The organism is Bifidobacterium pseudolongum subsp. pseudolongum DSM 20099 (assembly GCF_000771225.1).
In the GTDB taxonomy this organism is placed as follows: domain Bacteria; phylum Actinomycetota; class Actinomycetes; order Actinomycetales; family Bifidobacteriaceae; genus Bifidobacterium; species Bifidobacterium pseudolongum.
Map to the genome: position 1 here is coordinate 1 of NZ_JDTZ01000012.1, position 47,949 is coordinate 47,949.

A 47,949-nucleotide genomic window follows, 5' to 3' on the forward strand; every position below is an offset into this window, starting at 1 on the left:
ACACCGACCAGCCAGACACACATTTTGGCCTATAACCCTGAGATTCCTAGGCGTGGTGGCCGTCTGAATCGCTTAGAACCGACGGCCGCCGACCATCTGCGGCGCCGGTTGTAGTTCCATTGCGACAGCTGGAGAAAAGAAAAAGACCGCTGCGGTGGAATGAATGCAGCGGTCTTCGTGGAGCTGATGGTAATCGAAACCACGACCTCTTCGATGCGAACGAAGCGCTCTACCAACTGAGCTACAGCCCCGTGGATGTTGCTGTGCTCCGCATAGCAACTTGACACAGTCTACTCACATCTGTGAACAAACGCAAATTGACCGTCCGGGCAACCCCGTTCCGCGTGTCGCGGTGCGGCATGGGGCGATAAAAGCGCCATGGCCGTAGGGTGATATATATGCATCCCGTGCGCATATTTCGACATATTTCGACAACGGCGCCCACGCAATGGAACGCATTATCGAAACCCGCTAATATGGCGCGCATAGTTCACTTGCACTCAGGTGCGCCAAGCGCAATGCGGCGCGGGGCGCATACCCATCATCGAACGGGGTTGGCATGGCCGGTATCAAAGACGTGGCGGCGCGCGCAGGCGTTTCGATAAGCACTGTGTCGTATGTGGTCAGCGGCAAACGCAAGATCGGCGCCGCAACGCAGGCGCGCGTGCGCGCCGCCGCGCTCGAGCTCGGGTACCGTCCGGTGGTCGACGCGACCGAACCTGCCTCTGCGCGTGGCACGCATGTGCTTGCGGTGAGCTCGCCGCTGCGCCCGTACACCGACGTGTCGAATTATGCTGCGTTCTTCTTCGCGCTCGCCGCCGCCGCCAAACGCCACGGCTACGACATCCTGCTGCTGACGCACGAGGCCGGCGATCAGGAACTGCGCCGTGTGGCCGATCGTGGCATGGCGGACGGCGTCTTCCTGCTCGACGTGCTGCTCAGTGATTCGCGCGCGGACATGGCCGGCGCACGCTCGACCGCCAATACATGCTCGGCCCGTCGCTGCTTGTGGCGCCGGTGTTCACCTACAGCGGCGACGTGACGTATTATCTGCCGACCGGCGGCTGGACGAACTGGTTCACCGGCGAGCGCGTGTACAGCGAGCATGGCGTATGGTGCACCGAACGCCATGGGTTTGATTCGGTGCCGCTGTGGGTGCGCGACGGATCGGTGATCGTGACGCGCCCCGACGTCGGCAGTGTGGTCTTCACCGCACGCCGTGAGGGTGAGGAGATAAAGGTTATGCGTAGCTGAGCGCGCACTTTTTTCGGGTGCTGCAGAAAAGTGTAAGAATGCCGGAAGCGGGTTCGTTGGAATTCCAACGAACCCGCTTCCGGCATTCTTACACTTTTTGGGTGGTGAGGAAAAAAGTGGGAGACTACTTCCATCCCTTGGGCGTGTGTTCGATCGACCACATGCCCAGACGGTGCGAGAAGCTGCGCTCCCATTTGGCTTCGAGCTCCTCTTCGCTGAGCACATGGTCGCCGCGGCGCAGGCGGTTCATCGCGTTCGTATGCGTGTCGTCGAGCAGCCACTTGCGGATGATGAAGTTCCAGATGGCCACCACCACCGTGGCGATGAGCTTGCCCACGTTGGTGCGCAACAGGTATTCGGCGTGCTGCGAAATGAACGCGTCCTTGTTCATGCCGTAGGTGGACAGCCAGATGATCAGGCCATTGATGAACAGGCCGACGACCGCGGAAAAGAGGAAGATCGCCATCTCCATCCACCGCGCCATGTCCGGGCGGTGGCGGAAGACGTATTTCATGCTCGCGAAGTAGTTGAAGACAAGTGCGATGGTGAACGATATGGTGCCAGCGATCACATTGTGCATGTGGAACACGCCGACGAGGAGGTTGAGAATGCCCCAGTCGATGAGGAACGCGGCGGCGCCCACCACGCCGAATTTCAGGATCTGCTCAATCAGTTTTTTCACGCCAACCACTGTACGCAATGGTGTGCGCAAAACCGCACAGGGCATGAACAAACAGGCTTGGTCAGCGTTCGCTATCCTCAGTGAGAGGGGTGGTCTCTTCTTTGGCGATCACGGCGGCCGGCTGCGGCTTCTTCTTGCCGAACTTCGCCTTGAGCAGGCCCGCCACGGTGGGGATCAGCGAGATGAGCAGGATGGCCACGATCACGAGTTCGAAGTTCTCCTGCACGACGGGGATGCCGCCGAAGAAATAGCCGAGCAGCGTGAACAGCGACGACCATACGAGGCCACCCAATACGGAGAATGGTGTGAAGCGGCGCCACTGCATGCCCGAAATGCCCGAGATGAACGGCATGAACGTGCGGATGAAGGGGAAGAAGCGGCCCAGAAACACGGCGAGCGGACCCCAACGGTCGATCATCGTCTCGGTTTTGGCGATGCGTTCGGGGGTCATGGCCTTGACTTTGCCTGATTCGATGATGCGGCGGCCGAAGAAATGGCCGATGAAGTAGTTGCACTGGTCGCCGATGATCGGGGCGAGCCACACGACCGGCAGCAGTGCGGCGATCGGCAGCGCGGACTGGCCGGTGGCCGCATCCGGCGCGGCGAAGAAGCCGGCGGCGAACAGCAGCGAGTCGCCGGGCAGGAACGGGAAGAACACCACACCCGTTTCGATGAAGATGATCAGGAAGATGAAGCCAAGCGTCGGCGCGACACCCATCGCGATCCAGCTGGCGATCGCGGCGCGCGGGTCTTTGAGCAGTCCGGCGATGAAGTGAAAGAATCCCATGGGGCAAACGTTCCTTATGCGGTGTGACAGTACAGCTGCTACCGCATTCATTCATAGCAAGACTGAGCGACGGGCCTCACATGCCGCTGTCGGCGTTGACGTACGTGGTGCGCTCGACCTCGCCGTAGCCGCCGTACTTGCGAAAGCCCCACAGCAGGATCAATGACTTCGCGTAGAAGACCCAGCTCAGGCCGAAGATGAGCATGAGCACGCGGACGAACGGCACGAACAACGCCAGACCGAGCGCCACGATGTCGACGCCGATCAGGGCGAGCGTGCAGCCAAACGCGCGCCACAGGAACAGCGCGGCGAGCTTCCACTGGCGGGGCAGCGGGTTGGCGAAGCGCGCCTGCAGCGCGAAGATGTATTCGGCGATCACGAGTGTGACGACGGTGGCCGCCACCATGACGATCAGCGGCGCGTATGCCAGGTCGGTGTCCCATGAGGCCCAGAAGCCCAGTCCAAAGAGGACGGCCGCGATCAGCGCGAGCAGCAGCAAACCCGAGATGAAGCCCTGCTTGAACTCCCGCTTGAAACGGCGCAGGTATTCGCGCACCAGATTGATATCGTCGTTCTTGTCATAGGCAAAGTGAGGCAATAGCGCGGGTAATAGTAGATGCGGTGGCCGTCGGCGTCCACCGCCGACGCGCTGTACGCCGCGAACTCGTTCGCTTCCGTCGTGTCGTAGCCCTCGGTGAGCACCATGTCCAGCAGGTCCTCTTTCGAGGCGATGTAGTGGTAGAGCGCGGCCTCGCTGATGCCGATCTCGTCGGAGATATCCTGCAGCGACATCCCCCAATACCCTTTGACGGCGAGGATCTTCGACGCGGCGCGCAGGATCTGCAGATGGCGTTCCTCCTGCGTCATGCGTTTGCGCTTTTCGAAGCGTTTGGCCGACGTGGTGTCTCGCACGGTCACCTCATGGGAGGCGAGGATCGGCTTGGGCTTGCCCGAAGCGGCGACATCGTGCTGGTCGAGAATCTGCTGCCATGCTGCGATGGTCATATGAACTGGCGTCCTTGCTGGTAATCGGAGGAGTGGAATCGGCACTGCCATCGTACCTCACGCACGATGGCAGTGTGTGTCAGTCGGCGAACGTGCGCGTGAGCCAGTCGAGGGCCAACCCGATCCACGACTGCACGCCCGGTTCAATGCCGTTGACGCCCTGCCATGCGGTCTGCGCGGTGGCGAGCGCAAGGCCATGGCCGCCTTCCGGGAACAGGTGCGCCTCGACCGGCACATGCGCGGCGCGGCACGCCTCGATGAGCATGAGCGTGTTCTGCACCGGCACACAGTCGTCGGGCATGGTGTGCCAAACGAATACCGGTGGCGTGCGTGCGTCGATGTGCTCTTCGATGCTCACCTCGCGCATCGCCTGCTCGTCGCCGTAGCGTTCGCCGAGCAGCGCGCGGAAACTGCCGTCGTGGCGGTATTCGCCGGAGGTGATGACCGGGTAGGCGAGCATCAGTGCGGCCGGTGCGAGCAGCGCGGGGTCGTAGCCGTGCGCACGCAGCACGCTGTCGGAGGCGGATGTGGCGAAGTCGGCGGCCAGATGGCCGCCAGCGGAGAAGCCGAGCACGGCGATGCGCGCCGGGTCGACATGCCAAGCCTCGGCGTTGTCGCGGATGAGGCGCATCGCCTCGGCCACTTCGAGCAGTGCGGTGGGGTAGACCGAAGGCGCGCACGAGTAGCGCAGCACGAAGGCGTTGCAGTCGGCCGCCAGGAACTGCAGCGCGATCGGTTCGGCCTCGCGGTCGGACGTCATCGTATAGCCGCCGCCGGGCACGATCAGCACGGTGGGGCGTGTGCGGTCGGGCACGACCTCGGGGGAATTGTCGGGCACATAGCCGATGAACCGCGCGGTGGTGCCGTCGATGCCGGTGATCGTCTGTTCGATGTACTGCATGTTGCCTTCTTTGTGATTGGTGTAGGCGAGGCTCGCCCATATAGTTCAACGATATGACTATGATACGCCGGCCGGTGGTGGGCCGTCAGATCCACGATTCGAGCCACATGTGGCTCAGCCAGAACTCGTAGGGTACGGGCATCGCCGTCCAGATCGGGTAGAAGAACGCGGAGACGAGCAGGCACAGCCCCAGCGTGGAGCCGAAGGCGGCGTGCCATGTGGCGCGCGAGATGGTTGTGCGTAGCCAGCCGAACACGTAGCAGATCGCGAGGATCATCCATGGCAGCAGCACGATCGAATAGAACGTGAATGTGGTGCGGTTCAGGTACTGCGCCCACGGCAGCCAGCCGCCGAGGAACCCGGCGAGCACCGCCCAGATGCGCCAGTCACCGCGGCGCCAGATCGCGACAGCGATCGCGCCGAGCGCGCACAGCGACCCGAGCCACCAGATGAGCGGGTTGCCAAGCGAGGTAATCGCCGCCACGCATTGCGAGTCCGGCGCGAGCGAACACAGGCCGGGGTGGTCGGGCAGCTTCTCCCAGTAGAAGCTCGTGGGGCGGATCTGCAGCGGCCAGGTGAGCGGGTTGGCCTTGTAGTCGTGCGGCGCGTCGAGCGTGGTGTGGAACTGCCACATCTGCGCGTGGTACTGCACGAAGGAGCGCCACGATTCAGGCAGCCACTGGATGCCTTCGCCCGGATGCAGCCGCGCCCAGTCATGCATGTAGGAGTCGGGGTGCAGGAACCAGCCGGTCCATGTGGACACATAGGCAAGCGCGTAGGTCGGCAGCATCGTGCACGCAGCGAGCGCGCCGTCGCGCAGCACGCCGGTGAGGAACCAGTGCCGGTAGCCGGCCTGGTGGCGCATCCACGCGTCCCACAGCACGCTGATCACGCAGAAGACAGCCATGAAGTATGTGCCCGACCATTTGACGCCGGTCGCCAGTCCGAGCAGCACGGCCGCGCCGATGCGGTACCACGAAACCGCGATCTGCGGCGGCCGCGCGGTCGGGTCGGCTGCGTGCGCGCGCTCGAGTCGCGCCTTGGCCCAGTCGCGGTGCATCAGCAGCAGGCTGAACGCGCCGAGTGCGAGCGCCATGATGAAGATGTCGAGCAGGCCGGTGCGGCTCATCGTGATCCCCACGCCGTCAATCGCCATCAGCACGCCGCCGAACAGCGCGATCGGCAGATTGTGGAACAGGCGCAGGATCACGCGGATCAGCACGATGATCGCGATGGTGCCGGCGATCGCCGTGGCCGCGCGCCATGCGAAGGGGTTCGCCGCGCCGCCGAAGAGCTTGAGGCCCCACGCGATGAACCATTTGCCCATCGGCGGGTGCACCACGTATTCGGCCGAATCGAGCCACAGGTCGGTCTCGCCGCTCGCGAAGGGGATGTTCGGATTGGCCTCTCGCCCCAGGTACAGCACTGTCTCGGGCCAGTTGCGCGGCTCGCCTGTCTGGAGCATCGTCCACGCGTCCTTGACGTAGTATGTCTCGTCGAACACGACCGCGCGCGGTTCGCCGAGGCGCACGAAGCGCAGCAGCGCGCCGGACAGCGCGACGATCAGTGTGCACACCCATTCCACGGCGCGCGTAGGGTGGGTGAACAGGCCGGCATGCACGCGCCCGGCATGCGCGGCGGCGTGCCGGGCGCCGGTGCGGGTGGCGGATTCGCGGGATTGCGGCGGTTGCGACATGGGTTCCTCCTTGGACTGCTGCGTTCCATTATGGTCGTGCTCTTATATTTGAAGGTGGCATTCGCATAGGGCCGCGCGGCGGCAGGCACGATTGGAGGCAGGGCACGATGGCTCAGGCAGGGGAAGACGCACAGGCGCGGGCGGAGGAACAGGCGGTGCGGGCGCAGATCGCCGACGCCAATGTTCCACGTGGAACAGTCGTGCTTGCGGCCACGCCGATTGGCAACACGGCCGACGCCTCGGCGCGGCTCGTGGCGCTGCTCGAGCGCGCCGACATCGTGGCCGCCGAAGACACACGCCGCCTCTATGCGCTCGCCAACAGGCTCGGCGTGCACGTCGGCGGGCATGTGGTGGCGAACCACGACCACAACGAGCGCGGCAAGGCCGATGGGCTGCTCGATGAGGTCCAGGCCGGCGCCACGGTGCTCGTCGTCTCCGACGCCGGCATGCCGACGATCAACGACCCCGGTTTGGCGATCGTGCGCCGGGCGATCGAACGCGGCCTGCCCGTCACGTGCGCGCCCGGGCCGTCCGCCGTGCTCGACGCGCTCGCGCTTTCCGGCCTGCCGACCGACCGCTTCTGCTACGAAGGGTTCCTGCCGCGCAAGCACGCCGACCGCATGCAGCATCTGCGCATGCTGCAGTCGGAACGTCGCACGATGGTCTTCTACGAGACCGTGCACCGGATCGACGAGGCGATGGCCGACCTCGAAACGGCCTTCGGCTCGGACCGCCCGATGGCGCTGTGCCGTGAACTGACGAAAGACTACGAGCAGATCAGGCGCGGCACGATCGGCGAAATCCGTGCGTCGGTCCAGACCGATCCGCCACGCGGCGAGATGGTGCTCGTCGTGGGAGGTGCGACAGGCGCCGGGTCTCAGCAGGAGCGCGCGCTCGACGTGCAGGAACTCGCGCAGCTGGCGCAGCGGATGGCCAGCAGCGAGCACATGCGCATCAAAGACGCGATCGCGCACGTCGTGGCGCAGCATCCGGCACCCGACGGCTCGCTCGCGAACAAAAAACAGGTGTACGCGGCAGCGCTCGCGCTCAAATAGCGCGGTCAGGCGCGCCGTTCGAGCGCATCGAGCAGCAGTTCGAGCGTCTCGCGCACGCCGGGGCCGCCCTGCTGCGAGATGAACTCGAGCAGATTCGCATCCGCGGCGCGGTTGACGACGACCCATTTGCGCAATTGCGGTGCGTGGCGTGCGATATGCCACAGCACGTCGAGTGGTGTGTCCGGGTCGCTCGCCACCACGGCGTTCAACGCGATCGGTGGCGCCGGCGGGTCGAGCGGGCGCAGCTGCCAGTCGCCGTCGCGTGGATCGGCGTGTGCAGTGGTGGCGAGCCGGCGGCGCATGTTGGCGCGGCCCCTGCGTGCGGAAGGCATGGCGGGTCCTTTCTCTGGCGGTTCAGACGGCGCACGCGAAGTCGGTGAGCACGGCGCGCGCCTGCTTGGCGGTGTGCAGGTAACTGCAGCCGTCGAGGATGTTCAGGCATGGCTGCAAGCCAAAGTCGTATTGTTTCATCAGGTCGGCAATGACCGGCTGCCAGCTGTGCGCGCGGATTTCTTCGATCGGGCTCAATGCCAGATCGCACGCGGTGCGTTCCGGTGTGGTGAGGCTGAGCGTGCCGATCGTGGTGATCTGATCGGCCGGCACGCGCCGTGCGCGCGTGCGGATCGGCCGGCCAAACACGCGCGTGCGGTGGTGGCTCGACGAGAGGATGTCCACAGTGGTGGGGAAGTCGCCGCCGTGCCACACCCACGCCGCGGTCGCCCCGCACACAGTCATCGCAGTGATCCGCGTGGGCAACGCCGCAGCGGTGATCGCCGCGCGCCCGTACAGCGATTCGCCGTCCTCGCGGCGGTACGCGTGCACGTCGTCGAGCGGGATCAGGATGCCCAGTCTGATGAGCATGTGCATGCCGAGGGGACCGGTCACATGCTCTGCGGTGATGATCGGCGGCAGTCCCGATGGTGGGGGTGGTGCATCCGGCTCGTCCGCCGTGGCCTGTGGGGCGCGGCACTCGGCGGGCGGCTCGTCCCATAGCGGCAGCATGGGCTGGTACATGTCGGTTGTCATGGGCGCACAGCGTAAGCCGCATGCGCGGTACGGCGCAAACCGGAGCGCGGGCCATTGTGGATATGTGGACAACCCGCGACATGCGCGCACGCGCATGTGGACACAGCGGTGGATTCGGCGGCGGTCGCGAGGGCCCGCAGTGTCCTAGCTCGGCCGGATAATCGGCGCATGACTCATATTATGGTGAATGTTGCTTGGCCGTACGCCAACGGTCCCCGTCATATCGGCCACGTCGCCGGATTCGGCGTGCCCTCCGACGTCTATGCGCGCTACCAGCGCATGAAGGGCAATGATGTGCTCATGGTCTCCGGCACCGACGAGCACGGCACCCCGATCCTTGTGGAAGCGGACAAGGAAGGCGTGACCCCGCAGGAACTCGCCGACCGCTACAACCGCGTCATCGCAAGCGACCTGTGCGAGCTCGGCCTGAGCTATGACCTCTTCACGCGCACCACCACCAAGAACCACGAGCTCGTGGTGCAGGAACTGTTCCGCCAGTGCCTCAAGAACGGATACATCTACAAGGGCGTGCAGAAAGTCGCGATCTCGCCGTCCACCGGGCGCACACTGCCCGACCGCTACATCGAAGGAGAATGCCCGATCTGCCATGCGCCGGGCGCGCGCGGCGACCAGTGCGACAACTGCGGCAACGAACTCGACCCGGACGAGCTGATCAACCCCGTCTCCAAGATCAACGGCGAAACGCCGATCTTCCAGGAGAGCGAACATTACTTCCTCGACCTGCCGGCGCTCGCCGACGCGAACCTGGCATGGCTCAAGACACGCCAGGGATGGCGCACGAACGTGCTGAACTTCTCGATCGGCCTGTTCCGTGAGGTCAAGCCGCGCGCGATCACGCGCGACATCGACTGGGGCATCCCGATTCCCGTGCCCGGTTGGATCGACAACCCGAACAAGCGCCTGTACGTGTGGTTCGACGCCGTGATCGGCTACCTGTCCGCCTCGATCGAGTGGGCGCGCCGTTCGGGCGACCCCGAGGCGTGGCGCAAGTGGTGGAACGACCCCGAGGCGCCGGGCTACTACTTCATGGGCAAAGACAACATCACGTTCCATTCGCAGATCTGGCCCTCCGAGATGCTCGCCTACAACGGCCAGGGCTCGCGCGGCGGGGAGTCTGGCCAGCTCGGCCCGCTCAACCTGCCCGAGCAGGTCGTGGCCTCCGAGTTCATGACGATGGAAGGCAAGAAGTTCAGTTCATCGCGCGGCATCGTCATCTATGTCAAAGACATCCTTGAGCGCTATCCGGTGGACGCCGTGCGCTACTACATCTCGATGGCTGGTCCGGAGACATCCGACTCCGACTTCACGTGGTCCGAGTTCGTGCGGCACAACAACGAGGAGCTCGCCGCCTCATGGGGCAACCTCGTCAACCGCGTGGCGAACCTGATCGCCAAGAACTTCGGCGAAGTGCCGCCGATGGTGGAAGCGAAGCTGACCGACGAGGACCGCGCGCTGCTCGCCGAATCTGCCGGCGCCTTCGCCACGGTGGGCGACCTGATCGAACACCACCGCCAGAAGAACGCGCTCAATGAGGCGATGCGCGTTGTGGGTGATATCAACAAGTACATCTCGGCGACCGAGCCATGGAAGATCAAGGACGACCCGGAACGCCTCGGCACCGTGCTGCATGTGGCGGCCCAGGCCGTGATGGACGCGAACCACCTGCTCGCGCCGTTCCTGCCGCATTCGGCGCAGAAGGTGTTCGAGGCGCTCGGCGGCACCGGCGTGTTCTCGCCGCTGCCGCGCATCGAAGAGGTGGAGGATCTTGACAATCCGGCGTTCCGTTACCCGGTGATCACCGGTGATTACGTGCTCGGCGAAACCGTGCGCCCGTGGGGGAGTGAGCCGATTGAGGTGGGTGCTCCCGTGGCCAAGCCGACGCCGATCTTCGCCAAGATTCCGGCCGAGGCGGTCGACGAGGAGCTCGCACGCTTCGAGGAGGCGCTCAACGCCCGTCAGGAAGCTGAAGCCAAGCGTCTGGAGGCGGAGAAGGCGAAGCTCACGAAGTAGCCCAATGGGCATCGACACGCCCGGTTTTGGGCAAACAGCTAGCTTGGATGTGAGCGTGCTCACATCCAAGCTAGCTGTGAGCAAAAAGTCTGGCGTGCCAACGGGCCATAGCGTATATTGATATCTATCAGCGACGCCTGTGATGTGGTCGTTGATGAGGTTCCTTCCCTAGAACCACATAACTGAACCCTTCTTCTCTCTCTTCTCTCTAAGCCGGCGGCCTTCTCTCCGCCGGCTTTCTCTTTTCCTGTGCCACCATGCGCACCCCAGTGTTTGTGGTCGCTACCGGCTTGCTCGCGTCCGAAAACACGCTCCAGCCGGCGCGAGGGGGCTCTAGCCGAGGGTGTCGGCGATCATCGCGTACTGCGACTCGACGAGCCGCCAATAGGCGCCGCGCTTGGCCATCAATTCGCTGTGCGTGCCCTGCTCCACGATCTGCCCGTGGTCCACATAGCAGATCATATCGGCGTCTTCGATCGTGCTCAGCCGGTGCGCGATGATGAAGCTCGTGCGCCCCACGAGCAGATGCGCGAGCCCCGCCTGCAGCGCCTCCTCGGTCTGCGTGTCGATGTTGCTCGTCGCCTCGTCGAGGATCAGGATGCGCGGGTCGGCGAGCAGCACGCGCGCGAATGCGATGAGCTGGCGCTGGCCCATCGACAGCGTCGATCCGCGCTCCTCGACAACCGTGTCGTAGCCGTTGGGCAGCTGCATGATGAATCCGTGCGCGTGCACGGCCTTCGCCGCGCGTTCGATCTGCTCGTCGGTCGCGTCGAGCTTGCCGTAGCGGATGTTGTCGCGGATCGTGCCGGAGAAGATGAACGTGTCTTGCAACATCACGCCCATCTGCCGGCGCAGTGACTCGAGCGTCACACTGCGCACATCGTGCCCGTCGATCGTGACCGACCCTTCCGTCACATCGTAGAAGCGCGAGAGCAGGTTGATGATCGTCGTCTTGCCGGCGCCGGTCGGCCCCACGAGCGCGACGGTCTGCCCTGGGCGCACATGCAGGTCCACGAGATTGAGGATGTTGCGGCCGTCGGGTTCATATCGGAACACGACGTCGTTGAAATCGACCTGCCCGCGCACCGGCGGCAGTTCCACCGCATCCGGCGCGTCGGTGATCTCGGGCCGCACGTCGAGCGTTTCGAAGATGCGCTCCAGATACGCCGAACAGGTGATGAGCTGGTTGTAGAAATTGCCGATGTTGATGACCGGGTTCCAGAAATTGTTCGCGTAGCCGATGAACGCGATGAGTGTGCCGGTCGTGGCCGCCACTCCACCGATGTTCATGATGCCGACGTAATACAGCAGCGCCATCGTGCTCACCGAGATGATCTCCATGCTCGGCCACAGCAGGAACTGCAGGTGCACCGCGCGCATCCACGCGCTGCGCACCTGCCCCTGCTGTTCCTGGAACGTGGCGAACTGCTCACGTTCGCGCGCGAAGGTCTGCGTTGTCTTCACACCGGCGATCGACTCGTGGATGTAGGCGTTGAGGTTGCTCTGCTTGTTGCTCAGACGCTGGTACGCCTTGCGCTGGAAATGCTGCAGCACGCGCACCACCACGATCAGCAGCGGGAACAGCACGAGGCTCCACAGGGCGAGCCGCCAATCGATCGCGAACATGATGATGAGCGTGATCTCGTACGTGCGGTAGCGCAGCGCCACTTCATACAGCATGATCAGTACGAGCATGATCAGCGCGATCCAGCCGAGCAGCGCGTAGTTCTTGTGTGGCAGCACGTCGTCGATCACGATCTTCGTCAGGTATGGCACGCTCACGGCGATGCAGCTCATCGAGATCACGACCGCCACAATCGCGGCGATGCGCTTGCGGTATGGCTTGAGATACACGGCCACACGGCGGATGTCGTGCAGGTTGATCTGTTCTTCGAGTTCCTCGTCTTCGCGGTAGGTATTGCGTTGTGCCATGGTGCACCTCCCTCAGTTCGTCTTGTCCGTTGCGCCGCCGGCCGTCTCGCTGGCCTGTGTGTAGCCCTGCGACTGACTCGATTGCAGGCCGAGCTGTTTGCGGTAGATCTGCCAGTAGCGGCCGTGCGCGGCGACCAGTTCCTCGTGCGTGCCGCGCTCCACGATGCGCCCGTGCTCGAGCATGAGGATCAGGTCGCAGTCCTTGACCGACGAGATGCGGTGCGCGATCGTCACAATGGTCTTCGTGTCTTCCAGATCGGCCAGATGCTGCTGGATCTTCGCCTCGGTCTCCATGTCCACCGCGCTCGTCGTGTCGTCCATGATCAGGATCGACGGGTCGTCTGCAATCGCGCGCACCAGGCTCAAGCGCTGCTTCTGGCTGCCCGAAAGCCCGACGCCGCGTTCGCCGACCACGGTGTCGTAGCCTTCGGGCATGCGCTCGATGAAATCGTCGGCGCCGGCGATGAACGCGATGCGGCGGATGTACTCGGGGTCGGGCGTCTGCCGGCCGCCGAGGGCGAAACCGATGTTGCCGCCGATCGTGTCGGAGAACAGGAACGTGTCCTGCGCCACGACGCTCACCTCTTCGCGCAGCGTCTTGAGCGGCCATGCGCGCGCGTCGACGCCGTGGCGCTGCACCGGCGCGTGCTCGGCGAGCAAGGGCACCTTATGCCATGGTGGCCCGACGACCTGCCGGATTTCAACGGCCCGTGGCTCGCCTACGGCCTGCGGCACAACCACGCGACCGCCGAAGCGGTCTACCCGGATGTGGCCGCGCTCATGGACGGCAACGAGCATGTGGAGTATCTGGCCGTCTGGCGCCGCGGCGGCGTCGACTCGATGTACTTGCAGCGTGGGCATGGCGCACATGTGCGGCAGGTGTTCCCCGACCCCGGTCAGCCGGACCATGCGCCCGGTGTGCGCCCGTGGACGGTCGAGCATGTCGACCCCGACACCGTGCGCCTCACCGTGTCGGACAGCGACCGGCCGTCCGCGCGCATCTTCGCGGTGAGCTACGACGTGCGGTGATGCGCGCGTAGACTTGCATCCATGAGCAAAAAACACCGCGACCGCAATTGGGCGCCCGCGCCTCAGGCCCTGCCGGCCGACGCGCACGTCGTCGACAACCATACGCATGTGGCCTCCGTCGTGCCGTTCTCGCGCGCGATGAGCCACGAGGCGCAAGCCAAAGGGCAGCCCGAAGTGCCTGTCTACAGCGTCGATGAACTGCTGCATCAGGCGCAGGAAGTGGGCGTGGAGGGTGTGATCGACTGCGGCTGCGAACTGCCGAACCTCATGACCGCGGTGGACATGGCGCGCGAACACCCGGGCGTGGTGCATGCGGCGATCGCGATCCACCCCAACGAATCCGTGTTGCACGGCCACCGCGGCGTGCCCGGGCCCGACGGACTGCCGTTGCGCTACAAGCCGTGGCACGATGTGGACTTCGACGACGCGATCGCCGAAGTGGACCGCATCGCGCGCGCCTATCCGCGCCAGGTCGTGGCGATCGGCGAGACGGGCATGGACCTGTTCCGCACCGGCGAAGGCGCCAAGGAGCTGCAGCGTGAGGCGTTCCGCGCGCATATCGCGATCGCGAAGGAACTCGACCTGCCGCTGCAGATCCATGACCGCGACGCGCACCGCGAAGTGATCGAGACACTGCTCGCCGACGGCGCGCCGCGGCGCACGGTGTTCCACAGCTATTCCGGCGACGCCGAGATGGGGCGGATCGCGCGCGAACACGGCTGGTATCTCTCGCTTTCCGGCACGTCGAGCTACAAGGGCAATGACGGCATCCGCGAATCGGTGCGCATCGTGGGGCTCGACCATGTGATGGTGGAGACCGACGCGCCGTACCTGACCCCGATGCCGTACCGCGGACGCACGAATGCGCCATATATGATTCCATACACTTTGGATTCCCTCGCCCAATATCTTGATCTGCCGATCGATGAGGTGGCGCGTGCGACGCGTGCGACGACGCGCGAGGTGTATGGGGTCTGAACGCGGTGTGTTGATTGGGTTTTGTGGACATATTGTGATGTTCTGAACGCGAATTGATACATCAAGGAGTATCCTCGGCCATTGTTCGCGGCGAATATGCTGTACGCAAAGTGTGGCCATGTCGGGCCATGGGAGGCATTAGCGTTCCCTAATGCTGTATTTAAGGGCGGGGATTGGCCCCGCTGTTGAAAGGACATCGTGATGGCTCAACGGCCTGATGACGAACAAGATCCGTTACTCTCGCAGACTGGGCAATACACCCGCGCCCCCAAGGTCTCGCATGAGGTACTCACCAAGCAGGAGCGCGAAGAGCTGCTCAAGGAACGCGCCGTCAAACAGCAGGCGGCACAGCGGCTCAACCAGCCATGCGCGGGCGGGCCGATGGGCCGGTGGTGGCGCAAGCTGCAATCGGGGCCGGACAAGGTCACGCTCGCCATGTCGATCGTGGCGCTCGGCGTGGTGTATGGGGACATCGGCACCTCGCCGCTCTACACCATGCAGACCTTCCTCGCCGGCCAAGGCGGCGTGACCCGTGCGGACGAGACCGCCGTGATTGGCATGCTGTCGCTCGTGTTCTGGACGATGACGCTGATCACGACAATCGAGTACGTGGTTATCTGCATGCGCGTGGACAACAAGGGCGAAGGCGGCATCTTCGCGCTGTATACGCTGCTGCGCCGATACGGCGGCTGGCTCATCGTGCCCGCCATGATCGGTGGCGCCGCGTTCCTCGCCGATTCCGTACTCACGCCGGCCATGTCGATCAGTTCGGCGGTCGAAGGCCTGCAGACCCTGCCGGCGTTGCAGGGCGTGTTCGCCTCCAACCCGAACCTCATGCTCATCATCACCCTCGTGATCATACTGGGCGTGTTCGCCGTGCAATCGCGTGGCACCGAGCGCATCGGCAAGGTGTTCGGCACCGCCGTGCTCATCTGGTTCCTGTTCATCGCGGTCACCGGCGCCATGAGCATGGCGCACAACCTCGAGGTGCTGCGCGCACTCAACCCCGTCTATGGCATGCAGTTCCTGCTCAGCGGCGACAACCATGCCGGCCTTGCGCTGATGGGCACCGTGTTCCTGTCGATCACCGGCGCCGAAGCGCTGTATTCCGACATGGGCCATGTGGGCCGCGGCAACATCTACGCTACATGGCCGTTCATCAACCTTGCGCTCGTGCTCTCGTACTTCGGGCAGGGCGCGTGGATCATCCGCACGCTCGAGGACCCGGCGTATGTGCAGGAAGGCGGATCTCCGAACCCCTTCTTCGCCATGCTGTCCCCGGAATTGCGCTATGTGGCGGTCGTGCTCTCGGTCATAGCCGGTGTGATCGCCTCGCAGGCGCTGATCTCCGGCGCGTTCACAATCGTCTCCGAGGCCACGCGCCTCAACTGGATGCCGCATCTGCAGGTGCGCTACCCGGCGCGCACACGCGGCCAGCTGTACATCCCCACCGTCAATGTCGTGGTGTGCGTGGCCACGGTGGCGGTGCTGCTGATCTTCCGCAATTCGGAGCGCATCGCGGCCGCCTACGGTCTGGCGCTCACCGTGACGATGGTCATGACGTCAATCCTCGTCACCGTGTACCTGTGGCACAAGCGCATGCGTGCGGCCGCCGTGGTGTTCGCCGTGGTGTTCCCCACGATCATGCTCCTGTTCTTCGTGGCCTCGATGGCGAAGTTCATGCACGGCGGCTGGTTCACCGCGCTGCTCACGCTCGCGATCCTGACCGTGATGGTCACTTGGAACGAAGGCACGAAGCTCGAACGCGCCCAGCGGCGCCACATGCAGCCCAACGACTGCCTGCCGGTGCTGCAGCGGCTGCACGACGACGCCACGATTCCGTATTATTCCGACAACATCGTGTACCTGACCTCGGATCAGGACATGAAACGCATGGAGACCGACGTGTTCTTCTCGATCTTCGCCAACCACCCCAAGCGCGCGCACGCCTGGTGGGTCGTGTCGGTCGAGACGACCGACGACCCGTTCACGCGTGAATACACGGTGGAGGATTACGGCACAGACTACCTGTTCCGTGTGCGCATCCGCCTCGGGTTCAAGGTCTCGCAGTCGATCCCCGCATACCTGCACCAGATCATGCATGACCTGCTGCGTACCGGCGACCTGCCCCAACAGACGACCCGCTACCCGAAGGTCGACGCCGACCCGAAGATCGGCCCAATCAAGTACGTCCTCATCCACAAGGCCCTCATGCCGGAATCCAAGGTCTCGGCGAAGGGGGCGTGGGCGCTGCGCATCAAATACGCGATCCGGCATGTGGCCGGCTCGCCGGTCAAGTGGTTCGGCCTGGCGCCCTACAATCCGGTCACCGAAGTGCAGCCGCTCTTCCTGTCCACGGTGCGCCCGCCGCGCCTCAAGCGCGTGGGCTGAGCGGTCCCGGCCGACCGTCCGCGTTTATCCGCTAGCCACGGGCGGCCGCCTAGTGCGCCCCGCACAGCTGTTGGTGTCTAGCCCGTAGACGCCAACGGATATTGGCGGGGCTCCAAATGGATGGATTTGGCTGGTCGCTAGTCACGGGCGGTCACTTATTGCGTCCCGCACAGCCGTTGGCGTCTAGCCCCTAGGCGCCAACGGCTGTTTTCATTGGTATTCCAACGGTCTTGTGGCGGGTACAAGCAAAACCGATAGCGAAATCCTGAGAATCGGTGGCGGGAGGCGTGTGGAGCCGTTACAGTAAACGACTATGTGCAGATTACTGGGATACGCCACCGCGAATGTCAATGTGAGCCTCGACGAGGTGCTTGGCATGCGCGAGTGCGCCGCGTTCCGTGATCTGAGCGAAATCCACAACGATGGCTGGGGCGCCGTGCTCATCAACGAACCCGGCCACGCGGCGCACGTCAACGACGGCGGCGCGCCCTCGCCGGAAACGGGTTCGGCGCTCTACCGCAACACGATCGCCGCGCGGTACGACCCGATCTTCAACGAGCTCGCACATGCGCCAGCCCGTGGCTCCATCTGGCATCTGCGCCTCGCGAGCTCGAACCTGCCGCTCATCCTCGAAAACCAGCAGCCGTTCTTCGCCAGCGGCCTCGGCTTCGTGCACAACGGCGACATCTCGGATGCGCAGGGCCGCAACATCACCACGAACCGCGCCTACCCGATCGACCAGAACCTGGTGCAGTCCACGGGCGGACGGTCTGATTCGGCCATGTATTTCGCGATCGTGCTGCAATACCTGGGCTTCGGCTTCGCGCTCGAGGAGGCGCTCGCACAGGCGGTGCGCGAACTGCGCGCCACCTACCCCGATTCGAGCTACAACTGCATGATCCAAAGCCAGGACCAGTTCATCGCCCTGCGCGCGGAAAGCGGACGCCCCACCGCGCAGGCGATCGTCGATATTTACGCCCGCTACGGGCGCGAAGACGAGGCGGGCGACTACAGCGTGCTGCACTACCGTGAGCTCGGATCCAAGCAGGGCGAGCCGAAGGGCGTCGTCGCGGCGAGCACCGGCTTCGAGCAGCCCGCCGAAGACGGTTGGCGCGAACTGGAGAACAACCACATGATCGTCGCGTCGAACCGCACCGGCGCATTCCGCGTGCGCGGCATCTGATTCGTCGCGTTCGCACAGGGGGTAGAGAGCCCATCGCAGCGCGACTACGATGGGCAACATGACAGGAATCATCCCCACCGTGGACCAAATCGAGGCGCTCCACCGTAAACTCGCGCCCTCCGATGCCGCATACGATCTCATTCACACCCACTGCGTGATCGTCGCGCAGATCACCCGCCAGCTCATCCACCGCCGCAACGCGCTGTTCATGCGCCGCTGCACACTGCCGGCGGACGCGCCCGAACGCACCGGCGAAGCGGCGCAAGGCGCGTTCACCGTGCCCGCGACCGACGGCGTGACGGGCGGCGTCATCCCGCCGCGCTACCTCGACGCAGGGCAGGCCGTGCTCGGCGCGCTGCTGCACGACATCGGCACGTACCGTGTGCTCAAGAATGACGGCTCGAACGGCGAGCCGCTCACCTTCGACGGCCCGCACTATGTGCAGCACGGGCTCATCGGCTACGACCTGCTGCTCAACGAAGGCTACGACGAATCGATCGCGCAATACGCGCGCAACCACACCGGCGTGGGGTTGACGCGCGACGCCGTCATACGCCAGGGCCTGCCGCTGCCACCGGACGATTACGTGCCAGTGAACCTCGAGCAGGAAGTGGTCATGGTGGCCGACAAATACCACAGCAAGTCGGTGCCGCCCAAGTTCCTGACCGCCGACGCCTACGCGCGCAAGGCCGCGCGGTTCGGCGAAGACAACAAGGAGCAGTGGCTCGACCTGGTGCGCACCTACGGCGAGCCGGACGTGCCGGCGCTCGCCGAGGAATACCACATGCGTCTCGTGGACTGAGGCGCCGCGCGCTCAGTGCGTCAGGTCGATCGTCTCGTCCATCGCGGCCGCCACATGCGGGTCGGTCGTGACGACGATGACGGTGCGCCGCTTCGACTCGCCGTGCACCTGCGCGCGCAGCAGGTCGAGGATGTCTGCGGCGTCGGCCTCGTCCAGTGTGGCCGTCGGCTCGTCGGCGAGCACGATGTCGGGGTCGGTGGCGATCGCGCGCGCGACCATGACCCGCGCACGGTCGCTGGCGCCGAGCGTGCGCACGAGCGCCCGTGAACGCTTGTCCTGCGTCGCGTCATCATCGCCGCTTGGCGCGAAGCCGACGCGCGTCAGCAGCTCCTGCGCGCGCACGGCGATCGGCTGGAGATAGTTGCGGTTCGACGCATCCATCACGTATGCGAGATTCGCCGCAGCGCTCAGGTCGCCACGCAGCGCGAACTGCTGCAGCAGCACGCCGATGCGGTGCCCGCGCAGTTCGAGCGGCGTCAGGTCGTGCAGCGGCGTCGATTTGGTCATCACACTGCCTTCGGTGGGGTGCGCGAAGCCGGCCATCAACGCCACAAGCGTGTCGTGCTGGCGGGTGTCATGCGCGTCGACGAGCACGCCGTACGATGTGCCGGCCTCGCACCGTATCGACAGGTCGTTCCAGATGTGCTCGCCGGTCTTCGCATCGGTCACCGTCACGCCGCGCATCGAGAACATCGGGTAGGCACGGAACACTGAATCGTCCACGTCGTCCGCGCTGTCCTCTTCGTCTGGCTCGTCGAGCGCCGCCGCGGCGGTGTTCGCGGCAGCTTCCGCCTCCTGTTCATCCGGGTCTGCATGGTCCGCGTCGGTTGTGGCGGTGGCGGGTTCGGGGACGGATACGTCTGTGGTGTCTATGGTGTCTGCAGTGTCTGCGTCGGTGTCGTCGTCGTATTCGATCGTATAGCTCATGCCCGGCTCGGCCGACTCATCGGTCATCAACTCGTCGAGCTCTTCCACGGCGTCGGTGCGCTCTTGCGGTTCGCTGCGGTGCTCCTGATTGCTCATCACTGCTCCTTGGTGGTCGGGTCGGCGGAATTGAGGTATGGCGAATGCGCCAGCTGCGCGGTGCGGAACAGCGCCACGCGCACGCCCGCGATAATGGCGAGCAGCAGGCACGCCAACAGCGCAATCCATGTGACGTTCCACAGCACGCCGCCGTGCATCGCGATCGTATGGCCCTGCGCGAGCTGCGTGGCGAGCGGATTCGCGGTCCAGCCGCCGATCAGCAGGCCGAGCGCCACACCCACCACGGTCTGCAGCAGGATCTCCAGCATGAACTGCCATGCCATGCGCGACTTCGTGACGCCGACGGCCAGCCCATAGCCGATCTCTTCGCGGCGCGGGCACACCTCAAGCAAGGTCAGCAGCAGCGCGAGCGCCCCGCCAACGCCCCACAGGCAGATGAGCATGATCTTCGTGGTGTCCGCCAGCTTGTCGAGCGGTTCGAGCGAGCGCTCGTAGGCGGCGATCGTCGGGGAGCTCACGGCGAACCCTTCCGGCAGGTCGGGCTTCAGCGCGCTCTTGAACTGTTCGTACGCCTGTGGATTGGCCAGCGTGAACACGATGTTGATGTCCGGTACGGCCCAGCCGGAGCCTTCGGTGGTGTCGAGTCCCGAAGCGGCGAAGTCGTAGTAGCTCGTGTAGATCACATTGTTGCGGTTGTCTTTGGCGAATTGCGCGTCATCGCCCTGCACGCCCTGCGGCGTGCTCGTATAGGTGTAGATGCCGCCGACGGTGAACGTGTAGGTGGTCTTGGCGTCGGCCGGGTTGCCGACGGTGATTGTGCTCCCCACCTTGAGGTTGTTCTTCTTCGCGAGTTCCTGCGAGATCAGCACGTCGCGCGCCGTCACATCCTGATAGTTGAGCTTGGCGCCCTCCACGACCTTGAACGAGCCGTATTCGTTGGCGGCCACGGCCGGTTCGTTGTAGAACGAGGTGAGGGTGAAGTCGCCGCCGGTCTCGTTCTGGCCTGCGCCGGACGTCTCGCCGGTCGTGATGGCCTTGAAGGAACCGGTCGCGCGCACCGGCACCGACGCCACCACGGAGTAGTCGAATTGCACATGCTTGGCCTGTGCGGCAGCGCCGAGCACGTTGTATTCGTCCCATGTGATGTAACGCTTTGTCCAGCCGGCGTCGTCGCCATTGCGGTCCTTGAGCGCCGCGTCCGTCATGCGCACCACGGCCTGCGGTTTGAGCGCCTCGTACCCGGCGCCGTGCGCGGCGTGGTATTCGTGCATCACCGCGGCGCCGAAAACCGACCACATGGTCACGAGCAGGCCCACAATCACCATCAGTGCCGTGCGCCACGGGTGGCGGCGCAGTTCGGCCCATGCGTTCTTGGCAACAAACATCCGGTGTCTCTCCTGTGTCCGTTCAATGTGTCAATTGTTCCATCTGTTGTCTGGTTCTACTCAGACCGGCTGAAAAAAGCCTGAACGCGCGCCCGTTATCCACAGTCGGCATGGCCGTTGTGGATGGGCGGAGTGTCGTCCACTTATCCACATTCTTCACTCTGCCTGTGGTGTGGGCGTGCGGGGCATGGGAATGTGGCATCCATGCGCGCTGGCCGCCACGTGAGGCGCCGGCGCGCGCAGACACGCAACAAGATGCAGCCATGCAACAGACAAGGAGCACACCATGCGCACACCATTCACCATGGATTCGGCGGGATTCCTCGCACTGCTCGACGCGCTCGAGCGCAGGTTCAACGAAGTCACGGCCGCCGCGTCGCTCTCGTTCGCCGGCATCGACGGCGACCTGTACCCCGTGGTCCAGCCCGCCCGCGCGGGGGAGGAAGATTGCGCAGACCGCGGCGAATCCGCGGCCTCGGCGGAAAGTGCGGACCGCACGGACAGCGCGGCCTCGGCAGAAAGCGCACAGTCCGAATCGGTCGAATACCACACCGCGCCGGCCGGATATACCCCATGCACCGGCGCGCGCTGCGACCGTACGCTGCGCAGCCCGGCCTCCACACCGCTCTCGTGCGATTTCCACGGGCGCACCGGTGCGTTCCACGACGAGACGTTCGACCCGCAGCTCGTCGAACTCGCGTCCAGCGCGTTCGGCTCCACATGCTGGGCGTCGCTCATGTGCGTCGCGTCGTTGGGCCTCGACGCCGCGCTCGTGGAATGCGCGCGGCAGTTCCTGATGCACACGTCGATCATCGTGCGTCAGAAAGGGCTCGCCGTCTGGCTCTACGACCTGATCAACGACGCCACGATGGCCATGCTGCTCGGCCAGACGAGCGCGCGCATGCCCGTGACGATCCGTCCGATGAGCCAAGTGCAGATCTCGCGCTGGCTGCACGGCAGTGGGGTGAAGCGTTTTGGCTCGCAGCAGCAGCGCGCCGCGGACCGCGCGGAATACGGCAACCAGGCGCACCGGCTCGCCGCCTACTGCATGCTGCGCTGGGGCGCTCCAGCCGCGTCGAGCGCACAGATCGCCACCATGCTGCTCACCAACCCCGGGATAGGCATGTGCATGCTGCGCGAAGACCCGAACGTGCGCGCACAGGGCGCCTGCACCGACACGCGCTACCGCCGCGTCGTCGAATACCTGCGCTCGCTGCGCGCACAGGCCGACCTCGACTACGCGCACGCGCTGAAAATCGGCGATGTGCCATGGCTCTCACCGGACGGGCACACGGCCGTCACGATCGCCGCGGACCGGCGGTACCTCCACGACACTGGCCGGCTCGTGCACGCCTACCGTGCACTGTGGGACCGCGAGACTGCAGACCCCGCGCAACTGCTGATGGCGGTCGAAGAGACACGTACACTGCCCGAGGAACCGCTGTGGGAGAATCCGGTGTATCTGCGCGACCTCGCCGACTCGCTGATGGGCGCGGCGCTCGCCGAAGACCTGACGGTGGGGTTCCAGCAGCGCGACCGCGACCGCTTCGACCGCGGGGTGCGCATGCTCGAGCACATGGGGGAACAGGTGCGCGCGATGAACGTGCTCATGCTGCCGATTGTGGCGATCGACGAATGCGAGCCCGACTGGAACGCGGTCGCCGCGCGCGGATACAAGGCACGCACTATGCAATGGCGTGCGTTCTGCGACCGGTGCGACGACCTGGCCACTGTTGTGCTGGTCCAGCTGCAAGGCCAAGGTGACGGGTTCCATGTGCGCGCCGCGGCGACCCTGCTCAAACAGTCGCTGCCCGAGTACTGCGAGCTGGCGCTGCCGCTGTTCGAACAGGAGATCGAGCGGCTCGCGGCACGCGAACACAATGCCGCGGATGCAAGTGCATGCGGGCAGGAGCGGGAAGGCGGTGCGGTGCATGTTGATATGGCTGCCTGACGAATGCTATGTGCCGGTGGGGGACTGGTGCGCGTGCACAACTCCGCCGGTTGCACTCTGCGACGAGTGAATGCGACGGCCGGTGTTCGCCTAAGGGTGATTACCGGCCGGCCACTGAAATTCTACGACGGCGATTATGCTGAACGTGAGTACCAGTATCCGTTGAGTCGTCGAGATGTTTGGGGTTGGTGTATGCCATCGATACAATTTGCGAACGTTCTGTTGGAGACGAATCCGCGTTCCGTCAGCTTTCCGAGCCTGTACTGCGAGTCCGACCAGCCAGTGGTCTTCGACGCGCAACTCGGCGATTGGGTGATGTACGCGCAGGGCGTGTATGACTTCACCACTTATTTCAACGCCCTGTCGGTAAGCAAACTGCGCACCTACACGAGCATGCGCTCCGCGATGCTCCATCTCGAGCTCAAGGGCGCCGCGTGCACGGTGCAGCAGACGATGGGGGATGCGCTTGCACATGAATCGTTGCTCGTGGAAGGCACCGACGTGACTGTGCCGGCCTCGGACGACTGGCAGGTTGTGGATCTGCCACTCGTCATCACCGACACGATGGTGCTCGTCGGCTTCAAGATCGTGACCGAAGGCCAGGTGGCGATCCGCAACAGCCACTACGTGCTCGACGTGGAAGATGATTTCAACGAGGTGGAGCTCGCTGTGGCCACCACCACGTTCAAGAAGGAAAGCTTCATCATCAACAATATCGGCTTGGTGCGGTCGCACATCATCGAGTCCGGTGACGACATCGCCAAGCACTTCCACATGTATGTGATCGACAATGGGCGCACCCTCGACGCCATGGCGCTCAGCGGCGACCGCATCGAGGTGATTCCGAACGAGAATGTCGGCGGCGCAGGCGGTTTCACGCGTGGCATGATCGCCGCGATGCGCCAGAAGCCGAAGGCCACAAATGTGCTGTTGATGGATGACGACGTGGCCGTCTCCCCCGAAAGCATCAAGCGCACCTACAACCTGCTACGCATCCTCAAGCCGCAATACCGCGAGGCGATGATCAGCGGCGCCATGCTCAACTACGAGGTGGGCGAGGACCAGTGGGAAGACACCGGCTTCATGACGAAGGACGGTATCTTCGCGCCTTGCAAGCCACCGCTGCGCCTGACCCTGTTCGAAGACATCATCTTCAATGAAATCCATGAGATGACCAAGGAGATCACGCCAGACAACCATTATGCGGCGTGGTGGTACTGCTGCATCCCGATTTCCGTGATCGAACGCAACGGCCTGCCTCTGCCGTTGTTTGTGCGGTGCGACGATGCTGAATATGGCATCCGTTGCAAGACCGACTTCATCACAATGAACGGCCTGTGCGTGTGGCACATGTCGTTCCACAAACGGTACAACCCTGCGGTGGAACGCTATCAGACCACGCGCAACACGATGATCGCGCAGGCCGCGGCCGGCATGGCTCCACACGCCGACTTCATGCATGAACTGCACCGCAACATGCAGCTTGAACTCAAGAAGTTCGGCTATGACAACGCCGAGCTGTGCCTTGACGCGTTCGAGGACTTCCTCAAGGGACCGAAGTTCATCGGCACCAAGGGGCAGGCCGAGAAGAGTTTCATGGCCGCGAATCAGCATAAAGAAAAGCTCTATGATCTTGACGAATTACAAAAACTAGCTGATGCTGATGTGGATCTTGCTGGATTTGATATCACGACAATCAATCGTCAACTTATTGATAGCGATAAGCCGCGCAAGACAAGACAGCGTCTTCGGGACTATCTGACTGATAATGGTCAGCGCCTTGTCAGGACTGATGGTGACGGTTATGCCGTGATTCCGTTAATTGGGTGGGCATATCCTGCCGGCGTAATTCGGGGTAAAAAGAAGCTCATCGTCATTGACTGGTACAACCGAAAAGGGGCCATCCGCACTAAGGATTCGGATCGTTATCAGAAAATCCACAAACGCTATCAACGCGATCTTCGGTACTATAAGGCAAACATTGACCGTTTGCGTAAGGAGTATCAAGAAGCGTTCCCACAGCTGACTTCTATGAAGTTCTGGGAAAATTATTTAGATCTAGACTGACGTTTGACTCACATTCTTCCGGTACGCCGAGAGTAAGGACACAACGAGTGCATACTTTGACTCAACGATTGCATGACCGGTACGGGTATGCAATGACTGTGCTACGAGGTTTGGTGAAGACGGATTTTAAACTACGCTATCAAGGCTCATTCTTGGGCGTTGCTTGGTCCGTACTCAAACCGTTGATGCTGTTCTGCGTCATGTACATCGTCTTCGGCAAGTTTTTGCGTATGACCGATGGCACGCCGACGTATCCTGTGGTGCTTCTGCTGGGCATCAGCTCGTGGCAGTTTGTCACAGAAACTGTCGGTATCGGCTTACGGTCAATTGTCGATCGTGGCGACCTATTACGCAAGGTACATTTCCCTAATTACATTGTGGTGGTCTCGGCTTCGATAGGATCGCTCATTTCGCTCGGTATCAACTACCTTGTCGTACTTATCTTTGCATTGTTCGCTCACGTGGAGTTCACATGGCGCGTGCTGTGGTTGCCGCTCAATGTAGTGGAACTGTATGCTATCTCACTTGCCATTGCACTTATATTTGCAACTTGCTATGTGTATTTTCGTGATATTTCACATATTTGGGAAGTGTTGTCACAGCTTATTTTCTACTGCATGCCTATCATCTACCCGCTTTCATTCGTAATTGAGCGTGGGGGGGTGTACGCGAGGGTCGCGCGGTTGGAATTACTCAATCCTATTGCACAGTCCATTCAAGATATCCGGCACAATTTCATCGCTCCAGCTTCTCAACCGACGATTTGGAACACTTTCCACTCTCCTTGGGCGAAGTTATTCCCATTTGCATTGACGATTTTGCTACTCTGGTTCGGCATTTATATCTTCCGTCGGAACAGTCGCAAGTTTGCGGAGGTGATGTGATGTCCAGCAAAACCATGCATGAGGAAAAGGCAGTCATCAATATCAAGAACTACCAAGAACAGCCAGTCATACTGGATGTGAACCATGTGACTAAATCGTTCAAACTCCCCACCGAACAGGCGAGCGGACTCAAGCAAGCATTCATTAACTGGACCAAGGGCATCAAAGGTTACGAACTGCAACAGGTGCTTAAGGACGTCACCTTTCAGGTGCATCAAGGTGAGTTTTTCGGTATCGTGGGCCGCAACGGCGGTGGCAAATCTACACTGCTGAAGCTCATTTCGCAGATTTATTATCCGGATGAAGGTTCTATTGATGTACGTGGAAAGCTTGTGCCATTCATCGAACTCGGTGTCGGTTTTAACCCTGAACTAACAGGCCGTGAAAATGTGTACCTCAACGGAGCATTGCTCGGTTTTTCGCATGATGAAATCGACGCGATGTACGACGACATCGTTGAATTCGCCGAACTTGAGGACTTCATGGACCAGAAACTCAAGAACTATTCGAGCGGCATGCAGGTTCGTCTCGCATTCTCGGTGGCTATCAAGGCGCAAGGCGACATCCTCGTACTCGATGAGGTGCTAGCGGTCGGTGATGAGGCGTTCCAGCGCAAATGCGATGATTTCTTCACCAGTATTCGTAAGGACCCAACAAAAACCGTCGTGCTGGTGACACACGATATGGGAGCGATTAAACGATATTGTACGCGAGCTATGTTTATTCAAGATGGTGAAGTGGCAGTCATCGGTGATCGTGAGACTGTGGCGGAACGTTATACCCTCGCCAATCTTGAGGCTCAGCAGCGTGAAATAAGTGAAAAACAGCATCGACAGCTTGAAGAGGGCAGGCAGGAATACCCCAACGGTTTGAGTGCAAGGTGTCCCGTACTGCGTACATATGGTATTTCGCCGCTCATGCTGACAAGTGACGATACTTTTCGTTTTGCAGTGGAATATGACTACAATGAGCCGGAAGATTTTTACTTGGCGATTGCAGTGCATGACATTCGTCGTGGCGGTATCACATTTGATACGGGTCCACGCAAATTGAAGATGAAGAAACACGGCCATCAAACTGTGTATTTCGAACTTCCTCTACACTTGTTCAATAATGGTGAATTTCGTCTGATTACATCCCTGCGCACGCCAACTCCTGGAGACGAGTTGATGACGGACGCCGTGGGCATAGCGTTGGATGACAATGCGTGCACTTTTGTAGTTCGAGATCCGCGCAATATGGATTATGCACTCATTAACACGCGTTCGTTGCAGATTCAACAAATCACTGAGGAACAGGCGCAGACTGCCGCTGAAGAACAGAGAGATGAGATTCAATCTCGTACTGATGGTTCACCTCGTGAAGAGATTATCCCTGAATAAACATAGGTTTTGTCGTCAATACACAGTAAGTGAGGAACCATGGCGTCGATTCGTTTCGCGAATGTGCTGCTGGAATCCACCCCGCGCGCATTGCATTTCCCAACCCTGTATTACCGAACGGACACGCCGTTCCGCCCCACGGGCAAGGACGGCGCGTGGACGCTCGCCGAAGGCGGTGTGGTCGATTTCACCACATACTTCAACGCGCTGTCGGTCATCAAGCTGCGCCGCTACACGCGTGCGACGGCCTACCGGTTGCGCCTGCAGGTGAAAGGCGCGCCGTGCGCCATCACGCAGACGCGAGCCACGCGTTTGGGTCTGGAACCGGAAACGCTCGACGAGACGGCCGTGGCACTGCCGCAGACAGCCACATGGACCGACGTCGTGCTCGACCTGACGGACGATGAACAGACCGTGCTCGCTGGATTCCAACTCAGCGCACAAGGTGCCGTCTCGATGCGCGACGCGTACTACGAAGTCGACATCGAGGGCGACCCGCGCACGGTTGATCTGGCAATCGCCACAACGACGTTCCGCAAGGAGTCATTCATCCGCAAGAACATGCAGCTCGTCAAGCGTGAGCTGCTCGATTCGCACACCGACATCAGCGAGCATCTGACGATGCACGTCGTGGACAACGGCAAGACGCTCGATCCGAATGAGTCGGGAGACCAGCGCATCACGATCAGCCCGAACGAGAACGTGGGCGGTGCCGGCGGCTTCGCACGCGGCATGATCGAGGCAATGGAGCAGTCCACGCCCGCCACGCATGTGCTGATCATGGACGACGACGTGGAGGTCTCGCCCGAAAGCATCCGCCGCACCTACGAACTGCTGCGCATGGTGAACAGCGAGTATGAGGAGGCATTCGTCTCGGGCGCCATGCTCAACATCGAAGACACGCAGCTCATGCGCGAGGACACCGGGTACATCAGCCCCGAACTCGGTGTGTGCGTGCCGGCGAAACGCCAGATGCTCGTCTCGCAGTACCTTGATGTGGTCGACAACGAGGCGTTCAACGAAGAGGAGTCGATTCCCGCCGACGCCCACCGCTACGCGGCGTGGTGGTACTGCTGCATCCCGATGAGCGTGATCCGCCGCGTCGGACTGCCTCTGCCGGTCTTTGTGCGCTACGACGACGTGGAATACGGCATCCGCAGCCACCCGAAGTTCATGACGATGAACGGCATCTGCGTGTGGCATGCCAAGTTCGAGATCCGCTACAATGCCGGTGTGGAACGCTACCAGAGCACGCGCAACGGTATGATCGCGCAGATGATGACCGGGCTCGCCCCCGATTTCCATACGTTCCTCAAGGGCCTGCACCGCCAGATCGACCTGGAGATGCGCAAATTCAACTACACCGACGCCGAGCTTGCGCTCGACGGCTTCGAGGACTTCCTCAAAGGCCCGAAGTTCATCGAACAGCCGGTTGCACAGGAGCGTTTCATGCGCGCCAACCGCCTCAAGGAGCAGACCGTGCCGTTCGATGAGCTCAAAAAGCAGGCCGATGAGCAGGGGCTCGCTGATTTCGACCCCGATCACCTCACGCGCCAGACGGTCGAAACCGACCGGCCGCGCTCGCTGCAGGAACGCGCATTCGACTTCGTGACGCACAACGGCCAGCGGTTTGTGCGCGACGGCCAGGAGGGACAGGCCAGCGGCGCCGATTATGCGATCATCACGCATGACGGCTGGGCGTATCCGTCCGGATCGATCCATGGCAAGAACACCATCGTCTCGATCGACTGGGCGAGCCGCAAGGGTGTGATCCGCCACAAGGATGTGAAGCGCTACCGCGAGATTGTCAAGCGGTACAAGCGCGACGTGGCGTATTTCAAGAAGCACCGCAGCCGTTTGGAACGCGAATACCAGGAAGCCGCTCCGAAGCTCGAGTCCGTGGACTTCTGGAAGCGGTACCTTGGCATGGCGTGATGTACGACACGCCATGACTTGCCATTCCATGTGAGGTGAGTTATCTTATTCAAGTTGCGTTGCATACGTAGTATGCGTGCACGTGGAGGATTCGCCTAGTGGCCTATGGCGCACGCTTGGAAAGCGTGTTGGTGTAACAGCCTCGCGAGTTCGAATCTCGCATCCTCCGCCACCAAACCCCGGAACCCACGGTTCCGGGGTTTTGCGTCTGTCGGCCGGGGCCTGACCTAGGCTTCCTGCCGTGTGCCGCGTATGCGCGCGACGCCTGTGCGCGTCGCGCGCAGTATTGTTTGCATGCCGTACGCCGCGAGCGGGAACAGCAGCAGATAGAACGGCAATGTATAGATGCCCTTCGCTTCCCAGAAGAGATAGCACAGGAATCCACCGAGGAACGCCGCGCACAGGAAGGTGCGTGCGAACATCATGGCGTCTTCCATGGGGCGTGCGGTCGAGCGCACGACCGAAACGAGCATCGCGATCACACCTATGAGCGCAAGCGCGTAGAGCACCGTTTGCGCGATGTTCTCATACGAGGTGAGGCGTGCGGCGCCGGTCTCCGAAAGCAGCCATTGCGGCAGGCCGGTGAATCCGTGCGCCGACGATCCAAGCTGCGAATACAGCGAGGTCATGAATGTCGGCTCCGCCCACTCCGAAGCGAGTTTCATCGAGAAGAAATCCACAGCGTCGCCCGGATCATGCGCGAAATGCCGTATGCGTTCCATGACGAATTCCTGGGCCACCTGCGCCTGTTGCCCGTAATCGCCGTGGGTCTTGTGGTAGGTGTTCAGGGGGATCGCGGTCCACCAGCCGGGTGTGGTGCCTTCATGCTCATTGAGGCCCAAGGTGATCCACGAGAGCATGGGCATGCCCTTGCCGAAATCCTGATGGGTGATGTGCTCGATGATGCGCACCGGCAGTTTGGTGAGCATGTACGCGCCGCCGAACGAGACGAGGGCCACCGCGCCCTGCCACCATTTGCGGTTGGCAACCACCACGAGCACAATGCCGATGATTGCGGCGAGCATGAGGATGATGAACGTCGATTTGAGGATCACGCCAACGCCACAGACGAGGAACCCGCCCACAAGCGCCAGCACGCACTGCCATGCGTGCTGTGTGCGGAACGCCTGCGCGATCAGTGCCACACCGGCTATGGTGATGCTGAAGCCGACGGCGTTCGGGTAGACGAAGGTGGCGAACATCAACAGCGGCACGCATGTGGCGAGCAGGGCGGCGAGGGCTGCATGACCCGCGTCGTCGAGGCCGATGAGCGTGCCCAGGCGCCACAGCGCGGCCACGAGCCCGGTGACCGCGAATGCGTTGAGGATCTGGAACGCGATGATGTTGTGCGATCCGAAGATCGAACCGGCGAACACATACCACAGCATCGGACCCGTCTGGAACGGGTAGTACGAGAAGTAGGCGTGCGGGCTCGGCACGTCATGCGGGCGTGACAGACAGACTTCCGATTGGGTGCCAGGTGGGCAGAAATCAGGGGAATACCGCGCTGCATCGCCAATGAGCAGTGCATCGGCACCGTCGATGAGGCTCCGCGAATCGGGGTAGTCATAGGTCGTCAGGCCGACCGCGGCGATCCACAGGATTTGCGCAATCGTCACGAACGCGAGCAGGAACAGCAATGTGTTGCGTTGCTTGATGCGCGCGGCGCCATGCACGATGAGCATGAGTATGGCCACCAGCACGACGCACCCGCAGATGAACGCGAACGACGGTGCACCCAAGTGGGGGTTGACGAGTTCGGTGACACTGGCTGAGCCGACGCCACCGTTCCTGCGCTTGAACACACAAGTGAAGATGAGCGAGAGCACCAGTAGCAACGCCACCACAGCCGCTTCGAATCCCATGGCGATGGTGAGGAGCCAGCGTGATATGGCCGCGCAGATGGTGCGAGCGCTGCGCTGCGCCCCCTGATGGCCTGCCGCCGGGTCGGGATGGGCGGCTGTCTGATGGTGTGCTTGTGGGATTGTTGCCGTACTGCCTTCGGTGCCGCTGGCGGTGCGAGACATGGTTGTGCCCCCTTGACGTGTGGTGGTCCCCAGATATGTGAAAACTCAGATGGTTTCTTCGATGATATAGCGCGGCCTCGCCTTGACCTCGATGTAGATCTTGGCGATGTATTCGCCCACAATGCCCAAGGCCACTAGGATCAATCCGCCCAGGATCCACAGCGAGCACATCATCGACCCCCAACCGGCCACCGCATTGCCGGAGCACACGGAGATGAGCGTGTAGATGAGCATGGCGATGCCGACGAACACCGAGACGATGCCGGTGCCGGTGATGAGGCTCAGCGGTTTTGTAGAGAACGATGTGATGCCCTGCACGGCGAACGCGACCATCTTGCGTAACGGGTATTTCGATTCGCCGGCCACGCGCTCGCCTCGCTTGTAGTACACCTTGGCGGTGGGGAAGCCGAGCGAAGGCACGATGCCGCGCAGGAACAGGTTCGATTCATGGTATTGGGCCAACGCCTCCAACGCCGTGTGGCTCATCAACCGGTAATCGGCGTGGTCCGGCACCGTTTCGGTGCCCAATCCCTTCATCAGCGCATAGAACATGTGCGCGGTGCCGCGTTTGAAAGCCGTGTCGGTCTCGCGGTTGTCGCGCACGCCATACACGATCTCCGCGCCTTCGCGCCAGGCCTCCACCATGGCGCCCACGGCGCCGGGGTCATCCTGCAGGTCGGCGTCCATCGATACAGCCACATCCGCCGGCGAGTGCAGGGCGTGCATCAATCCGGCGAACAGCGCGTTCTGGTGCCCCTTGTTGTGTGCCAATTTCAGGCCATGGAACAACTCGGGGTCCTCATTGTGCAGCGCGCGGATCACACCCCATGTGCCGTCTTTCGAACCATCATCCACGAACAGCACACAGCTGCGCGCGTCGATCTGATGCACATCGATGAGCTGCCGCAGGATCCGCCGCAGCTCACCTGCGGTGGTGCGCAGGCCGGGTTCCTCGTTGTAGCACGGAATGACGAGCATGGTGCGCGGGGGTGTGCGCAACTCTGCCGGTGTAGCGACTGTGGTTGGTTCCTCACTCATAGGTGCCAGTGTAGGACGACGATTGGTCCGCCGCGCACAGCGAAGCACGCGGTTGAGCCGGCAGTTGAACCGGGAGCGCATGTGTAGGTATTGCACGCGTGCGTTACGCGCGCCGCTTGTTATCGTTTCAATCTCGTAGAATATCTGCATGTGCCATGCACTGCCATCAGGATTCCTCGATGGCCTGTGCGGGGTCGCAAGGCCATACGTGCAGCAAAGCATGGCGGTAGTAAGGAAGGGGTAGGAATGCGCAAACGCAAACTGGCTGCAATCATTCTTGCCGTGTCGGTGGGTCAGGGACTGTTGTATCCGTCCCTTTCCATGGCGCAGGATGCGCATATGCAGGACATTCCCGTATATGATTCCGCGCAGGTCGACGCGCAACACGAATCGGAGACGGACGGGGCCGATCAGGGCACCGGGCAGGCGCAGGATCAGCAGGCCGGCGCCACAGGCACCGACAGCGAGGGCACTGATGGCACAGAGAGCCCACACCAGCCCGAGGGCACGGACATCGGCTCGTCGCAGCCGGCCGATGGCACGGGCAATGATGCCGCCGCAACGGAGGAGTCCAATCTCAGCCAGTCCGAGGCGCCGGAAACCGCCAGCACAGACGAAGATGGCGAACAAGGCGCCGCGGACGAGCAGCGTAGCGCCGAAACCAAAGACGACAAGACGGCCAAGGACGGTGTGACGCCGCCGAGTGACGACTACACCGGTTGGGTTGAGCACGACGGCAAGCGATAGATATTGGTTCGACAAAGGCGTGCAGGCGCGCGACAAAGAGGTCTACGACCGTCAAAGCGACGCTTGGTACTATTTCGATGCCAACGGCGAGATGCTGAAGAACACCAATAAGGACCTTCCCGGCAAAACCGTGCGCTACGACGAGAACGGCCGCATGGTCAAGGGTGAGAAGCGCATCGGCAACGACGACTACTACTTCGACATGCAGACCGGCGCCATGGCGCGCAACAAAGACGTCTTCCTGCGCGCTGGCAAGGGGCGTTGGGTGCGCTATGACGGCAACGGCCACATGATCAAAGGCCGCGAACACTGCCACAATGGCGGCTGGTACTACTTCGAAGCCGACGGCACCATGGCCAAAGGCATGAAGCACATCAGCTCCAATGGTGGCAAATGGGTGTATTACGACTGGACCACCGGCAAGATGGCCCACGGTGAGAAATACGTGAACTACGACGCCGAGCACACGGGTTGGTATTACTTCCACAACCAGACCGGCGCCATGCAATATGAATTCGTCTACCACCGCAACGCCGACAAGTGGGTGTACTACCACAAGACCACCGGCAAGATGCTCTACGGCGAACACTACATCAACAAGGGCTGGTACTACATGCACCCGAAGACGGGTGCGCTTGCCAAGGGCTTTACCACCGTCAAGGGCAAGCGGGTGTATTACGATCCCCAGTCGAGCCGCATGGTGCACGGGCCCGCGGTGATCAGCGGGCGCCCGTACTACTTCGACAAGACGACCGGCCGCCAGCACGGCAAGCACCCGGACTGCCCGGGTGCGCTCGCCATCAACGGCGGCATCGTGTGCCCGCACGGTCCGTGCATGGCGTTCGTCTGGTACGTCTTCCATTCGGCAGGCTACGACGTCTTCCTGTGCAACGGCGGTTCCGTGAACGGCAAGCAGTCCGGCTGGCCGCAGCACAACTACGACTGGTATGCGCGCCGTGGCCGCATCAGCAATACACCCAAGGTGGGCGACATCGTGTTCTGGAAGTTCAGGGACGCCACATGGGCCACGAGCGCAAGCCACGCCGGCTTTGTGGTGTCGGTTGCGCCCGGTCGTGTGACGATCGTGGACGCCGCGTTCACCAACATCGCGGAGCGCACAATCTCGTGGGGTCTGTACCCGGCCACGCCGCAGTACGCAACGCCGTTCTACGGCTGATCGCCCGGCATAGCCGCCGCACTGCAGAGCCAAAAGGGCCGCGCAATGGAATTGTTCATTGCGCAGCCCTTTTGTCGATGCAATGACACTGTGAATGTGTGGTTATTTCTAGGATTGAGCAGTGATTGCCTTGCTAGTATGGGAATGAATTATGTTCACAGCATAATCAGCGATGAGGAGGCGAGGGAGCACTATGAGAAGAATCCAACGCAATGTGGCAGTCGTCGCCGTATTGGCAGTGCTGGGAACCGGCGTTCCCGCAGCGCATGCACAAGAGGCGCTCACACTCGATGGGCCGGTGGCGGCCACACTGTCTGCACCGGCGCCGGTGGTGGACGTGTCTCGCGCCGTCGGAGGCACGACCAGCGTTTCGCTCGGGGAGGGCGGCACGACCGTGTTCACTCGGGACACAGTCGACCAGCGGGCAGTGTATGCACAGGCGCTCAACGGCGTGATTGCATGGCGCAAAGACGCGCTCGCCGACGCGAACATCAAACTGCCATACAACGGCACCTATCTGACCGTGCCGGAGTACCTACAGGAAATCGGCATGACCGAAAGCGAGTATCTGAGCCCGCAGTGGTCGAATGCGCTTGAGCTGATTGCACTGCAGCGCGCGATTGAAGCATATGACTACGATCTGGGCCATACGCGCCCCAACGGCGACAGTTGCTGGACGGCTCAATACAACGGCATCGGGTCCTGGGGCGAGATCCTGGCATGGGGCCGCCTACCATGCGCGGCGCCATCGATCTGTGGGCTTCCGAAAAAGCGGACTATCTCAAGGAACTCAACAACGAGCCGCACGGTGCCACCGGTCATTACGTGGCGCTGATCACTCCGGAGAACCGGTATTACGGGTTCGCTGGAGCCTCTGGCATGAGGTACGGCACAACGTGGTCGGGTGAAATGGCGTCGACACTGCAGGGTTCACAGACCGCGACGAACCTCAAGGGAACATACGAGTTCTCGGTCAATGTGAGCGTGGACAAGCTTGCGCAGGGCGTCTCCGTCGAACTGCCCAGCCAGTTGAAGATGGGACAGCAGGCACAGGCCAAGGCAAAGCTCGCCTATATGGGCGGGCGGTACGAGCTCCGCGGCGGCTGGTCGTCATCGAATCCGGCGGTGCTGTCGGTCGATGCAAACGGCACGGTGACCGCGCACAACGAGGGCACTGCCCGCATTACCATCAGTGCCCAAGGCCAGTCATTCTCCACAAACGTGCAGGTCTCGGCGGTGAGCCTTGCATTCGACGCGAACGGTGGCAGTGGTTCCACGCAGGCCGTGAAAGGTGCCGCCGGCGCCAAAGTCACCGTGCCGGCGAACGCGTTCAGTCGGGTAGGCCACACCTTTACCGGCTGGAACACCAAGGCCAATGGCGCCGGCACGGCATACAAGCCGGGCGAGCAATACACGCTTGGTTCTTCGGATGCGACGCTGTATGCGCAGTGGGAACTCAACACGTACACGGTTCAATTCGATGGAAACGGGGCGTCCACCAGTGTCGGCCCAGTGAAGGTGCAGCACGGCAAGACCATTGCACAGCTGCAGACGCCGACGAACATCGGCCGTGCATTCGCCGGCTGGTACACGGCGCGCACCGGCGGATCGCGGTTCGATTTCAAGACGCCGGTCACCGGCGACATGACGTTGTATGCGCGTTGGAACAACATGGTCTTTGCGGACGTGCGGCAAGGGGACACCCCTCATGCAGCAGACATCCAGTGGCTTGCCGACAACGGCATCTCCGGCGGGTGGTTCGAATCGAACGGCACCTATACGTTCCGTGGCATGAGCCCGGTTGTACGGCAGGATATGGCCGCGTTCCTGCGCCGCGAGGCGGTCAAACGAGGTGTCTCGGATGCGGCCACGTGGAAACCGTCGGCCGCGGATTGGAAGCGGTTCAAGGATGTGGATAGGGCGACGCCTCATGCCGAGGATATCCTGTGGCTTGCGCATGCGGGCATCTCCACTGGTTGGCAGGAGCCTGACGGCACCTCTACGTTCCGCGGTATGAACCCGGTCGTGCGGCAGGATATGGCTGCGTTTTTGAAGCGTCTGGCCGATGCGGCGGGCAAATCGGGCGGCGTCACGCCGAAGACCGATTTCACCGACGTGACCATGAACACGCCGCACAAGGCGGAAGTGGAATGGCTCGGTGGTTCGGGCATCAGTGAAGGTTACCGCAACGCGGATGGCTCATGGCGCTTCGAAGGCATGACCCGCGTGTACCGTCAGGACATGGCCGCGTTCATCCACCGTCTTAACGCCTGCTTAGACTGATGCTGCCATAGGCCGCGGGGTGTAACGGGCAGGTATTGTCCCCGCTCCGCAGACGGGTGCTATTGCAGCTGGTTCGCCGGATCCTCGAAGACCTTGGCCCACGCCTCGAAGCTCGCCATATCGGAGTTCTGGTATTCCTTGGCCAGGCTTTCCCAACGCTTGAGCAGCTCCTTGGCCAGGAACAGCCCGCGCATCGTCTGTTGGCGGTAGAGCTTGCTGTCGCGCCGCAACCATGCCACCGAATCACCGTCCGGAGAGGTCACGACCGCGGAGTTCACACCCGCGTAGGCGGGCCAGGACGCGTCGCGCGAGGGGATCAGCAGGTCCGGCTGGGTGTCGCGCATGCCGTTTCCACGTGAAACAAATGCCTTCGCGATCGTCTTCATGGCCTGCAGCCGCACGTCGATCATGCTTGGCCGCGGTTTCATGTTCGCGATGTATTCGGCCTTCGGAGTGGGGAAGTCGTCGCGATTACGTGTGGTCGCGGAATCCGGGAACCCTTCGCGTGCTTTGCGTACGTCGCCCAGTTTGGTGGCAAGCGTGTCCGCGATGTAGTCGGGGCCGCGCATGATGTCACGCAAGGCCAGATGATGCAGATGCATGGCGGAATAGACGAGTTCCACACCGGCCTTCGCGTCGTCGAACAGCATGCCGTACAGGAAGTGCCATGAGGGCTTGGTGCAGTGCAGCAGGCTGCAGATCCAATGGTTGCGGTACAGGTAATACCCTTCCCACGTGCGGGACGGGTCCTTCGCATGCCACGCCTGGTGCCATACAGCCACGCCCGGCAGGCAGACGGTGTGGTATCCGTGGTCTTCGGCGCGCAATCCATAATCCACGTCGTCGAATTTGATGAACAGCGGTTGCGCCAAGCCGATCTCGCGCATGATCTGCGTGGGGATCAGGCACATCCACCAGCCGTTGAAATCGGAATCCGCGCGCCGGTGCAGCTTCGGGGAGTCCCGCAGTGGCTGGGTGGCGAAGTCGTGGTTGTATTCAAGCCCGGCCGCCGGCTGTGTCCAGTACGACGCGCGGTTGTAGCGTTCGCCAAGCGTGTACAGCATCGTGCGGTTGTCGAGGTGGAACATGCCGCCGCCCACAATCGTCGGTCGTGTGCAGTAGTCGGCGAACTGCACGGCGCGCATGATCGACTCCGGCTCGCTGATCGCGTCGTCGTCGAGCAGCAGCGTGTAGTCGCTTTTGCCGGCCTTCACCGTTTCGTACATGCCGCGTGCGAACCCGCCGGAGCCGCCCATGTTGCGCTGGCGCACGTAGGTGAGCTGGCTGCCCAGATCTTTCGCCACGGCGGCGAAGCCCGGCTCGTCGCGCACCAGATCGGTGCCTTGGTCAGTGCAGTAGATCGTGTCGAGCCGCCCGCGCACATTCGCGTCGGCGGCGATCGCCTTGAGTTGGTTGAGGCAGTACGGCGCGCGGTTGAACGTGGTGATGGCGATCGACAGCGTGCCGTCGCTGCCGCGGCGCGCCTCAACGGGCACGCTCCACGCGGCGTCTTCGATCGTCAGGTCGTCGCTGTCGCCGGCCTTGGCGTCGAACCAGAAGAAGCCGCCGTCCATGAGGCCGGTCATGGCGAGTTCCGCGCGCACGGTCGTCGCGCGGGTCGGCGCATTGACGTCGATGGTGCCGGCGGGCTCAAACAGGCCGCGGCCGCTGGAGCGGAACAGCATGATGGTGCCGCGGCCGCGCACGCGTGCACTGAACTGCACAGCGTCGACGCGTGTCCAGCGCCGCCAATAGCCGGCGGGGAAGGCGTTGAAGAATGTGCACAGCGAGGCGTGGCGCCCGGCGAGCACGGTGAGCGACGCGCGCCCGTTCACACGGAACACGTTGTGCGCGCCGTCGGCCGGCTGCGCGTGGGCCGTGTCTTCAAGCAGCGAGCGGAACTCGGTTTTCGTCATCTGTGCGAAGTCGAGCGAGACGAAGTCCTTGTGCGGGTCGAGTGTGCCTTCGCCCATGTGCGGGCGCGTCCATTCGATCGCGTACAGCGGCATCGTCAGGTCCTGGTCGAGCACGGGGTAGACGACGCGGCTCACCGCCTGCCATTGCGGGGCGGGTGACTGGGATTGCAAAGGATTCGTTCTCGGCATACGCCTCAGTATAACGACAGCGGCTCACTGCTTCGGCAGATCCATGAATCCCATCTGCTGCAGGTAGTTCTCACCCACCGTCATGTCGTACTGCACCATGCGGTAGTCGTCAAGCAGCTGCTTGGCTTTGGCGGACAGCGACTTCGGGTCGATCGGATCGCCTTGACTGTTCAGGTACGTCGGCGCGTCCTCGGTCTCCCACTCACCCATGTTCGTGGATGCGCGTGAAATCGCAGGGACCTCGGCATGCAGCTCGTCGAGCAGTGCCAGATACGGCGAGATCTTCGAGTCCAGCTGCTGTGCCGTCTGCGCCATGAAGAAATTCGACGACGTATAGGCAGCGTCTTCTTCGGGCAGCTTGGTGTCGTGCGATTTCGAAGCGGCGTTCGACCAGATGAAGTAGTTCGTCTCGTGCAGGGCGAGGTTGTTCTTCGTGTCCTGTGAGGCGGTCGTGTAAATGCCGGGCAGGTGGTCGCCGTAGAACACCACGGTGATCGGCTTGTCAATGGCGTCAAGGTCGTTGAGGAACTGCTCGGTGGCTTCGTCGGTGCGCTGCACGCCCTTGGCGTATTCAGAATGCACGCCCATCTCGTTGCCCGGCACGCCCTGCGAGTCGTTCGCGGCGTGGAATTCGTTCTCGCCGCCGTACAGATCCGGGTAGGGCGAATGGTTCTGCATCGTCACGAGCTCGATGTACTGGGCCGGCTTGTTGCCGGAGGTGTTGGCGCGCACCTCTTCGACCACGTTCTTGTAGGCCTCTTCGTCGGTCACATTGCCTGAATCAGCCACAGCGCCGTGGTAGGTGCCCGCGTGCGTGATCTTCGGGTCGCTGTCGAGCGTGTAGAGGTGCGAGAACCCGAATTTCTTGTAGTTCGCGCCACGCAGATAGAAGCCTTGCAGGAACGGATGGAATCCGACCGAGCAGCTTGTGGAGCCGCATGCCTGATTCCACATCTGGTTGAACGAATACATCTCGGGTCGCGTCGGCACGAGCTGCTGGTATGGCGAGAGCATGGTGTCACTGAAATTCGCCATGCTCAGGCCGGTCATCTGCTGGAACTCGATGTTCGCGGTGCCGCCGCCATAACCGGGCGACAGCATGAGCCCCGCCGTCGTCACGTCGCCGAGCGAACGGATGAACGGCATGGGATCGGTGATGAAATGCACGCCCGGTACACGGTTGGGGTCGGAGAACGATTCGGAGAGCACCATGATCACCGTGTTGTCGGTGAGCGTGCTCGCGCGCTCCTGATTGATGCGCGTGGCCGCCTGCTCGTAGCGTTGTGCGATCGTCTTCATTGCCTGTTCGTTGTATCCGGGCTCCTCATCCATCGCCTTCACATTCGTAAGGCTCAGGAATGTGGTTGTGGCGCCAGCCTGCTGGGCGTCGTCCATCACGTTCCACAGGCGTGGCACATAGCCCACTTCATCAGCGAGCTCGCGCGTGCGCGAGCCGGGAATCGCGAGGCCGGTGGCGTATGAGACCATGAGCCAGATGCTCAGCGCCGGTGCGAGGATGCGGCAGATCAATCCGAAGATGTTCTTTGGGCCGGCGATCGGGTGGCGCCACGAGCAATAGATGAAGGGGGATCGCCGGTCGACGAGCTGCAGCAGCAGGCAGATCACCACAAACCAGACGACGAGCGAAACGCCGGCGTTGATGGTGGTGCGCAGGTCGTCGGTCACGAATGAGGCCACATTCTCGCCGCCGCCACCATTGCCGGTCAGGAACCCCAGATCGGAAGGGATGATGGGCTCGCCGCGCATGGCGACCTTGACCTTGCCTGCGAACGCAGTGATGCCGGCGATCGCGCCGAAGAACGCCGTGCCGATCCAGAACCGGTTCGTCACGGTGATACAGATCAGGTACAGGATGCCGAGCGCGAAGAAGTTGAGGATGCCCGACGTATTGGCGAGCCAGTGGTAGGTGCCGTTCATCACCTGCATCACCAGGCCGTCTTCCGCCGTCGGGTCATAGGTGAGTTGCGGCACAACGCTCCACAGCAGGAACATGTTCGCCATTTCGATGAGCATGAACATGATCACCACATACGCGCCATACGAGAACTTCGGGCGCTTGGCCCACGTCTGGTAGAACCTGGTCTGCTTGTACCGGCCATACCGTGCACGCCAGGCGCGGATCGGATGCTTGCGCCAATCCACAGCGCTCTCTGTTGCGCTACAGGTAGTGTTTTTTCCGTTACCCTCCAGAGCTTTTCCGCTGGAAATGGCCGTTTCTGTGGGGAGCGTCGAGGATGAAACACTACCCGTAGCAGAAGAAGCACTACCCGTAGCGGTCTGGGTAGCGCTGGACGTAACCGTGGTGGTGTCGGAGGAAGTGGTGGCACCGATGGAGGCGGAAGCGTTACCTGCAGCAATGCGGCCCGCGGCCATGGACGTGAGTGTGCGGTCGGTACGATGCCGCCGTCTGATGCGTTCGATTTTCGCGTCGTGCAGCCTGCGCAGACGGGTGCCGGTGTGCCGGCGGTGATGGCGCCTGATCGAACTACTCATACGGTATTGCCTTTCCACAAACACTGCACACGGCTGCGCCAATCGCCCTGGTCATTCTCTCAATGGCGCGTCAATGGCGCGCAGCCGTGCATCAGCATTGTAGTCAGCGTGGCCGATAGCACCCGCGCACGCGCCCCGGGTATGCTTGGAACCATGCGCTATTCCGTCACCGCCGTCGTGGTCTCCTACAATCGCGAAGACCTGCTTGCCGAATGCCTCGCAGGCATCGACCGGCAGACACGCCAGCCCGACCGCCTGATCATCATCGACAACGCCAGCACCGACGGCGCGCTCACCGTCGCCCGCCGTTTCGCCGCGCGCACCGCCATCGACACGCGCGTGGTGGCGTTGCCGCGCAACATGGGAGGCGCCGGCGGCTTCACCACGGGGATCGCGCTCGCCGTCGAACCGCTCATGCAGCCGCGCGCGCCGCACGAGGCCGGCCCCGGCTACCGCATGGGCGGCTATGAGCCCCAGCCTGGGCTCATGCACGAGGTGTGGCTCATGGACGACGACACCGTGCCGCTGCCGAACGCGCTCGACGAACTGTTGCGCGCTTCTGACGCGTGCATCGCGCAGAACGGCCGCGTGCCGGTGGCCTTGGGGTCGAAAGCCGTGTGGACCGACGGCCGCGAACACCTGATGAACAAGCCGCGCCCCCGCACGCACCCTGCGAAGGGCGGCACGAAACTGCGCGGTTTCCCCTCCGCCTACCAGACGCGTTCGCTCTCGTTCGTTTCGTGCCTGCTCAACGCAGACACGGTCGCCGCCATGCGCAGGCTGCCCAAGGCCGCGTATTTCCTGTGGAACGACGATTACGAATACACCACCGCGCTACTCAAACGGCACATCGGCTACTACGTGCCCGCAAGTGAGGTGGTGCACAAGACGAAGGTCTTCGGTTCGAGCGACGCCGACCCAGGTGCACGCTTCTACAACGAGGTGCGCAACAAAATCTGGCTGTGGCGGGGGTCGCGCGGCAACTTCACGCGCACCGAACGTGTGCTGTTCCTGCTGAAGACCGTGCGCCGCTGGGGGCTCACCTGGCTGCGCTCGCCCGACCGCAAGGTGATCGGCGACTGCCTGCGCCGTGGGTGGCATGACGGATGGCACACCACCCCCGAACCCAATACGCGTATCGATTTTGGCGACGACTCCGTGAACCGCGCCGTGCGCGCGTGTGAAGGCACGCCTGCCGACGATTAGGACGCGCTCGCCGCGTTCTCGGCATCGTCCGGCGCGCTGTGCCGTCCGCGCTTCGGTGGCTCGGGCTGCTCAGGCACGGATTCAAGCGCGCCATTGCGCTTATCGACGATCGCGTGGTAGGCGCGCTTGCGGATCGCCATCGGCGTGAGCCGGTACGCCGCGCGCACGGCCACATTGCGCAGGAACTGCCACGGTGTGGTGAACCCGTCACGCATGAACCGCCACTGCAGGCGGCATTCCTCGACGAACATCGAGAATCCGCCGCGCCGCTCATACGCCTCTTTGTTCGTGCGGTAGAGCACAAGCGGCTCGGGCACGTTGAGGAACTGCGCATGGTTGAGCATCATGCGCTCCCACAGCATGTAGTCTTCAAACCGGCCCGCGTCTTCCGGGTATCCTCCGGCCGCGATCACCGCGGATTTGCGGAACACGACGCTCGGATGATGGATCGGCGACTGCAGGCGCGCGTATTTCGCAAGCTCCGCGCCCTCCGCCGGCAGCAGGCGCACCTGCCCCAGCTCGCTCTCGTTGCCGCTGAATTCGCGGATCGCACTGCCCAGCACATCCACATTGCCCGAGCCGTCCGCCCGCGCATGCGACGCCGCGCGCGACGACGCGACGAATTGCGGGATGATTGTGGCGAAACGGTTCGGCAGCGAGACGTCGTCGCAATCCGCACGCGCGATGTATTCGTACAGGCAATGCCCAAGCCCCACGTTGAGCGCGTGGGCGAGCCCATGGTTCTCCTCGAGCGGCACCACCGTGACGGTGGGGGCGGGCATGTCCGGGTGTTCGACGGCGAACCACACTGCCATCGTGGAGGGCAGCGAATCAAGGTACCGCTGGATGTCGTCGGGCACCGGGCCGTCGCGCACGATCACGAGCTGCGCAGGCGGCAGCGTCTGCTCGATCGTGCCCGACTGCACGGCGCGCTCGAGCTCGCGAAGTGTGTTGCCACCGTACACCGACATGAGCAGGGTGAACGGCGGCAGTTCGCGTGTGGGTTGCTGGTCCGACTTCTTCACGGTTCCATCGTAAACCACACACAATGACGAAGCGATGTGCAGGCGCGTGCATTTCCATGCCTTAAGCGAACGCCGCCGGCCCGTTCACCGTGAAACCGCAAGGATGAACGGGCTCGCCGGCAGGGCGCTCGCGTTGTACAGCAGACTATCGCTGTGCGGCTCGCCGGCCCACAGGTACCGCACTTGGCTGATTGCGCGCACCTGCGGGCAGCGCAATATGACGGTGTCGCCATTGATTGAGGCCGTGGCCTTGTGGAACTCGCCACTGGAATCGGCCACTTCGAACCCTTCGACCGGTTGCGACGTGGCGGTCGCCACCGCGTCGGCGCTCGCCGAGAGCGAATAATCCGGTTTCATCGCGCGCAATCCCTGCGCGGTGCCGTTTCGGAACGCCAGTTGCACGGTGCCGTCGCCGGTGCGGCGTGCAGTGGCGGCGAGCGGGCCGGAGGGAATCGCCTTGTGCGCGCGAATCGCCCGCCACTGGCTTGCCATGCGCGCGGCGATGATGTCTTTGCCGAGCGGGTGGATCACCGAAGACGTGCCTTTGTCGGTGTCGATCGTCACGGTCATGCCGAGATTCGCCGTGTTCTTCAGATTGGGGTCGGTCAGTGTGTCCAGCTGCGCCTGGCGTACATACTGCGTGTACTGTGCGCCGCCCCAGCGCGCGAGCTGCACGTAGAGGAACGGCATCTGCGGATCTTCGAACACCGTGCGGTAGTCGTTGATGAGCGTGCTGAACCGCGCCTCGTAATCGAGCGCGTTCTGCAGCTGCCACGCGTCATTGCAGCCCTGGTACCAGATTACGCCGGCGATGCGCATACCGCGCAACGGCGCGATGTGGTTCTTGTAGATGCTTCCGCCTGGTACATGGTCGCGGATCGGCGTGCCGCCCCACGCCGTCTGGATGATGCCGATCGGCACATGCGGCTCGTCCGCGCGCAACCGCTGCGCGAAGAGCTGCGGCAGATAGCCCAGATATTGCGCGTCCGTGCCGGTGCAGGGCTTCCATTGGTCGTCCATCACACTGTCGACTGGGAAATCGGCGCCCTCGGTGGTATGCGCGGCGCGGATGAAGTGGATGCCCGGGTCGTCCACAAGCGCGGGCAGGTCGCTGAGTGTGAACGCGGAGCCGAGGTTCCTGCGCGCCCGGTCCGCCGTGCCGTAATACTGCTGGTAGTTGAGTTCCATGTTCGATTGCCCGCTCGCCACAAACACGTCGCCGATGTACACCGTGTTCAGGTGGAACACCGTCTGGTCACCGTACGCCACAGTCAGTTCGTATGGCGTCTCGCTCGCCGGCAGTGCGTCAAGTGTGGCGGTGAACCGATTGCCCTTCACCGTGGTCTTCCCTGAGCGCCGGGTGCGGTCACCGGTCAGCGTCACGGTGATCGCCGAGGCGTCCACCTCGCCGTCCTGACGTGCGATCAGCCCGCTGAGCGTGATTGGTGCGTCGCGCTGCAGCACCATCTGCTCCGCCACATACGGCTGCATCGCCACCGACACTTCGCCAGATGCGGTGCTCGCACTGTTGCTCGGCGCGGTCATGGCGCTGGTGTTGTGTGCACTGCCGCACGCGCCCGCGCACACGGCGAGGCACAGTGCGAGTAGCAGCGCAAGCGCGCGTCTGCAGTCGTGCGGCAGGTGCGGTGTGCGCGCTGGTGCGGATGAAATACGCGTGGTTCGCGCTGTGTGCAGCATGGGTCTACCTCGGTTCGCGACGGGTCGGCGGGCCGGGAATGCCCGCTGTGTTGTTTCCTAGGGTAGCTCTACCATTCATAAGCACGGGGGCAGCGCACCGCGCAGTGCGGATGGGACTGTTCCGCATAGCAGAGGAGCCACGGCGAAAGGAAGCGGATATGGCATCCGAGAACAACGAATACCCGGATCTGGTCATTGTGGGGGCGGGCCTGTTCGGCCTCACGGTGGCGCAGCAGGCGGTCGAGAAGCTGGGTGTGAACGTGCGCATCATCGACGTGCGCGACCACATCGGTGGCAACGCCTACTCGTATATGGATCCGGAGACCGGCGCCGAGATCCACAAGTACGGCGCGCACCTGTTCCACACGTCCAACAAGCGCGTGTGGGATTATGTGAACCGCTTCACGTCGTTCACCGATTACGTGCACCGCGTCTATGCCACGCATGACGGCGAGGTCTACCCGCTGCCGATCAACCTGGGCACCGTCAACCAGTTCTTCCGCGCGCATTACACGCCCGCCGAGGCCAAGGCGTTGATCGAGGAGCAGGCCGGTGAGCTCGCGGGCACCGATCCGGCGAATCTCAACGACCAGGGCATTTCGCTCATCGGACGCCCGCTGTACGAGGCGTTCATCAAGAACTACACCGCCAAGCAGTGGCAGACCGACCCGAGCGAACTGCCGGCGAGCATCATCAAGCGCCTGCCCGTGCGTTTCAATTACGACAACCGCTATTTCAAAGACACGTGGGAAGGCCTGCCCACCGACGGCTACACCGCATGGTTTGAGAAGATGATCGACGACCCGCGCATCGAAGTCTCGCTCAACACTGACTTCTTCGACGAATCGCAGCCGTACAACAAGAAGGCGCTGCTCGAAGCGGGCGTGCCGGTCGTCTACACCGGCCCGGTGGACCGTTACTTCGACTACGACCTAGGCGAGCTCAAATGGCGCACCGTGGACTTCAAAGAGGTGCGCTACGACGAAGGCGACCATTTCGGCTGCCCGGTCATGAATTTCTCCGACGCCGACGTGCCGTACACGCGCGCCATCGAATTCAAGAATTTCAACCCGGAGCGCGCGGACCAGCAGAACCCCGACAAGACCGTGGTCTGGGAGGAGTATTCGCGTTTCGCGGACCGCGACGACGAGCCGTATTACCCGATCAACACCGAGTCGGACAAGGCGCTGTACGCGCAGTACAAGCAGAAGGCCGCCGAAGAGCCGAACGTCGTATTCGGCGGGCGCTTGGGCACATACGCGTATTACGACATGCACAATGTGATCGATCAGGCCCTCACCGCGTATGAGGAGCAGATCGAACCGATGCTCAAGAAGGACTGATCCGCAACAGGCTGAAGCGCACGTGGGCCGGGCACTGCGCCCGGCCCGCGTGCTGTGCGTGAGAGGGAGGAGCCAAGGATGCCGGCTGTGCAGCGGATCCGTTTTTTCGATATGGCCAAGGGCATCGGCATCCTGTGCGTGGTGCTCGGGCATGCCGCCATCGAATCGATATTCGTGGAGCCGTCGAACACGGCGCAATGGGCCATGGCAACGTGCTTTTCGTTCCATATGCCGCTGTTCTTTCTGATCGCCGGGTACTTCATGCACCCCGAGCGTGATTTCCAGTGGCGCAAAGAGGGCAAGCAGCTCGTGCTCACCTATGCCATCACGGCGTGCCTCGTGGTTGCGGGCGCCGGTGTGATGGCCAAACTGCGGCACCTTAACGTGCGCGATATGGTGCGCTTCTGGGCCGATGCCGCGTGGTACGGCTCCGGTGACGTCTCCGCCAACACGATGTGGGAGGTGCAGGGGCGCATCGGCGCCATCTGGTTCCTGCTCGCCATGTTCTGGGCGCGTCTGCTCATGCACATCTTCGCGCGCATGCCCTATACCGGCTGCTGGGTGGCCGGCAGCTTTGTGATGGGTTGGGTTTCAAGCCGCAGTGTATGGCTGCCGTGGAGCTTCCAATCGGGCATGTGCGCGGTGGCGTTTGTGTACTTGGGTGTGCTCGCCAAGCTGTACGACGTGCTGGGGCGTGTGCGCCGCTACCCGTGGATTTGGGCTGTGGCGGTGGCGTTGTGGGCGCTCGCGATCTGGAAGTTCACCGGATTCAGCATGGCCATGAACAATTACGGGGTGCACCCGGTGATGGCGGCGGTCGGCAGCATCGCCGGCACCTTGTGCATCATCGGCCTGTGCCAACTGCTCGACCATGTGCAGTGGATCGGCGCCGTGCTCAGCCGCGCGGGCCAGGCCACACTCGCCATCCTGTGTGTGCATCTGATCGAAGACGATGTGCTGCCATGGGGCGAGTGGCTCGTGACGCTGCACGCGAAGACGATTGGCATACCGCTTGTGGCGGTGGCGTTCTGCGCGCATCTGGTGATCGACTTGCTGGGTGCATGGGCGTTGTATTACGTGCCGGTGGTGAACACGTGGTTCTACCCGACGCTCGCCAAGGCGAAGGAACAGGCCAAGGTGGAAGGCGGGCGGCCACTGGCCGCGCCGGCCGGTGGTGGGGTTTCCGCGGCGCAGTGATGCGCGCTGGTGATGTGTTTGTCCGAGGGGCGGCTGCGTTGCAGTCGCCCCTCTGGTGTTGTGGATGTAGGTTTGACGGTTGTGTGACACGCCGAGGGAAGCATTGTGGTTGTTGGGTTTTGTGGGTTGCGACACGCCGGTGGGTTGTGTTGGTGGGGGTTGTGGTGTAGGTTTTTCTCTTGCTGCCGCTCGCGGTCTGGTCCGGTTCTTCCGGGTCGGGGTTGTGGGTGTGTTTGGTGGTTTGAGAAC

At 62.6% G+C, this 47,949-nt stretch carries 37 protein-coding genes, 2 tRNA genes and 2 pseudogenes; 22 read left to right on the top strand and 19 right to left on the bottom strand.

All coding sequences use genetic code 11. The annotated features are described in order from the left end of the window. Window positions 1–178: 178 nt before the first annotated feature. A tRNA-Ala gene (locus tag OU02_RS07350) sits at window positions 179–251 on the bottom strand. Between the two features lie 308 nt (window positions 252–559). Here OU02_RS07350 and OU02_RS07355 point away from each other — a divergent pair. Both OU02_RS07355 and OU02_RS07360 read left to right on the top strand, forming a co-directional pair. Further along, on the top strand, window positions 560–1,042 hold the full coding sequence (locus OU02_RS07355) for a LacI family DNA-binding transcriptional regulator (RefSeq protein WP_051918289.1): 483 nt from the start codon (window positions 560–562) through the stop codon (window positions 1,040–1,042). Further along, window positions 967–1,188 (top strand): annotated as a pseudogene (locus tag OU02_RS07360) (hypothetical protein); the annotation flags it as partial. The gene OU02_RS07355 and the pseudogene OU02_RS07360, both read left to right, overlap by 76 nt. Window positions 1,189–1,378: 190 nt before the next feature. Here OU02_RS07360 and OU02_RS07365 read toward each other — a convergent pair. From OU02_RS07365 to OU02_RS07390, 6 genes are all read right to left on the bottom strand, one after another. Beyond that, entirely contained in the window at window positions 1,379–1,936 is a 558-nt protein-coding gene (locus OU02_RS07365; RefSeq protein ID WP_033489667.1) for a GtrA family protein, read from the bottom strand. A gap of 61 nt (window positions 1,937–1,997) precedes the next feature. Further along, window positions 1,998–2,723, bottom strand: a complete 726-nt coding sequence (locus tag OU02_RS07370; RefSeq protein ID WP_033489645.1) for a DedA family protein — start codon at window positions 2,721–2,723, stop codon at window positions 1,998–2,000. 76 nt (window positions 2,724–2,799) lie between these two features. After that, window positions 2,800–3,279, bottom strand: coding sequence for a YesL family protein (locus OU02_RS07375; RefSeq protein WP_160248858.1), 480 nt, complete (start codon window positions 3,277–3,279; stop codon window positions 2,800–2,802). Continuing rightward, entirely contained in the window at window positions 3,204–3,728 is a 525-nt protein-coding gene (locus tag OU02_RS08615; RefSeq protein WP_080720526.1) for a TetR/AcrR family transcriptional regulator, read from the bottom strand. Before OU02_RS08615 ends, OU02_RS07375 begins: the two co-directional genes overlap by 76 nt. A 79-nt stretch (window positions 3,729–3,807) precedes the next feature. Beyond that, entirely contained in the window at window positions 3,808–4,629 is an 822-nt protein-coding gene (locus OU02_RS07385; RefSeq protein ID WP_033489646.1) for an alpha/beta hydrolase, read from the bottom strand. Window positions 4,630–4,714: 85 nt separating this feature from the next. After that, window positions 4,715–6,325 (bottom strand): dolichyl-phosphate-mannose--protein mannosyltransferase, encoded by a 1,611-nt coding sequence (locus OU02_RS07390; RefSeq protein WP_080720525.1) that lies wholly within the window; start codon window positions 6,323–6,325, stop codon window positions 4,715–4,717. A gap of 107 nt (window positions 6,326–6,432) precedes the next feature. Between OU02_RS07390 and rsmI the strand changes: the two genes are divergently transcribed. Next, window positions 6,433–7,380 carry a 16S rRNA (cytidine(1402)-2'-O)-methyltransferase gene (rsmI, locus tag OU02_RS07395; protein WP_033489647.1) on the top strand — a complete coding sequence of 316 codons (948 nt, stop codon included), beginning with the start codon at window positions 6,433–6,435 and terminating at the stop codon, window positions 7,378–7,380. A 5-nt stretch (window positions 7,381–7,385) separates the two neighbouring features. Here the strand turns inward: rsmI and OU02_RS07400 are convergent, their stop codons facing one another. Next, complete coding sequence (locus OU02_RS07400; RefSeq protein ID WP_238551992.1) at window positions 7,386–7,712, bottom strand: variant leucine-rich repeat-containing protein; 327 nt, start codon at window positions 7,710–7,712, stop codon at window positions 7,386–7,388. 22 nt (window positions 7,713–7,734) lie between these two features. Beyond that, window positions 7,735–8,406, bottom strand: a complete 672-nt coding sequence (locus tag OU02_RS07405) for a hypothetical protein (RefSeq protein WP_051918287.1) — start codon at window positions 8,404–8,406, stop codon at window positions 7,735–7,737. 168 nt (window positions 8,407–8,574) lie between these two features. Between OU02_RS07405 and metG the strand changes: the two genes are divergently transcribed. Beyond that, a complete protein-coding gene (metG, locus tag OU02_RS07410; RefSeq protein ID WP_033489648.1) occupies window positions 8,575–10,437 on the top strand; it encodes a methionine--tRNA ligase in 1,863 nt (620 codons plus the stop codon). A gap of 333 nt (window positions 10,438–10,770) precedes the next feature. On the opposite strand, the gene OU02_RS07415 is transcribed toward metG, so the two are convergent. Continuing rightward, window positions 10,771–12,369, bottom strand: coding sequence for an ABC transporter ATP-binding protein (locus OU02_RS07415; protein ID WP_033489649.1), 1,599 nt, complete (start codon window positions 12,367–12,369; stop codon window positions 10,771–10,773). 12 nt (window positions 12,370–12,381) lie between these two features. Further along, window positions 12,382–12,996, bottom strand: a pseudogene (locus OU02_RS09075) (ATP-binding cassette domain-containing protein); the annotation flags it as partial. Between the two features lie 42 nt (window positions 12,997–13,038). Here OU02_RS09075 and OU02_RS09080 point away from each other — a divergent pair. The 5 genes from OU02_RS09080 to OU02_RS07445 all read left to right on the top strand — a co-directional run bounded on the left by OU02_RS09080 (window position 13,039) and on the right by OU02_RS07445 (window position 18,752). Continuing rightward, window positions 13,039–13,398 carry a hypothetical protein gene (locus tag OU02_RS09080; protein ID WP_033489651.1) on the top strand — a complete coding sequence of 120 codons (360 nt, stop codon included), beginning with the start codon at window positions 13,039–13,041 and terminating at the stop codon, window positions 13,396–13,398. A 21-nt stretch (window positions 13,399–13,419) separates the two neighbouring features. Beyond that, window positions 13,420–14,376 carry a TatD family hydrolase gene (locus tag OU02_RS07430; RefSeq protein ID WP_033489652.1) on the top strand — a complete coding sequence of 319 codons (957 nt, stop codon included), beginning with the start codon at window positions 13,420–13,422 and terminating at the stop codon, window positions 14,374–14,376. A 201-nt stretch (window positions 14,377–14,577) separates the two neighbouring features. After that, the gene (locus tag OU02_RS07435) at window positions 14,578–16,767 is read left to right on the top strand and encodes a KUP/HAK/KT family potassium transporter (RefSeq protein WP_033489653.1); all 2,190 of its coding nucleotides are present in this window, start codon (window positions 14,578–14,580) and stop codon (window positions 16,765–16,767) included. A 313-nt stretch (window positions 16,768–17,080) separates the two neighbouring features. Beyond that, window positions 17,081–17,950, top strand: a complete 870-nt coding sequence (locus OU02_RS07440) for a class II glutamine amidotransferase (RefSeq protein WP_033489654.1) — start codon at window positions 17,081–17,083, stop codon at window positions 17,948–17,950. A 58-nt stretch (window positions 17,951–18,008) separates the two neighbouring features. Next, window positions 18,009–18,752, top strand: coding sequence for an HD domain-containing protein (locus OU02_RS07445; RefSeq protein WP_033489673.1), 744 nt, complete (start codon window positions 18,009–18,011; stop codon window positions 18,750–18,752). A gap of 12 nt (window positions 18,753–18,764) precedes the next feature. On the opposite strand, the gene OU02_RS07450 is transcribed toward OU02_RS07445, so the two are convergent. Together OU02_RS07450 and OU02_RS07455 are read right to left on the bottom strand one after the other, a co-directional pair. After that, the gene (locus tag OU02_RS07450) at window positions 18,765–19,775 is read right to left on the bottom strand and encodes an ATP-binding cassette domain-containing protein (RefSeq protein WP_051918286.1); all 1,011 of its coding nucleotides are present in this window, start codon (window positions 19,773–19,775) and stop codon (window positions 18,765–18,767) included. Continuing rightward, window positions 19,775–21,121, bottom strand: a complete 1,347-nt coding sequence (locus tag OU02_RS07455; protein ID WP_033489655.1) for an ABC transporter permease — start codon at window positions 21,119–21,121, stop codon at window positions 19,775–19,777. The genes OU02_RS07450 and OU02_RS07455 overlap by 1 nt, the downstream gene beginning before the upstream one ends. Before the next feature lie 286 nt (window positions 21,122–21,407). Here OU02_RS07455 and OU02_RS07460 point away from each other — a divergent pair, with 286 nt between their 5' ends. From OU02_RS07460 to OU02_RS07485, 6 genes are all read left to right on the top strand, one after another. Beyond that, window positions 21,408–23,072 (top strand): hypothetical protein, encoded by a 1,665-nt coding sequence (locus tag OU02_RS07460; protein ID WP_051918285.1) that lies wholly within the window; start codon window positions 21,408–21,410, stop codon window positions 23,070–23,072. Window positions 23,073–23,264: 192 nt separating this feature from the next. After that, complete coding sequence (locus OU02_RS07465) at window positions 23,265–25,139, top strand: glycosyltransferase family protein (RefSeq protein WP_033489656.1); 1,875 nt, start codon at window positions 23,265–23,267, stop codon at window positions 25,137–25,139. A gap of 92 nt (window positions 25,140–25,231) precedes the next feature. Beyond that, complete coding sequence (locus OU02_RS07470) at window positions 25,232–26,023, top strand: ABC transporter permease (protein WP_051918306.1); 792 nt, start codon at window positions 25,232–25,234, stop codon at window positions 26,021–26,023. After that, window positions 26,023–27,405: an ABC transporter ATP-binding protein gene (locus OU02_RS07475; protein WP_033489658.1), complete on the top strand. Its 1,383-nt coding sequence runs from the start codon at window positions 26,023–26,025 to the stop codon at window positions 27,403–27,405. The genes OU02_RS07470 and OU02_RS07475 overlap by 1 nt, the downstream gene beginning before the upstream one ends. A 39-nt stretch (window positions 27,406–27,444) precedes the next feature. Beyond that, complete coding sequence (locus OU02_RS07480) at window positions 27,445–29,340, top strand: glycosyltransferase family protein (protein WP_033489659.1); 1,896 nt, start codon at window positions 27,445–27,447, stop codon at window positions 29,338–29,340. Between the two features lie 84 nt (window positions 29,341–29,424). After that, a tRNA-Ser gene (locus tag OU02_RS07485) sits at window positions 29,425–29,512 on the top strand. Between the two features lie 55 nt (window positions 29,513–29,567). On the opposite strand, the gene OU02_RS07490 is transcribed toward OU02_RS07485, so the two are convergent. Further along, window positions 29,568–31,367, bottom strand: coding sequence for a hypothetical protein (locus OU02_RS07490; protein WP_238551987.1), 1,800 nt, complete (start codon window positions 31,365–31,367; stop codon window positions 29,568–29,570). Between the two features lie 45 nt (window positions 31,368–31,412). Continuing rightward, the gene (locus OU02_RS07495; RefSeq protein ID WP_033489660.1) at window positions 31,413–32,405 is read right to left on the bottom strand and encodes a glycosyltransferase family 2 protein; all 993 of its coding nucleotides are present in this window, start codon (window positions 32,403–32,405) and stop codon (window positions 31,413–31,415) included. A 246-nt stretch (window positions 32,406–32,651) separates the two neighbouring features. Here OU02_RS07495 and OU02_RS08760 point away from each other — a divergent pair, with 246 nt between their 5' ends. The 4 genes from OU02_RS08760 to OU02_RS08625 all read left to right on the top strand — a co-directional run bounded on the left by OU02_RS08760 (window position 32,652) and on the right by OU02_RS08625 (window position 36,612). After that, window positions 32,652–33,152 carry a hypothetical protein gene (locus tag OU02_RS08760; protein WP_033489661.1) on the top strand — a complete coding sequence of 167 codons (501 nt, stop codon included), beginning with the start codon at window positions 32,652–32,654 and terminating at the stop codon, window positions 33,150–33,152. Further along, window positions 33,130–34,329 (top strand): CHAP domain-containing protein, encoded by a 1,200-nt coding sequence (locus tag OU02_RS08415; RefSeq protein WP_051918284.1) that lies wholly within the window; start codon window positions 33,130–33,132, stop codon window positions 34,327–34,329. Before OU02_RS08760 ends, OU02_RS08415 begins: the two co-directional genes overlap by 23 nt. 193 nt (window positions 34,330–34,522) lie before the next feature. Continuing rightward, window positions 34,523–35,164 carry a hypothetical protein gene (locus OU02_RS08765; RefSeq protein ID WP_152593168.1) on the top strand — a complete coding sequence of 214 codons (642 nt, stop codon included), beginning with the start codon at window positions 34,523–34,525 and terminating at the stop codon, window positions 35,162–35,164. Next, complete coding sequence (locus OU02_RS08625) at window positions 35,065–36,612, top strand: InlB B-repeat-containing protein (protein ID WP_160248859.1); 1,548 nt, start codon at window positions 35,065–35,067, stop codon at window positions 36,610–36,612. Before OU02_RS08765 ends, OU02_RS08625 begins: the two co-directional genes overlap by 100 nt. 59 nt (window positions 36,613–36,671) lie before the next feature. Here OU02_RS08625 and OU02_RS07520 read toward each other — a convergent pair whose 3' ends face one another. Both OU02_RS07520 and OU02_RS07525 read right to left on the bottom strand, forming a co-directional pair. Beyond that, window positions 36,672–38,717 carry a glycosyltransferase gene (locus OU02_RS07520; protein WP_033489663.1) on the bottom strand — a complete coding sequence of 682 codons (2,046 nt, stop codon included), beginning with the start codon at window positions 38,715–38,717 and terminating at the stop codon, window positions 36,672–36,674. A 24-nt stretch (window positions 38,718–38,741) separates the two neighbouring features. Continuing rightward, complete coding sequence (locus OU02_RS07525) at window positions 38,742–41,096, bottom strand: LTA synthase family protein (protein WP_420796578.1); 2,355 nt, start codon at window positions 41,094–41,096, stop codon at window positions 38,742–38,744. 288 nt (window positions 41,097–41,384) lie between these two features. On the opposite strand from OU02_RS07525, the gene OU02_RS07530 reads away from it, so the two are divergent. After that, entirely contained in the window at window positions 41,385–42,437 is a 1,053-nt protein-coding gene (locus OU02_RS07530; RefSeq protein ID WP_033489664.1) for a glycosyltransferase, read from the top strand. On the opposite strand, the gene OU02_RS07535 is transcribed toward OU02_RS07530, so the two are convergent. Continuing rightward, on the bottom strand, window positions 42,434–43,408 hold the full coding sequence (locus OU02_RS07535; RefSeq protein ID WP_051918300.1) for a glycosyltransferase: 975 nt from the start codon (window positions 43,406–43,408) through the stop codon (window positions 42,434–42,436). The genes OU02_RS07530 and OU02_RS07535 overlap by 4 nt on opposite strands. Before the next feature lie 138 nt (window positions 43,409–43,546). Next, window positions 43,547–45,160, bottom strand: coding sequence for a sialate O-acetylesterase (locus OU02_RS07540; RefSeq protein WP_080720522.1), 1,614 nt, complete (start codon window positions 45,158–45,160; stop codon window positions 43,547–43,549). 158 nt (window positions 45,161–45,318) lie between these two features. On the opposite strand from OU02_RS07540, the gene glf reads away from it, so the two are divergent. Next, window positions 45,319–46,503 carry a UDP-galactopyranose mutase gene (glf, locus tag OU02_RS07545; protein WP_033489665.1) on the top strand — a complete coding sequence of 395 codons (1,185 nt, stop codon included), beginning with the start codon at window positions 45,319–45,321 and terminating at the stop codon, window positions 46,501–46,503. Between the two features lie 78 nt (window positions 46,504–46,581). Further along, complete coding sequence (locus tag OU02_RS07550) at window positions 46,582–47,700, top strand: acyltransferase family protein (RefSeq protein WP_238551980.1); 1,119 nt, start codon at window positions 46,582–46,584, stop codon at window positions 47,698–47,700. Window positions 47,701–47,949: the final 249 nt, after the last annotated feature.

Excerpts from the sequence above, each read along its gene's own strand:
- OU02_RS07445 (WP_033489673.1), top strand. The coding sequence starts at position 18,009 with ATGACAGGAATCATCCCCACCGTGGACCAAATCGAGGCGCTCCACCGT.
- OU02_RS07460 (WP_051918285.1), top strand. The coding sequence starts at position 21,408 with ATGCGCACACCATTCACCATGGATTCGGCGGGATTCCTCGCACTGCTC.
- OU02_RS07475 (WP_033489658.1), top strand. The coding sequence starts at position 26,023 with ATGTCCAGCAAAACCATGCATGAGGAAAAGGCAGTCATCAATATCAAG.
- OU02_RS07435 (WP_033489653.1), top strand. The coding sequence starts at position 14,578 with ATGGCTCAACGGCCTGATGACGAACAAGATCCGTTACTCTCGCAGACT.
- OU02_RS07400 (WP_238551992.1), bottom strand. The coding sequence starts at position 7,712 with ATGCCTTCCGCACGCAGGGGCCGCGCCAACATGCGCCGCCGGCTCGCC.
- OU02_RS07535 (WP_051918300.1), bottom strand. The coding sequence starts at position 43,408 with ATGTCGGTGTACGGTGGCAACACACTTCGCGAGCTCGAGCGCGCCGTG.
- rsmI (WP_033489647.1), top strand. The coding sequence starts at position 6,433 with ATGGCTCAGGCAGGGGAAGACGCACAGGCGCGGGCGGAGGAACAGGCG.
- OU02_RS07415 (WP_033489649.1), bottom strand. The coding sequence starts at position 12,369 with ATGGCACAACGCAATACCTACCGCGAAGACGAGGAACTCGAAGAACAG.
- OU02_RS07385 (WP_033489646.1), bottom strand. The coding sequence starts at position 4,629 with ATGCAGTACATCGAACAGACGATCACCGGCATCGACGGCACCACCGCG.
- OU02_RS07440 (WP_033489654.1), top strand. The coding sequence starts at position 17,081 with ATGTGCAGATTACTGGGATACGCCACCGCGAATGTCAATGTGAGCCTC.
- OU02_RS07520 (WP_033489663.1), bottom strand. The coding sequence starts at position 38,717 with ATGCCGAGAACGAATCCTTTGCAATCCCAGTCACCCGCCCCGCAATGG.
- OU02_RS08615 (WP_080720526.1), bottom strand. The coding sequence starts at position 3,728 with ATGACCATCGCAGCATGGCAGCAGATTCTCGACCAGCACGATGTCGCC.
- OU02_RS08765 (WP_152593168.1), top strand. The coding sequence starts at position 34,523 with ATGAGAAGAATCCAACGCAATGTGGCAGTCGTCGCCGTATTGGCAGTG.
- OU02_RS07550 (WP_238551980.1), top strand. The coding sequence starts at position 46,582 with ATGCCGGCTGTGCAGCGGATCCGTTTTTTCGATATGGCCAAGGGCATC.
- metG (WP_033489648.1), top strand. The coding sequence starts at position 8,575 with ATGACTCATATTATGGTGAATGTTGCTTGGCCGTACGCCAACGGTCCC.
- OU02_RS08625 (WP_160248859.1), top strand. The coding sequence starts at position 35,065 with ATGCGCGGCGCCATCGATCTGTGGGCTTCCGAAAAAGCGGACTATCTC.
- OU02_RS09080 (WP_033489651.1), top strand. The coding sequence starts at position 13,039 with ATGCCATGGTGGCCCGACGACCTGCCGGATTTCAACGGCCCGTGGCTC.
- OU02_RS07490 (WP_238551987.1), bottom strand. The coding sequence starts at position 31,367 with ATGTCTCGCACCGCCAGCGGCACCGAAGGCAGTACGGCAACAATCCCA.
- OU02_RS07450 (WP_051918286.1), bottom strand. The coding sequence starts at position 19,775 with ATGAGCAATCAGGAGCACCGCAGCGAACCGCAAGAGCGCACCGACGCC.
- glf (WP_033489665.1), top strand. The coding sequence starts at position 45,319 with ATGGCATCCGAGAACAACGAATACCCGGATCTGGTCATTGTGGGGGCG.
- OU02_RS07355 (WP_051918289.1), top strand. The coding sequence starts at position 560 with ATGGCCGGTATCAAAGACGTGGCGGCGCGCGCAGGCGTTTCGATAAGC.
- OU02_RS07405 (WP_051918287.1), bottom strand. The coding sequence starts at position 8,406 with ATGACAACCGACATGTACCAGCCCATGCTGCCGCTATGGGACGAGCCG.
- OU02_RS07530 (WP_033489664.1), top strand. The coding sequence starts at position 41,385 with ATGCGCTATTCCGTCACCGCCGTCGTGGTCTCCTACAATCGCGAAGAC.
- OU02_RS07465 (WP_033489656.1), top strand. The coding sequence starts at position 23,265 with ATGCCATCGATACAATTTGCGAACGTTCTGTTGGAGACGAATCCGCGT.
- OU02_RS07495 (WP_033489660.1), bottom strand. The coding sequence starts at position 32,405 with ATGAGTGAGGAACCAACCACAGTCGCTACACCGGCAGAGTTGCGCACA.
- OU02_RS07370 (WP_033489645.1), bottom strand. The coding sequence starts at position 2,723 with ATGGGATTCTTTCACTTCATCGCCGGACTGCTCAAAGACCCGCGCGCC.
- OU02_RS07470 (WP_051918306.1), top strand. The coding sequence starts at position 25,232 with ATGACTGTGCTACGAGGTTTGGTGAAGACGGATTTTAAACTACGCTAT.
- OU02_RS08760 (WP_033489661.1), top strand. The coding sequence starts at position 32,652 with ATGCGCAAACGCAAACTGGCTGCAATCATTCTTGCCGTGTCGGTGGGT.
- OU02_RS07390 (WP_080720525.1), bottom strand. The coding sequence starts at position 6,325 with ATGTCGCAACCGCCGCAATCCCGCGAATCCGCCACCCGCACCGGCGCC.
- OU02_RS07455 (WP_033489655.1), bottom strand. The coding sequence starts at position 21,121 with ATGTTTGTTGCCAAGAACGCATGGGCCGAACTGCGCCGCCACCCGTGG.
- OU02_RS07430 (WP_033489652.1), top strand. The coding sequence starts at position 13,420 with ATGAGCAAAAAACACCGCGACCGCAATTGGGCGCCCGCGCCTCAGGCC.
- OU02_RS07480 (WP_033489659.1), top strand. The coding sequence starts at position 27,445 with ATGGCGTCGATTCGTTTCGCGAATGTGCTGCTGGAATCCACCCCGCGC.
- OU02_RS07540 (WP_080720522.1), bottom strand. The coding sequence starts at position 45,160 with ATGCTGCACACAGCGCGAACCACGCGTATTTCATCCGCACCAGCGCGC.